Genomic DNA, 56653 nt, shown 5'->3' with positions numbered 1-56653 from the left:
TTTTATTTTGTCTTATTATCGTTGAAATGACAATTTATCAATGAAATACGACAAATGGCCTGGTTGCAAGCGGATGACCTCTTTGATGCTGACGCACATGATGCGCCGGTGGTGGGTATTGCGGCGAGTTTGGGGCAGCATGATTCGGGCTTGCATCAGCATGGCAGGGGGCAGTTGCTCTATGCTCGTAAGGGGTGCATACGCATTACATTGGCCAATCAAGTGTGTTTGTTACCGCCTTCGCGTGCGGCATGGATTCCCCCGGCTATCGCGCATAGGGCGGTAATGAAGGAGGTGGTGGACTATAGGTCGCTGTATTTTTCGGCCGAATTAAGTTTGCAAGTTGATGCGGCGGTCTGTGTGGTGGAGGTTAGTCCGTTACTGGAGGCCGTGCTGGAGCCTATGGCGCAAGCGGATTTTGATGTGGATTGGTCGCAGGGGCGTTATAGGTATTTGTTAGGTTTGTGTCTAGACGAAATGCAGAACGCATCGCGCCAGCCTACGTTACTGCCGCTGCCGCAAGATAGACGTTTGCATAGTTTGATTGCGCAGCCTGAACGATTGCCGCCAGAGTTGCGAGAGCTGGAACAGGAGGTGGGGGCGAGTGCCAGAACTATTGGCCGAATTTTTAGGCTAGAAACGGGAATGAGCTATCAGCAGTGGCGACAGCAATGGCGGTTGATGCGTGCGATTGAGTTGTTAGCGATAGGGAAAAATTACAGCTATACCGCGACCATGTTGGGCTTTCAAAGCGAAAGTGCTTTTGTGGCTTTCTTTAAGGGGATGGTGGGGCGTACCCCTAGAGAGTTTTTAAAGGTGGGAGTGGGTACGGTATAGACGCAAAAAAGCCCTGTAAAACAGGGCTTTTTGTGCCGTAGAAACTTTTGGATACGGGGTGAACCGCACCAGAATTCGACTTATTTCAGTCGTGTTTCTTTGTACTCTACGTGCTTGCGAACAACTGGGTCAAACTTTTTGATCACCATTTTTTCTGGTGTATTACGTTTGTTTTTAGTTGTTGTGTAGAAGTGACCGGTACCTGCGGAGGATTCCAGTTTGATTTTCTCACGAATGCCTTTGGCCATGATGTGCTCCTTTTATATAGTGCAGGCTAACGCTTAAACGCGTTCGCCACGAGCGCGCAAATCTGCCAATACAGCATCAATGCCGTTTTTGTCGATCAGACGAACAGCTTGAGTGGATAGACGCAGACGAACCCAACGGTTTTCACTTTCAACCCAGAAACGACGGGATTGTAGGTTTGGAAGAAAACGACGTCTAGTTTTGTTGTTAGCGTGTGAAACATTGTTGCCCGACATTGGGCCTTTTCCGGTAACTCGGCATACGCGTGCCATGGTAATACCCCTTAAGAGTCTAATTCGGCTACCGCACCATAAGCCAGTCAAAAATAAGTGATGCTGAACTGTTAGTAACGCGGTTTAAGCACTTCAAAGCCCAAGCAAAAACTGCAGGACTAATAAAATCGTTCTAAAGCAGAACATTCTAATATGAATAAAGCTGCTAAATCAAGTTTCCGGATTGAGTCTGTGAGCGATGCGGCTTGAAAGCCACGACAAAGAGGCGCAGGCAGCGAGTACGCTCACCATTGGGAGCACGCTTTCGCTGTGCCACACGCTCATGGCTAAACCGGCTAATGCACCGCCTAACATTTGCAACGTCCCCATGCAGGCCGATGCAATGCCTAAGCGATGCCCTTGTTTATTAAGGGCTAAGGCTGAGGAGTTAGGGTAAATGAAGCCTAGGCTCGCCATAAAGCCCATGAGGCAGAACATGAGGCTGTAAAGATTGATCCACCCAAAAAGGGTAAGCAAGAGCGAAACAAAAATAAAACCTACCAGTGTATTTTCCGCTGTGAGCAACAGTTGCGACGGCGTGTAGCGGTTAAGCAGCTTGGCGCTAAATTGCGACGCAATAATAAAGGACAGCGCATTGAGCCCGAACAGTAGGCCAAAATAGGCGGGGTCAATGTTCATCTGGCTAATAAACACACGAGCCGAGCCACTAATGTACGCAAACATGCTGGCTGAGCCCAACGCGGCGGCGAGGGTGTAGAAGATAAAGCTGCGATCGCGAACAAGGTCTACATAGGTGCGTGCAATAAAGCCAGGGCGTAACGGGTTAACACGATCGGGGGTGAGGCTTTCTTTCAGGCTTACGATGGTGGCAATGCAGAGTCCCAAGCTAGCGACGCCCATCAGCACGAAGATGAGAGACCAACTGCCTAAACGTAGTAGTTGGCCCCCAATAATAGGTGCCAATATAGGCATAGCACCCATGACTAACATAATCATGGACAGTGCTTTGGCGGCATCTCGGGTTTCGAATTTGTCGCGGATGACGGCTCTAGGAATAGCCATGCCAGCGGCTCCACCAAAGGCTTGAATGATGCGCCACATGCTGAGTTCTTCAATAGAACTGCTAAGGGCACAGCCAAACGAGGCCAGTGAAAATAATGCCACCCCAAACACTAAGGGGATTTTTCTGCCGAACCTATCGGCAACAGGCCCATAGATCAATTGTGCACAGGCAATACCAATAAGATAGCTTGCCAATGTGCGTTCTACATTGCCTTGCGTGGTGTTCAAGTCACGAGCAATAGTAGGAAATGCTGGCAAATACATGTCGATGGCTAGTGGGCCTAATGCCGTCAGTAATCCTAGTAGTATCAACCATTTAGGTATTTTTTTATTGAGGTTTGAACGAGATGGTGCGGCAGACATGTAGGTAGGCTAGAGGAGGGTGAAAGAGAGGGCATACCAAGGAGGGGCATCACAAAAGCAGAGTTAGGTGCTACAGTATTTCTGCATAGATGCTGCGGCCAAGTGTAGCATGAGGCCGTGGTGTTCGAGGCGCCATAGAGGTAGCAGGCGTAACGCATTCTTTAGTTAAAAACAAAACTTAGGAGGCGGGTTTGAGCTCTATTTCAGCGATGGTTGAATCAAAATTGGCAGCATTGCCAGTCGTGGTTAGTCTAACGTTGCCAGACGGCAGCAGAGTGGGGCCAGAAGACGCGCAGTTGGCCCTAGAAGTTAAAGATACGGCCACTTTAGCGTTGTTATCAACGGGGCAGGTAGGCAGTCTGGGTGAGGCATATGTGGCAGGAACCTTTGATTTTAAAGGCTCCATACGCGACCTAATGATAGCTGCAGCGGCTATTTTGCCGGACACCCCCATTAATCAAGCCAAAGCTGGTGCATTTACAGGACTGATCAGTCGCCTACGTTCCATTTGGCGACATACGCTTGAGCGCGATGCCAAGCAGATTCAGTTTCACTACGACTTATCCGATGATTTTTATGGTTTGTGGCTAGACCCACGGCGTGTGTATTCGTGCGCTTACTATAAAGAACCACACTTTTCTTTGGCGCAAGCACAGGAAGCCAAACTGGATCACATTTGTCGTAAGTTACGGTTGCAAGCTGGCGAGCAGTTTTTGGATGTGGGTGCAGGGTGGGGCGGGTTGTTGTTGTGGGCGGCCGAGAATTATGGTGTGGAAGCAACGGGGATCACGCTCTCTAAAAACCAACATGCTTATGTCAGCAATCTTATAGAACAAAAAGGTCTAAGTGGGCGTGTACGTATGGAATTGTTGGACTACCGTAAATTGGTGGGCACCAAACAATTCGACAAGATAGCCTCTGTGGGGATGTTTGAACACGTGGGCCGAGCCCAATTGGGCGGGTATTTTTCTACGTTGCGTAGTTTGCTAAACCCGGGTGGTTTGATATTGAACCATGGCATTACGTCGGGTGGGGTAGAGCACGACCAGTTAGGTGCTGGGATGGGGGACTTTATTGAAAAGTACATTTTCCCGGGCGGTGAGCTTACCCATATTAGCTATGTATTGCGTCATTTGGCCGAGGGTGGATTAGAAGACCTAGACGTAGAGAATCTGCGTCCGCATTATGCCAGAACCTTGTGGGCATGGAGTGATGCACTAGAAGAACGCTTGCAGGAGGCGAGCACCATTCTAGCTGGGGAGCAGGGCTTGAGGTCGTTGCGTGCGTACCGAGTCTATTTGGCTGGGTGCGCCATGGGCTTTGAGCATGGTTGGATTGCGTTGCACCAAGTGCTAGCACAACACGCACCTACAGGGCGTTCAGACGAGCTAGATAATCCACGTGACTTAGCCTACCCATGGCGAAGAGACTACATCTATAAATGAGGTAACAACCCTCCCTTAGGTTGACCGCCAAAGGGAGGGCATCTGCTACTTCACGGCATCAATAAACTTATCAAGCAAAATGTTCTTGCCACAGATTACTACGGCCACCGCTTGGCCTTGATAGAGCGGTGCTTGCTTTAATAAGGATGCAACGGCTACACCGGCCGCACCTTCTACCATCCATCTATCTGTTTGTGCTAATAGACGCATGGCAGCTTTGATCTCTGCCTCGGTGACAAGACAGGTATCAGAAAGTATGTGTTGGCAGAGCTCGAAAGTGATGGAGTCGGGTTCTATACCACCGGCTGTGCCATCCGAGATGGTGTCAAACTCTTCCACATCAATAATCTTCCCAGCGGCTAATGAGCTGTATAACGATGTGGCATTACTGGGCCAGCAACCTACTATCTTTGTGTGAGGGCTGTGGTAGTGCAATGCTGTGCCTATGCCTGAAATAAGGCCTCCACCGCCTACGGCTATAAATGTAGCAGCCAGTTCTACCTCCGCTTCAGCAGCTTGCTCTGCTATTTCCATACCAGCCGTACCTTGGCCTGCAATCACCTCCACATCGTTGTAGGGGGATACAAAGGTTTTGCCTTGCAGTTTGGCTTGGCGGCTGGCCTCTAGTTCTGCCTCTAGTGGTGTGCCATCCACAACCACGACCTGCGCTCCCAGAGCGCGTATGGCATCATGTTTGAGCTCAGAAGCGTTGCTGGCGACGTAAACAGTGACGGGAATATTTTTGAGGCGTCCTGCTAACGCAATACCTTGACCGTGATTGCCGCTAGAAGCAGTAATGACGCCCTTGGTTTGTTCCTCGGCACTAAGTAGTCGAATTTTGTTGGTAGCGCCTCGAAACTTGAATGAACCAGTGTGTTGCAAGTGCTCGCATTTTAAATAAACCTGACACCCCGTCATGGTAGAAAGTAGCGGGCTATGAGAGAGGGGCGTGACGAGTACTTGAGGTCGAGTCAGTAGATGGGCATCGGTGATGCGTTCATAAAGATCGTGGTTCACTACGTGTTCCTTTAGGACAAAATCTGTTTCTGGCACAGCACGTGAGGCTGCCCTTATGTTGGGCGCGTTACCTAGCGGTGCTTAGCAAGATTATGGCAATGAGAGTGGTTGTTGGTGTAGCAAAATTGTGAATCATTGCTTCAATAGAGAGCTGAAAAAGCCGGGCATCAAAAAGCCCCCTTGGTTTCCCAAGGAGGCATAGACGCTTCACTTACCGCAGTTTAGAAGCGGGTGGTTAGGCCGACAAAGTAAACGCGATCACCGTTGTCGTAGTTATTATCACCATCTAGGGTGCTCTTACCTGTGAGGTTCAGAATACCAGCGCGCAAGGTGAGGTCTTTGCTAACGTTGTAATGCGTAGTCCAGTCGTAGGTGGTGTAGCCGCCCGCAAAAGTTGGGCCGCCACGAGCACCAGGAGCAGGCATCGTTAACTGTTTACCGATGTATTGCGCACTGAAATTGGTGGACCATTTTTCAGTAATGCGCCAGTTCACGTTGGAGTTGATGGTCATTTTAGGCACAACCAGCAAATCAGCACCTGTGGTTAGGTTTTTGGACTCAAACATGCGCGTCAGGTTGGTGTTCCAGCTTAGGCTAGGCAAAATAGGCATTCTGACGCTGGCTTCCAAGCCACGAGTACGTGCTTTTTGAGCATTCTCCATACGCGTTAACCAATAACCGTTGATGTAGCCCAGTGGCTGGTAATCAATTTTGTTTTTGAAGTCAGTATGGAAATAGGTGGCTTCTGCTGCCCAACCTTCGTAGTCGTAGCCTATGTTTAGTTCATAGTTAGTGCTGGTTTCTGGTGCTAAGTTGGCATTACCAATCATGTAGCAACCGCGAGAGCCATCAGCGTTGGTGCTGTTGGAGTTCCAGCCCATACCGGCTAAACCTCGGCAGCCGTTACCACCCGATTGTGTGGCGGCGTTAGGGGAGCTTTCTTTAAGGTTGGGGGCGCGGAAGCCTCTTGATACACCGCCTTTAACCGTCCAGTTGGAGGTGGGGTGATATACCAGATAGCCACGTGGAGACCAGTGTGAGCCGAACTTCTTGTCATGGTCCATACGTAACCCCATAGTTAGGGTTAGGTTATCCAATAAGTAAGACTGGCTTTCAGCAAAGGCAGACCAGTTGTTGCGACGCAGTTTGGATGAGCTGTTCGTGACCACACCGCTTGAGCCGCCAATCGTGTCGGCATTATCCAACTCTTCACGTTTCCATTGGAAGCCTGCGGTCAGCATCCCATCTACACCAAGCGTGTAGGGAATATCCATACTGCCATCAAAAACAGTTTCGCTGGAATTGCTGCCTACCGAGCTGCCTTTGTTTTCGTATTTGTTGTGATAAAGATTGAGCTTAGAGCTGTATTGGCCATATGTGCCGTTATGGCTTAAGCCGTAATAGTTGTGTACGAGCTTGGAAGAGCCCCATGCACCAACAACAGGTCTGCCATTACTGCCTACATCATTAGACGCTAATGAGCGTTGTACGCCTTGCGCTGCTTCTACAGAGATAGACTGGTTATCGGTAATGTCCCAGTTCAGTAATACATTGGCATTTTGTTTGCGGCTACCCGACGAACCACCAGCTAGTTCATCAGCGGCGCGACGTGACACACTACCCCCCACACGTATGCCTACTCTTTCGCTGATGGGCCCGCTTAGGTTAATGCCCAGTTTGAACTCATCACCACGCTTAGAACTATCGGGCTTGCTGTAGTCACTAGAGGCGCTGCCACTCCACACTTTAGAGGTTTTTCTAGTGATGATATTGATTACACCGCCCATGGCATCAGACCCGTATAGCGATGACATAGGGCCGCGCACCACTTCAATGCGCTCAATCATTTCCGGCGTAATCCAGTCTAAGTCTTGTTGGCCTAGGTCGGGACGGTAGTTGGTGTGTGCAGAAGAACCTTGGCGTTTGCCGTCTACCAGAATCAACGTGTAAGCCTCGGGTAAACCGCGCAACTTAACTTTGGATTGAGCGCCTGTTGAAGCATATCCGCCGGTGACACCAGGTAGGGTGCTGAGTATTTCTGCCAGCGATGATACGGGTTTTCGTTCAATTTCCTCACGAGTGATCACACTGATGCTAGCAGGGGCATCTTTGATATCCACGTCGGTACCGGTTGCTGTCACCACAATATTATTGAGTTGGCTGACAGTCTCTTCCGTTTTGGGATCTACGGTTTCGGTCGTGATCGTTTGGGCATATACCTGTGTCGCACTTAGCGTAGTGGCACCAAAAATAGCAAAACGTAGCAGTTGCCTCACAGCATTTGGAGTGAGGCTAAGCGTTGGGTAGGACATTTGACTAACTTCCCTGTAAATGGATTTGTGTAGTAATTTGTGACACGAATTCTATTAATTACGTAATACAAATGCAAATCGTTTTCATTTGCTAGTTGTTTTTTATCTCCGTGCACCTCTTAAGGTTATCGTCTCTTTTCTACTACTGTTTCAAGAATTGTTCTCATTATTATTATGAATACGCTGTTCTTGATTTGAATTGGTAATGAGAATGGGTATCATTGTTTTCGCTGTAAGAGTAAGGCTGCCAGAAGAGCAGAAGGCCAACAGCAGAGGCTAAACCCAGAAAAAAATTGGAAGTGGTCAATGAGATCTATATTTACCGTCAAGCGTTTGCCATTGGTTGTAGCTGGTGTGTTTGTTGCCAGCGGCGCAGTGGCCCAAGAGAACAGAGCTGTTCAACTGAATTCCGTGGTGGTTACCGCTACTGGCTTTGAGCAGGATATTAAAGAGGCGCCAGCCTCTATTTCCGTGATTACTCGTGAGGACTTGGAAAACAAGTTCTACCGTGATGCGTACGATGCGCTGCAAGATGTGCCTGGGGTGATCGTGACAGGTGGTGGTGATAGGCGTGATATCAGCATCCGTGGTATGAGCTCTAAGTACACGTTGATTTTGATTGATGGTAAGCGTCAAAGCTCATCCGAAACACGTACGAACTCAGACTCTTCTGGCGTAGAAGGCGGTTGGACGCCTCCGCTGTCTGAGATTGAGCGTATTGAGGTGGTGCGCGGCCCTATGTCTTCGCTGTACGGTTCAGATGCTATGGGTGGGGTGATTAATATCATTACCCGTAAAGTGCCTGAACAGTGGGGCGGTTCTATTCGCTTAGACACTACTTTGCAGTCGCACAGTCGCTCTGGGGATATTAATCAAGGTAACTTTACGGTAGGTGGCCCAATCCAAGAGGGTTTGTTGGGCTTGCAAATGTACGGTCAGTACACACACCGTGATGAAGATAATATCTATAACGGTTACCGTAAACGTAATGCCTACGAAGTAGGTGCGAAGCTTAGCTTTACACCATCGGCAGATCATAGCTTTGTATTGGAAGGCAGTTCTAAACGCCAGCAATATAACAATACTTTAGGCAAAACCGTTGATCCAACCACGCCGTTGGCCGTAATGGTTGCCCTAGCAGCTCCGAAACAGATTACCGTGGCGAGAAAGTCTCGTTAACGCATAACGGCGATTGGGGTTTTGGTACGTCTGATAGCTATGTGCAGCAAGAGGATTTCAACAATAAAACACGTTCTATGCGCATCAAAAATACCGATGCACGTACGTCGTGGGTAATGCCTCTGGGTGATCACTTGCTGACAGTTGGTGGCATGTATCAGTACCAAAAGTTGACGGATAAAACCGGTAACCAACTGAAAACAGGTATACAGAAAATTGATCGTACGCAGTGGGCGTTGTTTGTGGAAGATGAGTGGAGTCTGACAAACAGTTTTGCATTAACAGGCGGTTTGCGTTTTGATCACGACGAAAACTTTGGTGAGCATTTCAGCCCACGTATTTACGGTGTGTGGTCGGTAAATGATTTCTGGACGCTGAAAGGTGGTGTATCTACGGGTTTCCGTGCGCCAGACTTGCGTCAAACAGTGGCGGGTTGGGGACAAGTTAGCCGTGGCGGCAACATGTACGGTAACCCTGACTTGAAGGCTGAGAAATCCGTATCTCAAGAGCTGTCTGTGATGTATGACACCTTGGAAGGTTTCTCTGCTGGTGCGACATTGTTTAATAACGATTTCAAAGACAAGATCACTCGTGTGGCTTGCCCAGCAACGAAATGTACCGATGGCCCTAATCAGTTTGGCTCTGACCCAACCACGTACGAGAACGTCGATAAAGCGATCACTCGTGGTATTGAAACTAACTTTAGTTGGGATATGGCTGAGGACTGGACGTTGAAAGGTACCTATACTTTTACGCACTCTAAACAGAAAAGCGGTCCGAACAAAGGGCAGCCTTTGAATCAGTTGCCTAAGCATATGGCTAGCGTCAGTGTAGATTGGACGCCAACCGAGCAAATCAATACGTGGGCACGTTTGAATTACCGTGGTAAAGAAAGCCAGCCTGTATTGACAGCTTCATCTTCTGATTTCAGAGCACCTTCTTACACCTTTGTTGATCTGGGTGCGAGCTACAAGCTGAACAAGAATGTAGATTTGTATGCTGGTATTTATAACGTGTTTGATAAGCAAGTGACTTACGACGACTACGAGTACGTAGAAGATGGTCGCCGTTACTGGCTAGGTTTGGGTGTGCGTTTCTAAGAACGACACGACTTTGATGACAAAAGGCATGCAGAATTTGCATGCCTTTTTGTTTTAATTTGTAAGCTGAACACTAAGCGTTATTTTCTGAAAAAGTGGCTTGTCATCTGTGTGTGAGCTTCGTATGATCGCAGCGGAGCATTTTTTTGCGTGAGAGGTGGAGTATGAAAATAGTCTTCATCGTAATAGGGGCTGCTGTGGTGGCCTATTTGTTGGCCAAAGGCTTGTGGGCCGTTTTTTATAAAAAACATAAGTAACTAGGGATTGATAATGAGTATCCAAGCAAAATCCGGGAAAGTATTAGGCTTTCTTGGGGTAGTGGCGGTGTTGTTTGTTGTGGTGATGTTGATTGCTTTTGATGCCTTTTTTCAGGTGGATCAGGGTGAGCGTGGCGTGGTGCTGCGTAACGGGAAAATCGTTAATGTGGCTGAACCAGGCTTAGGGTTTAAAACGCCTATTCTGGATTCCGTGCGCTTTATTTCGGTGCGTGACCATAACGTAACTATGCCGTTGGAAGCCTACTCATTTGACCAACAACCTGCCAACATGAAAGTGTCGGTGACGTACCGCGTGCCTATCGATCGCGTGGCTGACTTATACAGTGAGTACGGTACGTTAGAAAACCTGCAAGCGCGCGTGATTGAGCGCCGTACGCCCGATGCAGCGAAAAACGTGTTTGGTAAATTTACTGCTGCCCGCGCGATTCAAGAGCGTGAAAAGCTGGGTGTGGAAACCGTACAAGCCGTTTCGACTGTGATGCGTGATGCGCCTGTGCAAGTTGTGGGTGTACAAGTAGAAGAGGTGGGTTTTTCTAAAGCCTATGAGCAATCCATCGAGCAACGTATGTTGGCTCAGGTACAGATTGAGACTACCCGTCAACAAGAACAAACGGCAGAAATTCAAGCCAATATCCGTGTAGTACAAGCCCGTGCAGAAGCAGATGCACAGCGTGAACACGCTAAAGCAGAAGCAGATTCCATCCGTATGCGTGGTGACGCTGAAGCCGAGGCTATTGAGGCACGTGGTCGTGCGTTAGCGGCTAATCGTGGTCTGGTAGATTTGATTGCTGCAGAGAAGTGGGATGGTGCGTTACCCACTACTCAAGTGCCAGGCTCAGCCTTGCCATTTATTGGTGTGCGCTAAGTAGTCGTTGGATGATCTGGCATCGATAGTGGATGCCATGGGGAACGAAAAGCAGACTTTTTAAGTCTGGCTCTCGTTCCCTTTTTTATGCGTGCTAGACTGGCTTTTGTTATTAAAAAACATAGTTATGAGAATTATTATCATTTATAATAATGGGTAGAGGTCTAGGTATCTAAGTTTTTGATATAGCTAAAGGAAGTTTATGTTTGTCGCTTCATCAGTGCGTAGTCTGCCGCGTCAGTGGTTGTGCAGCACGGCATTTGTTTTGTGTGGGGTGCTAGCGCAACCCGCTGTGGCAGTCACACCCACTCCGACCCCCGGTCCTGCGTATGCATTGCAGGTGGGGTATTTGCAGGATGCAGGCGAGGGCTTGTATGAGGTTCAAGTGAACCCTGAGAACGCGCTGGTGATGACGGCGGTGATTGATAGAGCGAAAGCCAGTGATGATGTGGGCTTTGTCTACGCCTTTGATATAGGAACAATGGAGCCTCGCTGGAAAACAGCAATGCCGCACCAGTCTTTCTCATTGGCTCAAGATACGGTGAACAACAAGCTGTTTGTGGGGCATGGCAAGAACAAGCCGTTGCGCATCAGCCGTGTGAATGTGGTCACGGGTGAACTAGAACAAACTGGTCCACGTCTAACCGTGCAGCCTGAGGGTTTTGAAGGTACCGAAGGTTTACGTCACATGATCTATGTGCCTGAAGCCAATGTGTTGTTTGTGGTGTATAGCTCTACCAGTTCTGAACAAACAGGCAAACAGAAAAGTCATAAGTTGCTCGTGGTGGACCCACAAAGCTTAGAGGTAATAGGTGAGGTGGAAGGTGCGTATCCGTCCACTGGTTATGCGTTGTCCTATGACCCTACAGAGAAGATGTTGTACACCGCAGGCCAGTTCATTAATAAGATTGATCCAATCAGCCGCAAGGTGGTGGGGTCGGTGGATGTGTCAGCGGCTAACCCTAGCATTACCAATATTTTGGGGCTGGCTGTAGATAGCGCAAATAATCGCGTGTTTGCGGCACATAACATTTTCCGCTCAGAAGGCGAAGATGATGGTGTGTATGTGTTTGATCTGAAAACGGGCAAACAGTTGGCGTTTGTGCGTACAGGTCGTGGCAGTATTAGCGTGAGCTATGATCCTGTGCGTGAACAAGCTTATGTGGCTAATTTCCGTGCTGGCACCATTAGCGTGATTAACGGTAAAGATTACCAAGTAAGTCGCCAATTTACGATTGGGCCGCTGCCCAATGAAATGGCGTTAGACAGCAGCAACAATCAGTTGTTTGTTGGTTTGAAAGAGGTTTATAGCCCCAATTCTTCCACCGGAGATTTTGTAGCTGGTGCTAAAGAGCGTTTACTCAAAGTGAACTTGCCTGTTCGTTGAGGTAACACCAAGGCCCCGATCGTGAACTCCCACGCGGGGCCTTTTTTATTTAGCGTATTTCAGTTTTTGCTGCAAAAACGGCAGGGCTGCGGTAGCGCTCAATCACATCCTCTAACGTTTCACCGCTACCACCTTTGCGAATCAGCCAATAGTTCAACGCCGACATCTTGATCAGAAAATCCTTGCAGTGCTGACGCGCTTCGCTTGTGGCATGGTAGGCAATGCTTAATACTTGCGCTTTCATCAGATCAGGTTCTTTATAGAAATGCTGTAGTAGATTGGTATTAACCTGCGACAGCAAATCGGTGTGTTCCCCAAAGTCGTGTTGGCCTACATGATGCCAATACAAATCTTCTTTCCCTGCGGGGATGAAAAAATCCACCCATTGACGGTAGTCGGGGTCCATTTGAATGGACAGCGACATCTTGCGCAGTATTTGGCTATTAGCGGACTCAATGGGGTTGTCTTGGCAGTAATCCGTTAATGCGCATACTTCCGTTAATAAGGCCATGTGGCTGGCATTAAGGTGGTTATAGCTCTGCATCAATTGCGCCAAGCCCTCTCTGAACTCTGCAATCTGTTTGTGCCCATCTTCAATGCTGTCTAGCAAAGGAGTGATTTGGTAGTTGTAGGCACAAATAGTGTGAAAGAAATCACTGATATTGTCCGAGGTGTTCTGCAAGGATTGCTTTAGCGTGTCTAAGTATTCGGGGCGGCTTTCTAGCATAGAGGCCAGTTTGACAGCGCCACGACTGGCTGCGTTATGCAAGGGTGAGGCCTGCACCACAATCTGCTTGATGTACAGCGTTGATAAGGTTCCAAGCGCTGCTTGAAATTCGTTGACGGTGACGGCTCGTACAGACTCATCTAATTGGCGCTTTTTGGTTTCACGGTTTTTTAAGCGTTGGTTAATGAGGAAGGTAATGGCAGATGCAAGAATGGCTAAGCTGGTGGCGATATCAACGCCCAGCTGCAGAGAGGTGATTTGCATAATAGGGAAGAGGTGGCGGTTGTGCCAGAAAGAAAACAGGTCGCAGAAAAAAGAAGGTTTTAAATCTGCGACCTGTGTTTGTCAAGAATGGAGTCGCTAGGACTCTAGGGGTGTGGCGAAAGGGTTAGCCACCAAAACGCCAGCCCACATTGACTTTAACGTTACGCCCCGTGCCTTGCCAGGAGCTTGGGTTGGTTGTGGCGTAGCCTGCTTGTGGGTCGGTGTAGGCTTTGTTAAGCAGGTTGTCTATGCCGAAATCCACACTTACTTGTTTGTTGATCTGCCAGGAGGCGTACAGGTCCAACAAGCTGTAGCCTGCAGCGTTAGGGGCTGTGGCTGATGAGCGCTCGGTAGAGGCGGTAGAGGACCAACGCACACCGTACTCTAGGTCTTGGTCTAGTGCACGGGCGCCAAGGGTGAATACAACGCGTTTCAATGGTGCGTTATTCAGTGGGTGGCCGCTATAGGTGTCGGCTGTAGCCAATGAACCATTTAAACCAGCATAGAAATTGCCGGTGTCGTAGCTGCTGTCTAGTTCAATCCCTTTTAGAGTGACTTTACCTACGTTTTGGTATTGGCTGTAGCTTTGCTTGCCTACTTTAAACTGTTCACGGTCAATGTAGTCGCGAACGCGTGTATGGTAGAACGACAGCTTAGTGCGCAAGGCGTCATTAGGCATAAAGACGGCATTGTGCTTCAGGTTCACGCCTATTTCTACGGTAGAAGCGCTTTCTGGTTTTAGATTGAAGTTGGGTAAGTATTCCAGTCTAGAACCATGGCCACCAACACGGAATGCCTCGGCCAGTGAGGGGGCTCTAAAACCCTCGGCGTAGGTAATGTAGGTGGTGACACCCTGAATAGGCGTGATACCTAAGGTTAGGCGTGGCGAAACGCGGTCTTTGGTAAAGCTATGAGTGACCTGATTTGTGTCTTGCCCGCGTAGTTTGAAGCGGTCATAACGCAGTGCACCGATAAGTTGCAGCCATTGGTTGTATTCAGCCTCCCATTGGCCATACACACCAAAGGCTTTGCTATCGCCAGAGCCAAAATTCTCGTGATCAGAGCGGCCTTTGATGTCAAAGCCGTCACCACCGTAGTTCAATGTATGGTTCCAGCTATCACCCGCAATGTTTGAGCGATTTTTCAACGCCCAGCCATTGGTGCGTACGCGGTACTCGCGGCTGTTCCCGTCTGTGACGCGGCTTTGGTCGCTGGTGGTGGCACTACGGTACAGTTCTGCTTGCAGGTTGATCAGTGGGTTAGTGGGGCTATTGAAGCTGTAACGTAGGTTAGCGGTGTAGCTGTCAGTGTCTGTGTCATCCACGCTGAGTGTGGGGCTGCTGGAGCCAGCCGATCGGCTGCTTTTGTAGCCACTGCCATACCGCAACCAGCCAGCTTTGATTTCGTGGCCGGGGGCGGGGCGATAGCTGGCTTTGACTAGCTGTGAGTTTTGGTGCTGATCGCTATACAAAATTCTATTGCCGTCGCCGTCTTTTTGTTCGTCTCGACCACGGTTCACTGTGCTGACAAGGATCTCGGCATTATCGCTGACACGTACAGCACCAATAGTGCGTGCTAGCCACCCTTTGCCATTGCTTTGGTAGCCGCCTTTAACGCCCACTGCAACGTCTTCGTCTTCCTCAAGGTAATCGCGGCCATCAATAGTTTCAAAGCTAATAGAGCCGCCAATCCCGCCTGACCCATACACGCCAGCTACAGGGCCGCGTATGACGGTAACGGCTTTAAGCATGTCAGGATCAATGTAGAACGAACCGTTACCGGCATGGCTAGGGCGCCCAAAGTCTTGTCGTACCCCGTCAATGGTCACCACGACGCGGCCATATTCTTGCAGACCACGGATATTGACTACAGTGCCTGGATCGTCCCCAGTGTTTGAGGCATTAACGCCGGGAATTTGATTCAGTAATGTCGCCGGGCTGGAGGCGTTTAAGAGATTGATATTGTGTTGGTCCAGGCCGGATACGTTATCCAGTGCATCAATCGCTTGTTGCTCACGCTGACTGGAAGATACGACAATTTTATCTAGCTGTACTGCTGTCTGTGCCCACAGAGGTGCAGTGCTTTGAATACTGAATAATGCAGCAAAAAGCAAAGAGTGCTTGAGTAATTGCTGCCCCACAGAATGGCGCGGGTTGAGTCTATCGGTCGTGGCAGGAACCGAAGTGTAGTACAACATAAACTACCTTGTAATGATAATAAGAATGATAACAATTATTATGAATTGCAAATCTTGTGGATTCTATCATTAATGATAATTATTCTCAATTGAGTGCTGTAGGTGTGTGTATTACGCACCGTTCACTAGAGACGGTAGTTGGTGTAAACCAGAGAAATGTGTGGGCTGAGAGGGGGGAGTTGGTGGCAGAGTGGCCGAGAAAGGAGGGAGGCCACCATTGACTGTGCAATGGTGGCTAGCAGTGTCTTAGCTCTTAACAGCGATAACTTGAATTTCAACAGTTAGCTCTGGTGCAGCCAGCTTTGCTTCTACGCAGGCACGGGCAGGTGCATGACCAGCAGGAACCCATGCGTCCCATACGGCGTTGAAGGCTGCAAAGTCAGCCATATCGGTTAGCCATACATAAGCGGATACTACGGCTTTTTTATCGGTACCAGCATCAGCCAGTAACTGATCGATATTGGCCAAGATCTCTGTGGCTTGGGCTGTGGTATCACCATCACGTTGAGTTTTGGCGACTTGGCCAGCCAAGACTACCATTTCACCGCTTAGGGGAAAGCTGACGACTTGGCTCATGCGGGCATTGCTATGCAAACGGGTGATCATCGATGGTTCTCCTCGATACAAATGAAAAAGTGCAGCCGATGGGGGTTGGCTGCACAGGTTTTACTGGGTGTTGCGAGTAGCCGCAGGTAAGCGTCGTAATAGACGGAAGGCTTCGTGTCTATCGCCACCACGGTGACCTACCCATAGCACTTCGGTGTTCTCCGGCGGGGGCAGTAGCCCTTGCTCTAAATTACGGCGGTTTAACTGTTGCAGAATCAGGTCGCAGCGCTGATCAAAAACTAAGTCTATATTGGTAAACGCATAGAAGGAAGCACGTTGGCCTAAGTTTACACCTTGACCACGCACGCACTCAGAGGGGGCTTTGTGGGTTTGTAGGGCTGTGAGCAATTCGTTGGAAACGCTGCGGTAGCTACGGGCATAGTCTAAGGAGGGCAGCCACAGTGTGACCAGCAATAGCCACGTGGCCAGCAAACCGCCTGCAGACAATACCGTTCCACGCCATAGGCCTGGTGGGTGACGACGTGTGCGCCACACGACTAGGGCAATCCAGCCCAATGAGCCTAAAACGGCCAGAGTCAGTGCAGGTACCGAGATAAAGGTTTCGAAGCCTACCGTTTGACGGGCAATGTTTTTGGCAATTTTAGGTGGCCAACCGGTTTGCTGTGCTACCCAACCTAGCCATACAGTGGCGGCGGTTAGCGAGAAACACATGACGGCAAACCAGTCTAAAGTGTTAATAATGCTACGGCGTAGTGTAGGTAGCGCAAAGGCGGCGAGTACCGCACTAGGGATAGCGAGCAAAGCAAACTCTGGCTCTGAGGCATTAGCCTGTACTAACAGCATCAAGAGTGCAGTAGCAAAGAGGGTGCAAGGCAAGAGCAGGTGTGGCGAGCGTAGCCAATGACGCCAGTTCCATGCGGCTAAGAGGGCCATGGGCCATGTGGGCCACAAGAACCACAGTAGGTCGCGTAGGGACTTATACAGGCCTGTTACGCCCGGCCAGCCAAAGCTGGCTTGGTTCCATAGTAGCCATTGCTGTGTCCAGTACAAACTGTAGGCTCGTGCTGGAAACCACCACAGTAAAAACAGAGCAATGCCTAGCACAACGGCAACAATTTGCCACTTCAGCACACTGCGAAATGGGCTGTGGAAAATAGGCAGCAGTAAGCTTGCTAAGAAGATGGGGGAGGCACCCACCGCGCCGCGTGTGAGTAGCGCGCAGGCAAGGGCTACACCTAGCAGTAACGTACCTGCAGCAGGGCGGTAGAGCTGTAAACTTAGCCCTAAATAAGCCAAAGCTTGAAATGCCATGATGGCTGGCACGTAGGAGGTTTCGTGCATGCGCCACATAATACCTACCGTGGCGATCAGAAAGAGCAGCGAGGCATCAGCCAGCATGCGGCCATATTCTGCTGGGGTAGGTTCACCGCCAAAGGGCAGTGGCAGAGGTTGGGCTTCACGGCGCTTTGCTAAGCGAAATGTGCCGTGCCAGACGCAATAACTCATCATGCCAAACCACAAAAGGTTTGGTACACGAGACGCCAAAATTAAGCTGTTTAACTCGGTGGTAAAGAGCGCAAAAATGGGGGCAAATAGCGTCATGCAGGCTAGGCCCACCCATGTCACTAACGGCCCGTTTTCGGCATAGGCCAAGCTACCTACTTGTGGGAGCAACACCGACAGCACACCATCGTTATTAAACGCGGTGAGCATGGTGGCCAAACCAATAACATCGTCTGTTTTCCATGGGTCACGGAAAATCAGTCCTGAAAGTATATAGATCAGGCCTACAGCAATCAGAATGCTGCGGGGGAGTTTGGCTGCGCCTGGTGAGGTTAGGCGTGCTGGAGAATAGCGATGTGAGGTAGGCACAAGTCAGGCAGAATGAATGATACGTGACAAGAATTATAGCGGAGGCGTAGCACAGGATGTGCGGGGCATAAAAAAAGGCAGCCAAGGCTGCCTTTTTTCCATGCAAAGCAGATTAGCTGCTTTTGCGTGTACCAGCTGTACGTGCGAAACGTGCGCGGAATTGTTCAACGCGGCCTGTTTCAACGATACGTGTTTGAGCGCCAGTGTAGAATGGGTGGGACTCAGACGTTACGTCACATTTGAACAGTGGGTAAGTTTTGCCATCTTTCTCGATAGTGTCACGAGTGTGCAGTGTCGAGCGAGAGATGAAGCTGTTGCCTGTTTGTTGATCCAGGAATACAACTTCACGGTATTCTGGGTGGATGCCTTCTTTCATGATGCTTTCCTGTTGTTCGTAAAGCGGATCGCCAACAGATGTATAAAAATGATCTGCCACGTGCCCTAGAGAATCACAGAATTCTAGCATCGACTTCTTTTTTAATAAAGTATGGCCACGAAAAAAAGCCATTTTATTCGTGCCTAATACCGTAGATTGTTGTTTTACCGGGATGGCGTGTTTCTTACAGCAGATTGTTCTCGGCCATAGAGTTTGCATAGCCAGGGGTAATGATTAAGTGGTCCAGTAGTTGTACATCTACGAGTTGCAGGGCTTGTTTTAGGTGTTGGGTCAGTGCGATATCGGCTTGGCTGGGGGCTGCAACACCAGACGGGTGGTTGTGCGCCAAGATAATGGCGCAGGCATGGTGTTGTAATGCAGCACGCACGAGCTCGCGTGGGTACACCGAAGCTTGGTTAATGGTTCCTTTGGCGATTTCTTCGGCGGTGATGAGCTGTAGTTGGTTATCCAGATACAGCGCTAAGCAGTGCTCTATAGGTTGATGTCCAATACGAGCAATGCAGTATTGTTTAACCGTTTGTGGTTGATTGAGCGTAGGCCCGCGTTGCAGTTGTTCTAGTAAGGCGCGCCTATTAATTTCGCTAATAGCCAACACTTCGCAGCTTTTTGCCTCCCCTATGCCATGCACGCGTTGTAGCTGGGTGGCAGAACTTGCTAATAGGCCTTGCAAGCCCTGAAAGTGCTGCAGTAAAGCCTGTGCCAAGTGCAGCACATTACCCTGCCTAGAGCCTGTGCGAAGTACAATGGCGAGTAGCTCAGCATCTGAGAGCGTGGCGGCCCCGTGACGCAAGAGTCGTTCTCTAGGCCGTAAATTATTTAAGGATTTGACGCTTGATGCCATGAGTAGCACTAAAATAGCAGGTTGATTGTTGAATTACCGATAGGATGACAGGCCTTGAACGCTCAAACTGATGCCAGTGATGTGATTGTCCGTGAGGATTCTTACCTGACACTGCACTACTGCATTCAAATCATGTCTGGCCCCGCTGCCGGAACCATGTTTGCCAATACTTTTGATGGCCACCCAGCTACATTGCAGATGGGGGTGGGGCAATGGTCTGCAGGTTTAGAGGCTGTGCTGTTAGGCAAACCCGAGGGAGCTACGCTACATGCGGATTTGAACCCTGAGGATGCGTATGGCGAACGTAATCCTGCATTGTTGCAGTGGATTAGTCGTGAAATGCTGGCGCAGAATGTCGCACAAGATGAACACTTTGCACCGGGCGATATGGTGGAGTTTAAGGCGGTGAATGGCATGCGCTATTCCGGTGTCTTGAAACAGCTAGACGAGCAGGCGGCATTGTTTGATTTTAACCATCCATTGGCAGGGGCAAAAATCCGTCTGGATGCAAAGATTTTGGGGGTGTTATGACCACACAACATGAGTCACTGACTGACTTAGATATAGTCTTGGCACAGCCGCGTGGCTTTTGTGCTGGTGTAGATAGAGCCATTGATATTGTGGAACGGGCCTTGGAGCTGCATGGCCGTCCTATCTATGTGCGCCATGAAATTGTGCATAACCGCTATGTGGTGGAAAATCTGCGCAACAAAGGTGCCATCTTTATCGCTGAATTAGAAGAAGCGCCTGCTGGCTCAATTGTGGTGTTTTCTGCCCATGGTGTGTCGTTGCAAGTACGCGAAGAAGCCGAAAAGCGTGGCTTGAAAGTGTTTGATGCTACCTGTCCTTTGGTGACCAAAGTGCACGTGGAAGTGTCCCGCATGCGTAAAGATGGTCGTGAAATTATCATGATTGGCCATAAAGGCCACCCTGAGGTCGAAGGCACATTGGGTCAGGCCGACAGTGGCATGTATTTGGTGGAAACGGTAGAAGATGTACAAAACCTTCAGGTTACCGATCCAGATAACTTGGCTTTTGTGACACAAACCACATTGTCAGTGGACGATGCAGCACAAGTTGCGCAGGCATTACGTGAGCGTTTCCCTACCATCGTGGAACCCAAGAAAAGCGATATTTGCTATGCCACTCAGAACCGCCAAGATGCAGTGAAATTTATGGCGCCACAGTGTGATGTGGTGTTGGTAGTGGGTAGTGTGAACAGCTCTAACTCTAATCGCCTACGCGAAGTGGCTGAGCGTAAGGGCGCACGTGCGTATTTGTTGGATGACCCCGCCATGATTCAACCTGAATGGTTAGATGGTGGTAAGCGCATTGGGGTGACCGCTGGCGCATCGGCTCCAGAAGAGCTGGTAGACAAAGTGTTGGATCGTTTGAAAGAGCTAGGCGCGCGTTCTGTTCGTACCTTAGATGGCGTGGAAGAAACTATTTCTTTCCCACTACCACGCGAACTGTCCCGAAAAATAGACGCTCAATAACGAAGTTTCAGGTTTCAAGATGTTGCCGTTAGGCTGATCATGGTGTCAAAGTGTTAAATAACTCAAATCATGGCAGCAAAACATCGGGGTTTACACTTGAATTTCGTTATGATGATACAGTTTTGAATCTTTAATCTTAATTCTTGCTCCATCAAGGTGATCAATGAGTAAAAAGAAAATAGTCATAGGCGCAGTGGTCGTATTGGGCGCTGCATACGTAGGCTCAAGCTGGTATGTGGGTTCCAAAACCGAAACAGTTATTGCAGCACAGTTGGTGAAAGCCAATGAAAAACTGGCTCAACAAACTGCCGGTAGCGGCGACTCGGTGCGTCTGGAGCAAGTAAGCTACGAACGCGGCGTGTTCTCTTCGTCTGCCGTATACGCACTGAAAATCAACATGAACGGCAAAGATGCAGAAATGCGTTTTTCCGATCATTACAGCCACGGCCCATTCCCTGGTGCTGCATTGGCTGATGGTGTCTTTTCCCCTATGTTGAGCTACAGCCAGTCTCAGTTGTTGAACGAGGCGGATGGTGCTGAATGGTACAAAGTGACCAATGGCGAAGTGCCAGTGAAGGCCACTAGCCAAGTGAAACTAGGTGGCGATGTGAAGAGCCACGTGGTGTTTGCTCCCATCAAAGTAGAATCCAAAAAAGGTGTATTGCTGGAAACTTCCTTGGCAAACCTGTACTTGGATGTGGGTAAAAACTACAGCTACACAAACAGCGTTGGTGATTTGGCCTGGATCGGTATCAGTGAAGCGGCTAAAGGCGAGCGCATGCTGTTCAGCGAAGTGACCTTGGAAGGTGCAAGCACCGATAAAGGTGACGTAGTTTCTAGTACTTACAAAGGTGCTGTGAAGCGTACAGAATACAGCTCTACTGCTGAAGGCGTAGTGGTGGTTCTGGATGGTCTGCACTTTGACGGCGAAGGCACACAAACAGGCACTATGTTGGATCACGCAACCGTTAACTACGGTTTGAACAAACTGCTGATCAACGATGGTGACTACGGTAGTTTTGATCTGGGCTTTGCGCTGAAAAACATCGATGTCAAAACTCTGCAAGAGTTGGGTGAAGTAAGCGAAGAGCTGGAAGACAACCCAGAAGTAGCTGAAACCTACTTGCTGCGTTTGTTGGAAAGCAAACCAGAAATCACTATCAAACCTGCTGCATGGAAAAACACAGGTGGTGAAAGTGTGGTCAACGCACAAGTTGCTTTGCAACCTGCTGTAGATGAAGAAGATCCACTGGCTGCTGTAAACAGCCTGACTATTGACGCATCTTTCTCGCGTAGCATGGTTAGCGCTATCTTCGGTTCCGAAGAAGGTTTCATGCGCTCCATGATCGACATGGCCTTTGATGAAGGCTCCAAAGAATACGCCAACATGGGTCTGGTTAGCTACGACGGCAAAACCACCAAACTGGATCTGAAATACAACTCTACAGACGGTACTGTAGTGTTGAACGGCAAAACGATGAGCTTCGAAGAGTTCTTCATGCTGTTGATGGAATCCGGCTTGGGCAACCTGTTGATGTAAGCTGGTTGTGAAGACATAAAAACCTGCTGGGAAGTTTCTCAGCAGGTTTTTTTATGCCTTAGCTGGGGACTGGCTGAGAAGTAGAAAGCTAAACGCCGTTCAGCCTATGGCAGGTGCTATCAGGCGATGGTGTAAATAACACATAATGGGCTGGCTTCAGAGAGGTGAGTGATGAATAAAACGAAAATAGTCTTAGGTGCAGTTGTTGCTGTAGGTGCGATCTATGTAGGCTCAAGCTGGTATATAGGCACGAAGACAGAAAGCATGATTGCAAAGCGTGTAGCCACAATCAATGAAACGCTGGCGCAGCATATAACAGATGAAAACGATTCCGTTCACTTGGAACAAGTGAGCTATGAGCGTGGTGTGTTTTCTTCTTCGGCTGTGTACACGTTAACAGTGAGTACAGCGAAGCGAAGTGAGGAAATGCACTTTTCGGCTCACTATAGCCATGGACCTTTTCCCATAGAGGCGTTGTCTGCTGGCGTGTTCTCGCCCATGCTGAATTACAGCCAGATTTTTTTGTTGAACGAAGTCAGTGGGACAAAGTGGTATGAGGTTACCAACGGCGCAGTGCCTGTTCAGGCTACAAGCCAAGTGAAATTTACGGGAGCAGTGAAAAGTGATGTGAGGTTTGCTGCGTTGAAAGTGGATTCCTCAAAAGGCACAACACTGGAAACGTCACCGGTGCATCTTTATGCCGATGTAGGTAAAGACTTGCGCAGGGTAGAGGGCTCGCTGGATATTGGGTGGTTAACCATTACGGATACCCAGCCAGCCAGGCGGTTGCGTTTTGAAGAGGTTCGCCTAGAGGTAGAGCGCACAGAGCAAGATGATGGTGTGGTTTCTGGGCGTTATGAAAACCGCAGTAAGCATTTAGCGTTCAGCTCTTTAGCCGAAAATATTACGGTGGTGCTGGATGATACGGCGCTATCTATGACGGGAACGTGGCGCGACGAGCTTATTAGTAGTGCGGTAGCCAAGTATGAGCTGGGGGCTATACAGGTTAATGGGCATGATTTTGGCAGTGTTGTGTTTGGCGGTGAGCTGAAAAATCTAGACATCAAAGCAGAGAAAGCGCTGAAGCAGGCCAGAGTGGAGTTTAAGGATGATCCGGAGGCGCTGAAGGGGTATGTGCTGGATTTATTAAAGAACGAGCCTGAGGTGTCTATTAGCCCTTTGGCATGGAAAAATACAGGGGGTGAAAGTGTGATCAATGCCATGATTGCGTTCCAGCCTATCGTCGATGACAGCATCCCGTGGGCGATGATTCGCAACCTGTCTTTAAATGTTTCCCTATCCCGCCGTATGGTGAGTGCAGCGATTAAGCCTACAGAACCGTTTATGCGCACGATGGTAGATAGAATCTTTGATCAAGGGGCTCAACAATATGCCGCCTTGGGTGTGATTAACTACGACAGGGAAAATGCGTCAGTAGATCTGAACTATGACGCTGTAGCTGGCACGGTAGTGTTGAACGGCCAAGCGATGAGTGTTGAGGGATTTTTTGCGCTAATGAAAGAGGCCGGTTTGGGTAAACGAGAGCAGTAAGCGGCTTGTTCCGAAACCGAAAAGACAATAAAAAACCTGCTGGGGAAATTTCCTAGCAGGTTTTTTATGTCCCAGAGATAGGGGCAGTACAACGTGGTTAGGCAAAGGACACTAACCCCGCTTCTTGTAGCAGTTGAGCAGTCTCGTAGAGGGGCAAGCCCATCACGCCACTGTAGCTACCCTCTAAGTGCTCTACAAAGGTGGCTGCTAGGCCTTGTATGCCGTAGGCACCGGCTTTACCCATACAATCACCGCTTGCGCAGTAGGCGAGGATTTCTGCCGTAGAAAGTGCTTTAAATCGTACGTGACTGGTAGAGATGCTACGAAATTCTAATTGGCCGTGTACTAATACTACCGCTGTATGCACGTGGTGGGTTTGGCCCGATAAGCGTGTCAGTATGCTGGCCGCATGCTCAGGGCTATCCGGCTTACCCAATACATCGCCTTGCAGTTCCACCGTGGTGTCAGCGCACAAGATGGCTTGCCCAGGCATAATGAGTTGCTTGGCATGTAAGTACACCGTGGCGCGTTGGGCTTTTTCTTGCGCCGTACGGCACACGTAGTCCAGCGGAGACTCGTTGGCATAGTGTGGCTCGTCCTCGCCTGGGGGCGAAGGGATATCCACCACACGATGTTCTATGCCTGCTTGTTGTAGCAGTTCGTGCCTACGTGGGCTGGCAGAGGCCAGTAATAAGGGGTGTGCGAGTTTATACATGCGGGTTAGGTTACTTGCAGTATTTTCATGCCATTAGTGCCGCCTTGAGGGCAGTACAAATCGCCTTGAGTCAAAATCACCCAGTCACCAGGGTGCACAATCTTGTGTGCGACTAGGCAACTGATGGCGGCTTGGTTGACATCTTCTGGAGCGTAAGCGGCCGCATCAAAGGGCATGCTGTAGACACCACGGAAGAGGGCAGCACGGTTCTGTGTGGATTCGTGTCGGGTGAAGCAAAAAATCGGTACGCTAGAACGTATACGCGACATGATTAGCGGTGTACGCCCACTTTCGCTTAGGCTGATAATGGCCTTAATACCGGGGAAATGGTTGGCGGCATACATGGCCGATAGGGCAATGGTGTCGTCACAGCGCTCAAACCGTTCCCATAAGCGGTGCTGGGAGCGTTTGTTCACGGGTTCTTGTTCTGCCCCTACGCAAATGCGTGCCATGGCTGATACGGCTTCTACAGGGTATTTGCCCGCGGCACTCTCGCCAGACAGCATGACGGCATCGGTATGGTCTAACACGGCGTTAGCCACGTCTGACACTTCCGCTCGTGTAGGAATAGGGCTGCTCACCATGGATTCCATCATTTGCGTAGCGGTGATCACCAGTTTGTTTAGGGTGCGTGCATGTTGAATGATGCGTTTTTGTATGCCCACTAAACGGGCATCGCCCACCTCTACTCCCAAGTCACCGCGTGCCACCATCACAGCATCGCTGGCCGAGATAATGTCATCTAAGGCTTCGTCGTCTGCTACGGCTTCGGCGCGTTCAATTTTGGCGACAATCCATGCATTGCTGCCAGCTTGCTGTACTAGCTCGCGTGCTTGTTGCATGTCACGGCCATAACGAGGGAAGGATACAGCGATGTAGTCTACTTCTAGCTCGGCTGCCAGCAGAATATCGGCGCGGTCTTTGTCTGTGAGGCTGGGAGCAGAAATGCCACCACCACGTCGGTTGATACCTTTGTGGTTTGACAGTTCACCACCAGCAGTAACGGTGGTGTAGACGGCATTATTTTCTACTTTATCTACCTGCAGAATAATTCTACCGTCGTCTAGCAGCAGTTCATCGCCGGGAGCGCAGTCTTGTACCAGCGGTGGGTAATCAATGCCGACGATGTCTGCATTGCCAGCATCGGCTGGATGGTCATTAGACAGTACAAAGGCTTGCCCATTACTAAGCTCTACGCGTGTATTGGCAAATCTAGCAATACGAATTTTAGGGCCTTGCAGATCACCCATTAAGGCAACGTAGCGACGGTGTCGCTTCGCAATGTCGCGTACCAGCTTGGCTTTTTGTCGATGATCATCAGCGGTGCCGTGTGAAAAATTCAGGCGGGCAACATCCATGCCGGCCAGAATCAGTTTTTCAATCACATCAGCAGATTCTGACGCCGGCCCTAGGGTGGCGACAATTTTGGTACGACGTTTGGACACAAGCACTCCTCAACTACGATGATAGGGATGACCAGTGAGCATGGACCATGCTCGATAGATTTGCTCTACCAGCAAAATACGTACCATGGGGTGGGGCAAGGTCAACGACGAGATACGTATCTGCTGCTGACATTGTGCCTTAAAGCTGGGGTCCAAACCATCTGGCCCACCGATGATAAGGGCTATATCGCCGGCCTTATCTCGCCAGGTTTCCAGTTGAGTTTTTAGGTGTTCGGTGGTGAGGTCTTTGCCGCGCTCATCTAAGGCAATACACCATGCCCGTTCGGGGATGGCCGCTTGTATGCGCTTGGCCTCTGCTTGCATCATTTGTGCAGGTGTTTTGCCACTGGTGCGGGGCTCGGGTTTGATTTCTTTCAGTACGACGGCGTAGTCCGCAGGCATACGTCGCGCATAGTCATCCCATGCCTGTTCAACCCAGGCTGGCATGCGCGTGCCTACAGCAATAACATGGATTTTCATGAGAGAGTGTGGTCGAGGCATCAGCGTGATGTGATGCCCCGTAGAGTGTGATTAGTCTTCGTCAGACTGATCGTGCTGGAAGGGTTCGTGCAGTACTGGACGGGTGGACTCAGGAAGCAATGTAACGGCAACAGGTTTGTCGCCCCAGATTTCTTCCAAGTTGTAGTACTGGCGAATCGTAGGCTGCATACAATGCACAACGATGTCACCCAAGTCTATTAGTACCCACTCACCGGTGTCTTCACCCTCGTGAGCCAAAACTTCCATGTCGTTTTTCTTGGCTTGTTGGATGATGTGACTCGCCAATGCGCGAGTTTGACGGTTGGATGTACCACTGGCGATGATGACGCGGTCAAACAAGCCAGTTAGGTGTGTGCTGTCAAATACGCGAATGTCTTGTGCTTTAACGTCTTCCAAGGCGTCAATCACAACGCGTTGCTGTTTTTCAATATCTTTCATAAATCAGTATCTGTTGAGTTGGCCGCTTGGCGATAAAGCCCTTCAGCCTGTATGTAATGGGCCACGGCAGGATCCAAAAAATGGCTTGGATCTTGTTGCAATGCCAGTATGTGGCGAATGTGACTGGCCGAAATATCTATAGGGGGAAAGTTTAGCTGATGCAGAGTTTTGTGCTGCTTCTGCAGTTCTGCAGCTAATGCTGCGGGTGTGTTATAGGAAGACCCGGGGCGCTTGGCTACAGCTAGCTCTACATGTTCCAGAATTTCTTGCCAGTGGTTCCAGCTACAAAAGTTCTGTAATTGATCAGCACCCAATATCCAGTAGTATACCGGTCCTTTGGGTAGCTCGCGCAAGGTGTCTATCGTATATGTTGCACCGCCACGGTCTATTTCACTACGGTTAATGTGTAGTTTTGGGTTGTGCGCACAGGCAAGTTCCAGCATGTGCAGGCGTTGTTCAGGGCTAGCCGCCAAGGGGGCGCGTTGCCACGGATTGGCGGCGGCAATGAGCTGAAGAGAGTCAAGGTTCAGCTCGGTGAGTGCGCGCTCTGCCAGAGCAATGTGAGCTCGGTGTACAGGGTCAAAACTGCCACCGAGTAATCCTATGTGTTGCTGATTAGCCATTCGCGAGGTTTAAGAAAATCAGCCAATTTGGCTTCAGGAGTACCGGCTTCAGGAGCCCATTGGTAACGCCATTTCACGATGGGAGGCATGGACAGCAAGATGGATTCGGTGCGGCCACCGGATTGCAATCCAAAGAGTGTGCCTCGGTCGAAGACTAAGTTGAATTCTACGTATCGGCCACGGCGGTAGGCTTGGAAATCGCGCTCACGTTCGCCATAGCTGAGGTGACGGCGTTGTTCCACGATGGGGATGTAGGCTTTAAGGAAGTGATCCCCCACCGATTTGACCAACTCGAAGCTACGCTCAAAGCCTTCTTCGTTCAAATCATCAAAGAAAATACCACCAATACCACGTGTTTCGTCACGGTGTTTGAGGTAGAAATACTCATCGCACCATTTTTTATAGGCGGGGTATTTCTGCTCACCAAAGGGAGCCAATGCATCGGCGCACTTTTGATGAAAATGCACAGCATCTTCTTCAAAAGGGTAATAAGGGGTTAGGTCTAGGCCGCCACCAAACCAAAATATGGTTTCTTCGCTTTCATGCCTAGATTCGGCGATGAATAAGCGCACATTCATGTGCGTAGTGGGGACATAGGGGTTGTGTGGGTGTAGAACCAGCGATACACCCATGGCTTCCCATGGGCGACCGGCTAGTTCTGGACGCTGTGCTGTAGCAGAAGGGGGGAGTGTTTTGCCTTTCACGTGGCTAAACAGTACGGCTCCCCGTTCAAACAGGTTGCCGCATTCTATGTAGCGTGACACACCGCCGCCGCCTTCCTCGCGCTCCCACTGATCCGATTGGAACTTGCAGCCATCGGCCAGTTCCAGATGTTTCACAATACGCTGTTGTAGGTCCAGAAAATACTCTCGGACATCGGCGACGGAATGATTCATGCAAAACCCTCTTGTACAGACTTAGGACGCGTCAGTGCTGGGGATAGCACGCCAGCCAATATCGCTACGGAATTGTTTACCATCAAACTGGATTTGAGCCGCGGCCGCATAGGCTTTGTCTTGCGCGCGGCGAATGGAATCACCCAGCGCAGTCACACACATGACACGACCACCAGAGGTCAGTAATTGACCATCTACCAGCTCAGTACCGGCATGAAACACCATGCAGTTGTCGTTGTCTTCTGGCAGTTGCTGGATCACATCGCCTTTGCGTGGGTTTTCTGGGTAGTTAGCAGCAGCCATCACTACGCCCAAGGCGGTGCGACGATCCCAGTCGATATTAGCTTCGTCAAGTTCGCCAGCGATGGCTTGTTCAAGCACTTCGCTGAAGTCGTTTTTGATGCGCATCATGATGGGTTGTGCTTCTGGATCACCTAAACGGCAGTTGTACTCCAGCACTTTCAGAGGGCGAGTGCTGTCTGGGCCATCGCCAATCATCAGGCCAGCGTACAAGAAGCCGGTGTAAGGAATACCGTCTTTTTCCATACCTTGAATAGAAGGTAGGATCACTTCACGCATGATGCGGTTGTGCAAGGTAGGGGACACAATAGGGGCAGGGGAGTAAGCACCCATACCACCTGTGTTTGGACCTTCGTCGCCGTCTTTCAAGCGTTTGTGGTCTTGGCTGGTTGCCAGAGGCAACACGTTTTTACCATCACACATGATGATGAAGCTGGCTTCTTCGCCAGTCAGGAACTCTTCCACCACCACACGCGCACCGGCGTTACCAAACATACCGCCGCCCAGCATATCGTCAATCGCTGTCAGGGCTTCGTCTTCGGTCATGGCGACAATAACGCCTTTACCGGCAGCCAAGCCATCGGCTTTAACAACAATAGGGGCGCCTTTTTCACGTACGTACGCTTTGGCAGCTTCTAGGTCGGTAAAGGTTTGGTATTCGGCTGTAGGAATCTGGTGACGTACCATGAACGCTTTAGCGTAGTCTTTGGAGCTTTCTAGCTGAGCTGCAGCTTGGCTGGCACCGAAGATCTTTAGCCCTGCGGCACGGAATGCATCCACTACACCAGCCGCCAGAGGGGCCTCAGGGCCAACAACGGCCAGTGCAATGTCTTCGTTGCGGGCAAATTCTACCAACTGGTCTACATCGGTAATAGGTACGTTTTGTAGACGTTCGGCAGTTGCCGTGCCCCCATTACCAGGAGCAACAAACACCGTGCTGACACGTTGTGATTGGGCGAGGCGCCAGGCCATAGCATGTTCACGGCCCCCGCCGCCAATGACGAGTAACTTCATAGGATTTCAGAGAAAAAGGGGCTGGATGCCCCACAGGGTTAACAGGATTATTCGGTTTCATCCATGACGGCAGTGGTGTAAACCTCTTGCACGTCGTCTAGGCCCTCTAGGGCATCTAGCATTTTTTGCATTTTTTGAGCGTCTTCGCCGTCTAGTTCGGTCTCGCTCAGTGCTTTCATGATGACATCACTGACTTCGGGTTCTAGACCGGCGTCTGTAAATGCGTGTTTGACAGCTGCGTAGTTGGAGGGTGTGCACACAACTTCGATCAGACCTTCTTCATCGGTCATGACGTCGTCGGCACCAGCTTCTAAGCCCACTTCCATGATTTTGTCTTCATCGGCGCCTGGGGCAAAGAGAAACTGCCCACAGTGTTGGAATTGGAACACAACTGAGCCATCAATACCCAGATTTCCACCATGTTTGCTAAAGGCGTGACGTACATCGGAAACCGTGCGCTGACGGTTGTCGGTCATGCAGTCCACAATCACAGCTGCACCGCCAATGCCATAACCTTCAAATCGGATTTCTTCGAAGTTAGCGCCATCTGTGCCACCGGCGCCACGTTGTATGGCACGGGTAACGTTGTCTTTAGGCATGTTCGCCGCAGCCGCTTTTTCAGAGGCCAAACGCAGGCGGGGATTGGAGTCGGGGTCAGGCCCACCTTCGCGTGCTGCAACGGTGATTTCACGGATGATTTTAGTCCACAGCTTGCCGCGTCTGGCATCTTGACGCCCTTTGCGGTGCTGAATATTCGCCCATTTACTATGTCCGGCCATAACTTCGTACCAATTTAAAAATTAGAAAATTTCGTTTCAGATCACTATTTTAACCTGTGCGCAAAACTTCGCCTGCACTACACTGGCAGCATCAGGTACCTGTAGTATATAGCAGGCTATTTTTTATCTGGGACTGAGTCATGGCAGAAACAATCAATCTTGCACGAGGAAAGGCGGCTGAGGTTGTGCTGTTGCCGCGTATGGCAAATAGGCACGGCTGTATTACCGGCGCGACGGGGACAGGGAAAACAATTAGTTTGCAGCTGATGGCTGAGGCTTTTTCCCGTCAAGGCACTGCAGTTTTTGTGGCCGATGTCAAAGGTGATTTAAGCGGTATTGCAATGAAAGGGGAGACCAACCCTAAACTGGAAAGCCGGTTACAAGAGTTGGGTTTGCCTACCCCTGAGTTCGCGGCGAACTCTGTGGTGTTTTGGGATGTGTTTGGTAAGTCAGGCCATGCCATTCGTGCCACTGTGTCCGACATGGGGCCTATGCTGTTGGCCCGTATTCTGGAATTAAACGACACCCAAGAAGGCGTTTTAAATATTGCTTTCCGTTTGGCGGATGACGAAGGTCAACTGCTGTTAGACATGAAAGACCTGCGTGCCATGTTAAATCATGTTACTAAGCGAGCAACCGAGCTACGTGCCGCGTACGGTAACGTGTCGGCCGCTTCGGTGGGGGCGATACAGCGGGCGTTGTTGCGCTTAGAAAGCGAAGGTGCCGAGCAGTTTTTTGGTGAGCCTGCTTTGGATATTGCCGATTGGCTTCGTACCGATGCGCAAGGTAAAGGCATGATTAACGTGCTGGCAGCAGACCGTTTAATTCAGTCGCCTAGGCTGTATTCGGTGTTTCTGTTGTGGATGCTGGCAGAACTGTACGAACGCTTGCCTGAGGTAGGAGATCTGGACAAACCCAAGTTTGTGTTCTTCTTTGATGAAGCCCATTTGCTTTTTAATGAAGCTCCTAAAGCGCTAATAGAAAAAATTGAGCAGGTGGTGCGCTTGGTGCGGTCCAAAGGCGTAGGCATTTATTTTGTCACGCAAAACCCCTTGGATATTCCCGATGCAGTGTTGGGGCAGCTTGGGCATCGCGTGCAACACGCCTTGCGTGCCTATACGCCACGAGATCAAAAAGCGGTGAAAACGGCTGCACAAACCATGCGCCCCAATCAAGGCTTGGATATAGAGGCTGCTATTACCGAACTAGGGGTAGGAGAAGCGCTGGTTTCTATGCTGGACGAGAAAGGTATTCCTACGCCTACAGAGCGGGTATGGATGTACGCGCCGGGAAGTCGTATTGGTCCTGCGTCTGAGCAAGAAAAAGAGCAGGTGCGTGCTGCATCGTTGTTTGGTTTGAAATACGACACCAGCATCGATCGTGAATCTGCTTACGAGGTATTGGCTAAACAAGGTCAAGAAGCGGAACAGCAAGCGCAGCAGGCCTCAGAGCAAAGCTCGGGTCTGATGGGGGTGTTGAACGATTTTCTCTTTGGCTCTACAGGGCCGCGTGGTGGACGCAAAGACGGCTTGGTGCAGTCCACCATTAAGTCAGAGGCTAGACGAGGCGCCACGAAGCTAATACGTGGCGTGCTGGGTTCGTTAATGCGTAAGTAAATGCCGCTTTAGGCTTGGTCGGGCTTACGTAGGCCCGACCACACTATAGCCCCTACTATGATGGTGCCGCCTAAAATGGCTTGAATACTGGGGTATTGCGCAAACAGCAGGGCCGCAAAGGCAATGGCATAAATAGGTTCTAGCGCAATGATAATGCCGGCGCTGCGTGCATTGATTCGGGTCAGGCTGGACACCAATAAATAATGCGAAAGCGCTGTGCAGAATATCCCTAGCATGGCCATCCAGAACCAATCTGCCGCAGACGGTTGACCCAGATATGGCAGTGCAAAGGGCAGGCACAGCAGCATTACAAAGAGATTTTCCCAATAGGCTACTTGCATCGCTGGAATGTGCGAGGCCGTACGCCGGTTGATGATGGTGAACAGGGCAAAGGTAAAGCCTGATAGCACAGCCCATAGCAAACCTATGGTGGCCTCGGCGGCTAAATCAAACTCGGGGGTGACCAAGACCAAACCAAAGGTGACCAGCGCGAGAATCAACCATTCGTCGGTACGCACGCGTTCGCGTAATACCAACCATTCTGATAGCGTGATGAAGGCGGGGAAACTAGCAAACCCTAAGGTGGCGATGGCAATGCCCCCCACTTTGACGGCAATAAAAAAGCTCACCCAGTGTATGGCCAGCATAATCGAGGCCAGCAGCAGTACCCCTAGATCTTTTTTCTGTAACCCTTCGCTGAGTTTTCGGCCTTGGTAACGGATGATGGCAAACAACACGATCACCGCGAAAAAAGCCCTAAAGGTGGTGATCATAATGGGATCACTTTTAATCAGTTCGCCAAGGATACCGGTAAGACCAAAAAGCACGGCAGCAAGGTGGCTCTGAAAGAGGGCGCGTTGATGAGTCATTGTCGAATGCGGGTGAACAGGGTAGATTTAGGGGTTGAATAGCAATGATGCTCAGATCATAACGTGAGACAGAAGGAGTTCGTCATGGGAACAGAAGTCAACGCAATACGCATAGAGAAAAATGGTGGCCCCGAAGTGCTGCAATGGGTATCCATTCCTTTAGCGGCACCGGCTGACAATGAAGTGTGTGTTCGACATAAAGCCATTGGCCTGAATTTTATCGACATTTATTTCCGTGATGGTCTCTATCCTAACCCGTTGCCACATGGCCTGGGTTTTGAAGCTTCGGGTATTGTGGAAGCTGTTGGTAAAGATGTACACCATGTCAAAGTGGGCGATAGAGTGGCTTACGGACAAGGCCCGTTAGGCGCCTATGCCGAGGCGCGTAATATCCCTGCCGATCGTGTGGTGCGCTTGCCTGAAGGCATCAGCTTTGAGGAAGGTGCTGCCATTATGCTTAAAGGGCTAACGGTGCAGTACCTGTTACGCCAAGTGTATGACCTGAAGAAAGGTGATACGGTGCTGTTTCATGCAGCGGCAGGTGGGGTGGGCTCGTTGGCGTGTCAGTGGGCCAACGCCATGGGGGTACGCGTGATAGGTACAGCGTCTAGCGCCGAAAAAACACAAATGGCTAAAGACAATGGTGCGTGGGCAACGATCAACTACAGCACTGAAGATGTGGTGCAACGCGTACGTGAGTTAACGGATGGTGCAATGGTTCCCGTCCTGTATGACGGCGTGGGTAAAGCAACGTGGGAAACGTCGTTGAAGTGCTTGCGTCCACGAGGTTTGTTGGTGAGCTTTGGTAATGCTTCGGGGGCGGTAACAGGGGTGAACTTAGGCGTGTTGGCTCAGCATGGTTCGCTGTACGTGACCCGACCTATTTTGGCGAGTTTTGTGCCTACCTTAGAAACCATGCAGGCCGCCGCAGACGATTTGTTTGCACAGATTTTGCAAGGCAACATCAAAGTGGATATTGGTCAGCGCTTCCCATTACGCGATGTGGCGAAGGCACATGAGGCCCTGGCATCCAGAAAAACGGTGGGTTCCACTATTTTGACGTTGGAATAACCTTCAACGTATAGAAAAAGGCCGGGTGCTGTGATGCACTCGGCCTTTTTTACAGCCAGCCTAGTCGTGATAATAACGAGGCTGGCATATCACGTATAGCGCGATATTAGTTGGCAGCTTGGTGGTATTGCTGCAAGCGCTCAACTTCTTTTTTAGAGCCCAGAATCACACCGGTGCGTTGATGCAGGTGCTCGGGTTGCAAGTCCAGAATACGTTGGCTGCCGTCTACCGAGGCACCACCTGCTTGTTCTACCAAGAAGCTCATTGGGTTTGCTTCGTACATCAAGCGCAATTTGCCATGGCGCACAGACTCGCGATGATCGCGAGGGTACATAAAGATACCGCCACGGTTCAGAATGCGGTGCACGTCGGCGACCATCGAAGCAATCCAACGGGTATTGTAGTTCTTGCCCAGAGGGCCTTCTTTACCGGCCAAACATTCGTCGATGTAGCGTTTAACGGGGGCTTCCCAGTGACGCATGTTAGACATGTTGATGGCGAATTCTTGGGTTTCTTCTGGGATGCGGATGTTTTCTTGTGTCAGCAACCAAGAGCCTGTTTCGCGGTCTAGCGTAAAGCCTACTACGCCCTGACCAATAGACAGAATCAACATGGTTTGTGGGCCGTATACGGCATAACCTGCGGCGACTTGCTGTGTACCTGCTTGCAAGAAGTCTTGCTCGTTAGCTGCACGACCTTTAGCGTTTTCAGGTTGGCGCAAAATGGAGAAAATCGTACCAATGGATACGTTGACATCGATGTTGGAAGAGCCATCTAAAGGATCAAACAACAGCAAGTAGTCGCCTGTGGGGTAGTGCGCAGGAATAGGATGTGGCAGTTCCATTTCCTCTGATGCCATACCGGCCAAGCAACCAATCCACTCGTTAGCATCTAGCAGCATTTGGTTGGAGATTACATCCAGTTTTTTCTGAATTTCACCTTGCACGTTTTCGGTGTCTTGGCTGCCCAGCACATTACCCAATGCGCCTTTGTTCACGGCTTGTGCAATAGCTTTGCAAGTGCGTGCAATGGTTTCAATTAGCAAGCGCAGTTCAGTGGGAACGTTTTGGTTCTGACGTTCTTGTTCAATCAGATATTGAGTCAGGTTTTTTTTCAACGTAGTGCTCCGGGGGATCAGATGTTTAGTGCTTTGCCAATGATTTCAGTCACATTGGCAGATTGTGCTTGCTCTTGCAATCGCAAAAATGCGGTGTGCAGAGCGTGGCGTTGGGGCTCAGCATAGTGTGCCCAGTTGTCAAATGCACGAGCAAGGCGCGCTGCAATTTCCGGGTTAAGGGCGTCCAAAGCAATCACTTGCTCGGCCCAGAACTCATAGCCTTCAGGGCGGTGAATGCTGGTGCTGTTATTCATGCAAAACTGGAAAATCAGCGAACGTGCTCTATTCGGATTACGTAAGGTAAATGCGGGGTGTTGCATCAGCGTGCGCAAGGCCGCCACATCCGTTTGTGGTGAGCACGCTTGTACGCTAAACCAGCGGTCTACCACCAATGGGTTATGTTGCCATTGGGCATAAAAACGGTCTAGATACGGTTGGCTGACTGCAGGCTTAGCATAATAGACGATGGCTTGTAGCGCTGCCAATGAGTCTGTCATGTTATTTGCATTGTCGTACTGTGTTTCAGCCAGTGCTAAGGCGCTATAGCTAGCTGTAGCCGCTAGGTAGTGTAGGGCTAGATTTTTCAGAGCACGGTGGCCGGCCGATAGGGCGTCGGGCGAGTAAGGCTGTGCTGGCAGTTGGTGCTGTTCGTAGCGCTGTTGCCAGAGCGTAGCCAAACGCGTTCCCAAATGCACCTGTAGCGTGTGACGGGCAGCTGCTAAATCCAAGGGACGCATGGGGTCTTGTAAGGTTTGCAGCTCACGCACCGACGGCAAGGACAAAATACGGGCCAAGTACGCAGGCGAGAGGCTGTGGTCTTGCAGCAGCTCTTCCCATACTTGTACAACGGCTTGAACGCTAGCGATGTCCACACTGTGTTGCTCGGAGCTAGACAGAGCTAGCAAAGCCATGCGAGCAAGTTGTTGTGCGGCTTCCCAGCGACCAAAGCTATTGCTGTCGAATCTGGCTAGCAGTTGCAGTGTGTCTAGGCTTTGTTCGTGATGCAACTGCACGGGGGCAGAGAAGTCACGCAACATAGACAGCACAGGTTGGCTATCGACATGGTTGAAGGTCCAGCTTTGCTCAGCCTGATCCAGTTCTAATAAGAACTCGTGCTGATGCTCGCCATTAAGCTCTACGCGTAGGGGTTGGCCTTGCTGGTTGAGTAACCCCATTTTGATAGGAATCAGCAAAGGTTGTTTAGGTGCTGCGTTCGTGTTTAAACGCTCTATGCCCACGGCAGGGTTATGTTGGCGTAGCGTAAGGCGATACTGGCGCGTGGCCGCATCGTACTGTTCTTGTACGGTGACGGTGGGGGTGCCTGCTTGTTGATACCAGCGACGGAAGGTGTTGAGGTTTTTGCCGGGGTTGTTGCGGCTGTAAACCGAGTCCATGGCGTCGATAAAGTCATCGCAGGTAACGGCTTGGCCATCGTGGCGACGGAAGTATTCTTTGATACCAGCTTGAAAATCAGCCTCGCCCAGTAGAGTGTGCTGCATACGAATCACTTCTGCACCTTTTTCATAAATGGTGGCGGTGTAGAAGTTGCTGATTTCTTCGTAGCTTTCGGGGCGAATGGGGTGGGCCATAGGGCCACGATCTTCGCTGAACTGTGCCACGCGTAAGGTGCACACATCGTCAATGCGTTTGACGGCTTTGGCGCTGGCAGCTTCGGCACTGTCTAGGCCGTCGGCCAACATATCAGCGGAAAACTCTTGCTCACGAAATACGGTTAGCCCTTCTTTTAAGGACAATTGAAACCAGTCGCGGCACGTGACGCGGTTGCCGGTCCAGTTATGGAAGTATTCGTGGCCAATAACGGCTTCTATATCGCGGTAACTGGCGTCGGTGGTGGTTTGTGGGTCGGCCAACACATAGGCAGAGTTAAAAACGTTCAGCCCTTTGTTTTCCATCGCGCCCATATTGAAGTCGCGAGCCGCCACAATCATATAGCGGTCTAGATCCAGCTCTAGACCAAAGCGTTGTTCGTCCCAGCGTAGTGAGCGCTCTAGGCTTTCTAGTGCCCATTCAGTTTTGTCGCCATCGCCTAAGTCACTATAGACTTGCAGCAGTACTTCACGGCCAGACAGAGTATTCACGCGTTTTTCACGGCAATCAAAATTACCGGCCACTACTGCAAACAAATAAGAAGGCTTAGGGAAGGGGTCTTCCCAGATGGCTTGTTGACGGCCATCTGGTAATTGTTTCGTAGCGATTAAATTACCGTTAGACAGCATGAGTGGGTAACGCGTGGCATCGCCAATTAAGGTGACACGGTAACGTGACATCACATCAGGGCGGTCGGCAAACCAGGTAATGCGTCTAAAGCCTTCGGGTTCACATTGTGTGAATAACTGCTGATTAGATACATACAGCCCCATCAGCGCACTGTTTTGGGCTGGGGAACATTGGCTGATAATTTCGATCTGACTATCTGTAGTCTCTAAAGGAATACGCAGCATCTGAGCATCTAGCGAATAACGCGATGCATCCCAGAGCTGGCCGTTCACTTTTAGGCTGACTAGCGTGAGCTCTTCACCCTGCAATTCCAATACATGCTGGCCTTCATGCAGCATGGTGGCAGTAAATTGAGTAGTGACAGTGGTCAGGTCGTTATCCAGTTCCAGCGTCAGGCTGATGTCTGGAATGTGGAACGCAAATGCCTTCCAGTCGTGACGATTAATAGTGGGGCTGATTTCAGTACGCATGACGGGATAAGTTGAAGCAAGTGTGAGTCAAACCTAATTGTAGTGCGAATAGATAAGTTCTTCAGTATTGCTAACTGTAACCGCATGCCGTGGTGTTTTGACGGTATGATGTGCGTGAAGAGAATTTGCTGGTTTTGTGCTGGTTCTTTATGAACCATTTACATGAAAAGAGGCTGAAAATGGGCAAACAGATTTTTGGTGGAATGCGCTCTCTTATGTGGGTATTTGCTGTCCTGCTATTGTCGGGTTGTGCAAATACGTGGTCAGCCAAGGTATCGACTTTCGAGTTTTGGCCAGAAAATACGATGGGACAAACCTATCGTATTGAAGCTGGGCCTGCCCAAGCTGGCAAAATAGAGTTTGAATCTATTGCAGATACTGTACGTGCTGCAATGGGGCCTACCGGGTTGGTTGAAGGGGGCGAAAATGCGCGCTTTATTGTGTACCTGGATTACAGCGATCAGAATAAAAAGGGTTGGGCACAACGCTTTGCTGATCCGTATGTAGATGGCTGGGGGCCTTTCTGGCCGGGCTGGGGTGGCTATATGGGCTATTATGGCGGCTGGGGCGGTGGTATTTATTACAGCCCGCGCGTCGTGAATGTGCCGGTAGAATATAAAGAATACAGTTTGAGTGTTCTGATTCTAGATACAGAGCAAGACAAAAAAGAGGTGTATCGCACTACAGCGGTAACCGATGATGATGGGCGTGGCTTGCTTGCGGAAATGGCAAGTTTGGCACAAGCTATTTTTGAAGATTTCCCTGGCAGTAATGGTCAGGTGCGAGAAGTAAAAATAAAGCGCAAGTAGTTCATACTTGCGCTTTATGGAAAAGCTAATTAGCTAGTCGAGACTTAATCCTTAATTAGGAAGCTGTCTCGACTTTTTCCAGCTGCTTCAGCATCGGTAATCCAACGTGGTGGGCGGCCACGGCCAGTCCATGTTTCACCCGTTGCGGAATTACGGAATTTTGGAGGCAGTGCGCTTTTGCTTGCGTTTTCACCGGCTGTGGCGCTGCGTGTACCGCGGCGGCTGTAGGCTTCAGTGATTTCTTCCAATGTAATATCGTAATCCACCATAGAACGGACGATGGAGTTGATTACAGGACGACGTTGACGTGTTTGCAAAGTACGCATTTGACGCTGTAGCTTGAGAATTTCTTTCTCAATTTTCTGCTTTTCAGATGTGTAGGACTCTTGTGGCATTATAGTTCCTTTGTTAGTTAGGGATTTGTTCTGGTGCATTCTTAAAGTCAAGCTTTTTTAATTTTAGAATTTTTGCACCAGTATGAAATTATAGTTTTTTTTTGAGCTCTGTAAATACTTAATTTGTTTTCGTTTAGGAAACTTGTATCCATGCTTTCTTCATTTCAAGTCGCTGCTTTGCAAATGGTTTCATCATCTTTACTAGATGATAATTTGGACCAAGCTGAAAAGTTGATTCGCGAAGCGGCAGAGTCTGGTTGCCAATTGGTCTCACTGCCAGAATACTTCTGTTTTATGGGGCATAAGGACCGCGATAAGCTGGCGATTAAGGAGTCAGATGGTAGCGGTAGGATTCAAGATTTTTTATATAAAATATCTCGAAAATATGCAATTTGGATTATAGGTGGCACATTACCTATAGAAACGAATGACCCAAATCGTATTTACAATTCATTATTGGTTTATGGACCAGACGGTCAACGTATTACACGCTACGACAAAATACACCTGTTTAGTTTTACTAAAGGGTCAGAATCCTATAACGAAGCTATTTCAATTCGCGCTGGAAAACCGGAGCCACACGTGTTCGATGCCCCCTTTGGTCGTGTAGGGGTGGCTGTATGTTATGACCTACGTTTTCCCGAGTTGTTCCGCGCGATGGGTGACATTCAATTATTAGTGATACCCTCTGCTTTTACCTATACTACGGGGCAGGCGCATTGGGAAATTTTGCTGCGTGCGCGAGCGATAGAAAATCAGTGTTATGTATTGGCACCTGCTCAAGGCGGAAAACATGAAAATGGTAGACGTACTTGGGGACATTCCATGTTGATTACGCCATGGGGTGAGGTGCAGAATGTATTGGGTGAGGGGCCAGGTTGTGTATCTGGCTTACTGGATCTGGATTATTTACGAAAAATACGGGAAAACCTGCCAGCATTGGCACACCGTGTTATGTAATCAAGTTGTTTAAAGGATGTGCAGCATATATGAAACCGAGTAATCCGAGCTCTGAAGCGTTAGGAATTGCACGATCTGTTTTGTTGGAGCCTTGGGGGTTAAACGAAGCAAATTTAGATCAAGCGTTGTCCGAGATCTTTGAACATAAAGTGGACTATGCCGATCTTTACTTCCAATATACGCGTAGTGAAGGGTGGAGCTTAGAAGAGGGTATTGTTAAAGCAGGGAGCTTCTCTATCGAGCAAGGGGTGGGTGTACGTGCCTTGTCGGGTGAGAAAACCGCTTTTGCTTATTCAGATACCTTAAGCCCCGATGCCTTACTGTCATCTGCTCGCGTAGTGCGTAGCATTGGCCGACAAGGGCAGAGCCAGCGTGTGAAAGGGTATGTGGCACCTGCTCAGGCACAGCCGTTATTGTATCCCGCACAAGACCCATTGCTTACGATGAGTGCTGCCGAGAAAGTGGCCTTGCTAGAGCGCGTGGAAAAACGTGCTAGAGCAGCAGATTCGGCAGTGATTCAAGTCATGGCGAGCTTGGGTGCCGAGTACGATGTGGTGCTGATTGCGGGTAGCGATGGTCGCTTGGTGGCCGATGTACGACCTTTAGTGCGTTTGTCGCTGAATGTGGTGGTAGAGCGCGAGGGTAGACGCGAAATGGGCTCATCCGGCGGCGGTGGTCGTTTTGGATTAGCGTATTTCTCGGACGAGATCATTGATGAGTATGTTGCACAGGCTGTAGGGTCTGCCATGCGTTCACTAGAAGCAGTGGCTGCACCGGCTGGGCAAATGACAGTAGTGCTGGGTTCGGGTTGGCCGGGTATTTTGCTGCATGAGGCCGTGGGTCATGGTTTAGAGGGCGATTTCAACCACAAAGGCTCTAGTATGTTCTCGGGCCGTATTGGTGAAAAAGTGGCAGCGTCTGGTGTTACGGTGATTGATGACGGTACCTTGGCCGATAGACGTGGGTCCTTAAACGTGGACGATGAGGGTAACCCCACTCAGCGAACCGTCTTAATTGAAGATGGTATCTTAAAAGGCTACATGCAAGACAGTCGTAACGCGCGCTTTATGAATGCGCCGCTTACGGGCAATGGCAGACGTGAATCGTATGCGCATGTGCCTATGCCACGTATGACCAATACGTACATGCTGAGCGGTCAACATGAGCACGATGAAATTATTGCGTCGGTGAAAAACGGTATTTATGCATCTAACTTTGGCGGTGGCCAAGTGGATATCACCAGTGGCCGATTCGTGTTCTCTACATCCGAGGCATGGTTGATCGAAAACGGGAGGTTGGTATGCCCGGTTAAAGGAGCCACGCTGATTGGTAATGGTTTTGATGCCATGAACAAAGTCAGCATGATCGGTAACAACATGGCGTTGGATTCCGGTGTGGGTACATGTGGCAAAGAGGGCCAGAGTGTACCGGTGGGCGTGGGTATGCCTACTTTGCGCATTGATGGATTGACCGTGGGTGGTACTGGCGGTTAGGTCTCGCGCTTGGTCTGTGTAGTACAGAATGCCGAGCATCTAGATGTTCGGCATTTTTGTTGCAGTCTTGCGTAAGGGTATTTGACTTGGTTAGTTAGAAGTCATATTATTTCAGTTCAAACTATTTTTTTGTTTTGGGTTATGTGTTGTCAATGAAGACTGAAGATGGATACGATTTGCGCATTCTACGTGCACTGCGCATGATTACTCGTTCTATTGCACTGCACTCACGTCAATTGTCGGCGTATAACAAAATCACTGCTCCGCAGTTGATCTGTTTACGTGCGGTAATTGATAAGGCGCCACTGACGGCAACGGCCATTAGCCGTGAAATGCATGTCAGCCCTAGTACGGTTGTTGGTATTTTGGATAGATTGGAAGACAAAAATCTGATCTGCCGTGAACGAGGTAAAGAAGACCGTCGTATCGTGTATGTCACGCCTACTGAAGAAGGTATTCAGTTAGCGAAAGACACGCCTTCCCCATTACAGAAAAAGTTAGCGGATGCGTTAAATGATTTGCCCGAACATGAAAGGGCGACTATTACCTTGTCACTTGAGCGCATTGTTCACTTAATTGATTCGGATCCAGAAGTGGCGTCAGAGCCATTGGATTCCATCACACCAATTCTGGAGGTCCCGGTCGGGGGTGTTCCTCCCGAATCCGGGTTGGTCGTGTGAGTGATACTACTACAACACCTATAGCATCAGCCGAGCCGGCATCGCTGGCTCATACGGCGGAGACAGACGTAGATATTGTGCTGCGTGCCCCGTCAGAAAAAGACGGGGCACGCATTCATCAACTCATTCAGGCGTGTCCACCTTTGGACGTAAACTCACTGTACGCCTATCTTCTTCTCGCCACGCATTTTTCGCAAACCAGTCTAGTAGCAGAGCAGCAGGGCCGCATCGTCGGATTTGTGTCTGCCTACATCCCCCCCTCAAAATCCAATGTGCTGTTTGTATGGCAGGTTGCCGTGCATTCGCAGTGTCGTGGGCAGGCCTTGGGGCTACGCATGTTGCAGCAGTTGCTGCGGCGTCGCTCTTTGGTCCATATACGGTATGTGGAAACTACCGTTAGCCCCGATAACCCTGCGTCGCGCGCCATGTTTGCACGTGCGGCTAAAGAGTACAGCACAAGCATGAACGAACAGACATGGTTTGAGGCGGAGCATTTCGGACAGCAGCAGCATGCAGAAGAACCGCTGTTACGCATTGGCCCACTGCCAGCGCGTGCGGCAATCTAAGGCACCCCGCTAGAGGGTGACGTTTTATGTTGGTGTGTACTACATACCTATCCTCATTCAGGATGGGGGCTTAAGTGCACCCTAAAAAAAGGAGAACGAACTTGTGACCGATCTTAAAATTTTTGAAACGATGGAGTCCGAGGTACGTGGTTATGTACGATCTTTTCCAGTGGTGTTTAGCAAAGCCAAAGGTTCCATACTCTTTGATGAGCAAGGCAAACAGTATGTGGACTTTTTTAGCGGCGCAGGTACGCTGAACTACGGGCATAACAACCCTTTTCTCAAGCAGAAAATTATCGACTACATCGCTGCCGATGGCGTGCTGCATGGGCTAGATATGGCCACCAGTGCAAAGCGTGCCTTTATTCAGGCTGTGCAGCGTCATTTATTACAGCCCCGTGGTTGGGAATATGTGCTGCAGTTCACTGGGCCTACCGGTACCAATGTGGTGGAGGCCGCATTGAAGTTGGCGAGACAAGTCAAAGGCAGAAGTAATGTCGTGTCTTTTACCCATGGTTTTCATGGCGTAAGCAGTGGTTCGCTGGCCGTAACCGCAAACCGAAAGTTTCGCGAAGCGGCGGGAATGCCACTGGGGAATGTGACCTTCTTGCCCTATGACGGTTACTTGGGCCCAGACGTAAATACCTTAGCGTACTTTGAGCGCATGCTGACAGACCCTAGCAGTGGCTTGGATAAACCTGCTGCGGTGATTGTGGAAACCGTACAGGGCGAAGGGGGCGTGAATGTGGCTACTAAGGCATGGCTGCAAGAGTTGGCTGCGCTTTGCAAGCACCACGACATGCTTTTGATTATTGATGATATCCAAGTGGGCTGCGGGCGTACGGGGAGCTTCTTTAGCTTTGATGGTATGGGCATAGAGCCCGACATGATCACCTTATCGAAGTCGTTATCGGGCTTTGGTTTGCCCATGTCATTGCTCCTACTAAAACCTGAGCTGGATGTATGGAAGCCGGGTGCGCACAGCGGTACTTTCCGAGGAAATAATCTGGCCTTTGTGGGGGCTACCCATGCGTTGGAACACTATTGGGCGGATGGCGAGTTTGTGAAGCAAACCCAGCATAAAGCTGACCGTGTGGCTGACTTCTTGGAAAACATCGTTCAAAACCATCCTGAAGCAGGGTTAAGTGTGCGAGGGCGCGGTTTGATTCAAGGTTTGGTCTGCTCGCCTAACGGTTTGGCTGAGCGTATTACGCAAGGCTGCTTTGAGCGTGGTTTAGTGATTGAAACAGCCGGTGCCCAAGATGAAGTGGTAAAGGTTTTGCCTGCACTCACGATTGAGCATGAGGTATTGCAGCAGGGCTTGGCTATTTTGGAAACCAGCGTAACAGCCGCACTTTCCTAAGCTATTAACCTAAGGAGGCAGAACATGATTGTGAGAAATGTAGAGGATGTGAAAGGCACTGCCGATGAGGTGCGTACTGATAACTGGGTAAGCAGACGAGTACTGCTGAGTAAAGACGGTATGGGTTTTTCCTTCCATGAAACAGTGATTTTTCCGGGTACCGAAACACACATCCATTACCAAAACCACTTAGAGGCGGTGTGGTGCATAGAAGGTGATGGGGAGATTGAAACCATTAAAGATGGGAAGAAATACGCGTTGCATGACGGCGTGGTGTATGCCCTGAATGAGCATGATGAGCATTGGTTGCGTGGTGGTGAAAAACCGCTACGTGTGATTTGCGTGTTTAACCCGCCGCTAACCGGTCAAGAAGTGCACGATGAGAAGGGGGTGTATCCCTTGCAGTCTTCCTAAGTAGCCAATGGAGGTGATGTGATGAATGTGTTGGTAGCAGATCCTTATGTATCACGCACAGACCGAGGCGGTGCACTGATTGTGCGCCAAGAGCCGGTGGTGTACGACGAGGGAGAGTACGCCCAAGGGCTGACTGCGCAGCAATTGCAGCGCTACGAAACACAGGGTTTTGTGGTGGTGGATCAGGTGTTTGATGCGGCAGAAGTGCAGACCTTATGGGAAGCCTTACAGCAGCTGGAAAACGATCCGAAAATTCGTAAACGACCTGAGTGCGTGCTTGAGCCCGACAGCCAAGTCTTGCGCTCGGTATTTGGTGTGCATTATTTAGCTAAGGCGGTAGAGCGTATGGTGCGCGACCGTCGCGTGCTGGATGTGGCGAGGCAAATACTGGGTTCAGAGGTGTATGTACATCAGTCACGTATTAATCTGAAACCTGCCTTAAATGGCAAAGAGTTTTATTGGCATTCGGACTTTGAAACCTGGCATGTGGAGGACGGCATGCCCGCGATGCGGGCGCTGAGTTGTTCTGTGCTGTTAACCGATAACACAGCGTGCAATGGCCCTTTAATGTTAATACCGCAGTCGCATAGGCAGTTTGTCAGTTGCCAAGGGGAAACACCTGAAGACAACTACAAGTACTCGCTACGCCAACAGGAAGTAGGCGTGCCTGACGAGTTAAGTTTGCGCATGCTAACGGATCAAGGAGGACTGCAAGCCGTAGAAGCTAAAGCGGGTTCAGTGGTCTTTTTTGATTGCAATACGCTTCATGCCTCGGCGGGTAATTTGTCGCCGTGGCCTCGTGCGAATGTGTTTGTGGTGTATAACAGCGTGGAAAATCAACTGCGTCCACCCAAGTATGGATTGGCGCCTCGTCCTGAGTATGTGGCTGCCAGAGAACATACTCAACCTGTGATCGCTATGTAGCAGTTTTATTAGTGAACACAAAGAAATACAGGCCTTTTCAGGCCTGTATTTTTATAAAGTGAGTATTAAGCGTGCTGTAGGAAACTGCTTAAGAACTCTTGGGTTCTGGCTTGTTGCGGCGCTCCAAATATCTGTTCGGGTGGGCCTTCTTCCACCATTTTTCCTTGATCAAAGAAACACACACGGTCAGAAACCTCTTTAGCAAATTGCATTTCGTGCGTGACGAGCAAAATGGTGAGGTCGTGCTTGGTGCTGAGGCGCTGAATGACGCTGAGTACCTCACCGACCAGCTCGGGGTCTAGCGCTGAGGTGGGTTCATCAAACAGCATAATGTTAGGGCGCATCGCTAACGCTCTGGCAATGGCGACTCGCTGCTGTTGGCCGCCAGAAAGTTGGCACGGGAACTTATGGGCATGATCCGCTAGTCCCACCAACTCCAAATACTCTTCAGCGCGTTTATCAGCCTTTTCTTTGCTTAGGCCCAGTACATGCCTTGGGGCTTCAGTAATATTGCGTTTCACCGTCATGTGCGGGAACAGATTGAACTGTTGAAAGACCATGCCCATTTCCTTACGCATTTCACGTAGGTGATTGGCGCTGGCCGGCAATAAGTGGTCATTTTCGAGGTGATGCCATAACGGCTTTCCGGCTACCCAAATTACACCTTCTTGGATGTTTTCCAAGGTCATCAAAATGCGTAAGACGGTAGATTTACCTGAACCGGAGGGGCCAATAATGGTGACTTTCTCACCGCGCTTCACAGTGAAATCTAGGTGATCTAACACGGTGTGCTCACCAAAACGTTTGTTCACACCTTCAAAGCGGATGATGTCTTCAGGGTCTGGGGGAGAAATAGTCATTTCAGTGGAATTCCTTCTTTTGGCAAACGTTGATCCAGTAGCCGTATTAACCATGAAGCCACTAACGTCATCAGCAAGTACAGGCCTCCCACCATAGAGAGGGGGATTAGATAGTTAAAGGTACGGTCACCAATGATCTTGGCAACGTTTAACATCTCTAGTACCGACACGACGGAAAGCACCGGTACGTCTTTCATAATAGAAACCAGATAATTACCCAATGCGGGGATAACGCGAGGGATGGCTTGGGGTAGTACTACAATCACAAAGGTGCGTAGTGGTGAAATATCCAGGGCACGTGCGGCTTCGAGTTGGCCTTTGGCCAGAGATTGAATACCAGCTCTGTAGACTTCGGCGGTATAGGCACTGTATTGCAGGCCTAGGGCCAGTGCGCCGGTAAGAAAAGCAGGTAGTACTAAGCCGTAGTCGGGCAGCACGTAATACAGAAAGAACAACTGCACCAGCAAGGGGGTGTCACGTATAAACTCTGTGATGACGGTGGCAGGCCATGAAATCCATTTCACAGGAGCACTTTTTAGGCCGGCAAGTACCAGCCCTAGCAGGGCGGCAACGACAAAGCCCAATAACGTGGCTTGTAGTGTGACGATCATGCCTTGCAACAACATGGGCAAAATGGACTCGGCAAACGCCCAATTGGAACTGGTGTCCCAGCTATAGCCAAATAACATTAGAGTTCCCCCTGACGCCAACGCGAGACGTAGCGCTCTAACAGCTTGATGGCGGCAGTTAAGACCAAGGCCATTCCAAAATACATAAACAGTAATAGGCTGTAGATGGTGGTGCTGTCTTGGGTGAAATTACGTATTTGCTCGGCTCTAAACACCAAGTCCCCCAAACTGATCAGCGATACCAAGGCCGTGTCTTTAAGGTTTTGTACGGCTAAATTACCAAAGCTAGGCATCATTTCAGGAATGGCTTGGGGGATACTAATGCGCCACAAGGTTTGGCGTGGGGTGAAGTCTAAAGCGAGGGCTGCTTCTAATTGTGTAGGGGGCACGGCTTGTATGGCGCCGCGTACAACCTCAGCCCCATAGGCCCCTATATTTAAGGACAGTGCCAAGGTGCCTGCTACAACGGCAGGAAGGCGTAGGTCTATACCCATATAATCGCCGAGTACAGGGAGTGCGAAATACAGCCAGAATAATTGCACCAACAACGAGGTGCCCCGGAATATTTCTATAAAGGCGATAGAAACACTTTTAATCGCCCAGTGTGAGGAGAGTTTGCCCAGACCAAAGGCGAAGGCAAAGATCAATCCCAACACGCTGGAGTACAACGTGAGTTGTACCGTCACCCAAGCCCCCTCTAGTAACGGGGGCACATAACTAAACCAGTTCATCTCAGCCAGCGCACAACTGTTCGGTGGTGCGTTCGTTAGAGTGGCTCATATCGGTATCGCTAAACCCATAGCGCGAAAGTATGTCTTGCCACGCAGGGGTGCGCTTAAATGAACGTAGTTCGTCGTTCACTGCATCACGTAGGCTTTCAGAGTCTTGGGAGAAAGCAAAGCCACCCCAGCTACGTACTGGCTCGCCATTGACGATGGGGTCTTTAAATTCGGCTGCTGGTTCGACTTTATCGCTTTTAGAGGCGAGTTCGCTGACGGTTAAGCTGGTGGCGGCGTAAGCATCGGCGCGCCCTGTAGAGACTGCTGAAATGGCATCCGCATTATTGGCTAGGGTGACCAAGCGGCTTTCATCTATGCCCAGTGCTTGCATCATCTCTAGTTGGTCGGCACCAGCCATGATGGCAATAGTGTGGTCGCCTGTAGCGAACTCTTCGTAGGTGTGCAGGTCTTTAGGGTTGCCTTTGGCAACGAGTAACCCTTCGCCATAGGAGCTATTGGGGTTGGAGTACAGCACCTGTTTGCAGCGCTCGGGCAATATCGCCATTTCGGCAGCCACCATGTCGAAACGGTTAGCTTGTAGTCCTGGAATCAGGGAGCCAAAGTTAGTGGTCACCCATTCAATCCTCTCTACCCCTAAGTTTTTCATGATGGCGGCGGCAACCTCTGGGCCCGGGCCTTTGGCTTCTCCACTCATATCCATGTAGCCGTAGGGTATTTCATTGGCAACGGCGATGCGTACGGTGCCGCGTTGTTGTAAGTCTTCTAGGCTGACGGCATGTGCGGGCAGTAGGGCGGTGCAGCTCAATGCCAGCGAGGTGGCGATGGCTGAGCGTAATAGGGGACGTTTCATTGCAAACTCCTTGTGGGTATCGCGTACAGATAATGCGATATGCAAATAATTTCCATTGAAATCGTACACTGAAAAATGATTTCAGTTCAAATTGTATGTATAGATAATAATTAAGGTTGACATAGCCTGCGTAAATGGGTCATGCGTTGCGCGCGCGACCCAATGTGTGTGGGTGTTGCGCTTTATACAATTTATCGTTGTGGTGCATTTTTCTTTGTGCTAGCATGATTGAATGCTTTTACAGAAATCTTATTTTTTCGCTTACTTTTTTGCTTTTCCGAGGCCGCTGGCGCAAGGAAGGATGTCTGCTACACAAGCAAACTAGTAAACGAAATCCTTAAAAAAGCCGCCAGCAAAAAAGGCGGCTTTTTTTGTGCCGCATTTATTTGCTACCGGCACAATCCAATGGAGTGAAATCGTGTCGCACAATACAGATGATCTGCGTATTAAAGAAATTAAAGAACTTTGCCCGCCTGCCCATGTCATGCGCGAGTTCCCATGTTCCACAGAAGTGGCCTCTACCGTGCATCAAACGCGCCGTGAGGTTCATAACATTTTGCACGCTAAGGACGACCGCCTTGTCGTTGTGATTGGGCCATGCTCTATTCACGACACTAAAGCCGCGATGGATTACGCGCGTCGCTTGCAGGTGGAGCAGCAACGTTTCAAAGATGATTTGCTGATTATCATGCGTGTGTACTTCGAGAAGCCTCGCACTACCGTGGGTTGGAAAGGTTTGATCAACGACCCCAACATGGATGGCAGCTTCAACATTAACCAAGGGTTGCGTACAGCACGTGAGCTGTTGTTAGAGGTGAACTCGCTAGGTTTGCCCGCAGGCTGCGAATTCTTGGATATGATCACTCCTCAGTACATTGCAGACTTGGTATCGTGGGGCGCTATTGGTGCGCGTACTACAGAAAGTCAGGTGCACCGTGAGTTGTCTTCTGGTTTGTCTTGCCCAGTAGGTTTCAAAAATGGTACCGGTGGCAGTACACGTATTGCCGTAGATGCGATTAAAGCAGCCGCTTCGCCGCACCATTTCTTGTCAGTGACCAAAGGCGGCCATTCTGCCATTGTGTCTACAACAGGTAACCAAGACTGCCATATTATTTTGCGTGGTGGTAAAACAGCTAACTACGATGCAGAAAGCGTAGAAAAAACTAGCCAAGAAATGGAGTCTAATGGTTTGCGTGCTCGTGTCATGATTGATGCTAGCCATGCAAACAGCAACAAAGACTACCGTCGTCAGCCAGAAGTGATCAACGAGATTTGCGAACAGATCGAAAATGGCGACGAACGTATTTTTGGCGTGATGGTAGAAAGCCACTTGGTGGAAGGCCGTCAAGACCTAGTAGAAGGTCAAGAGCTGACCTACGGTAAAAGTATTACTGATGGTTGTATTGGTTGGGAAAGCTCCATCGCAGTGTTGGAGCGTTTGGCACAGGCTCGTCGTACACGTCGTACAGTAGTGGCCGCCAAACAAGAGGCTGGTGCAACAGCCTAAAACGGAAAAACGGTAAAGTGTTATGCAGCATTCATCCATGAAAAAAGGTCGTGTGGTTGTGGGGATGTCCGGCGGTGTGGACTCCTCGGTAAGTGCTTGGCTGCTAAAGCAGCAAGGCTATGAAGTCATCGGCCTTTTCATGAAAAACTGGGAAGACGATGACGATTCAGAATACTGTTCGTCTAGGCAAGATTGGCTGGATGCCGCCAGTGTGGCGGATCTGGTGGGTGTAGATATTGAAGCAGTAAACTTTGCTGCTGAATATAAGGACCGTGTATTTGCCGAGTTTTTACGCGAATACTCGGCTGGCCGTACCCCCAACCCTGATGTGCTGTGTAATGCCGAAATTAAGTTTAAGGCGTTTTTAGATCATGCCATGTCCTTAGGCGCTGATTTGATTGCGACCGGTCACTACGCGCGTGTGCGAGCGGTGGAAGAGGCGGGTCGTACGCAGTATCAGTTGCTAAAAGGCTTGGATACCAGCAAAGATCAAAGCTATTTCTTGCATAGGTTAAATCAGGCGCAGTTGTCTCGTACCTTGTTCCCATTGGGTGAGTTACCCAAAACCGAGGTACGTCGTATTGCTGAAGAACTGCAATTGCCTAATGCCAAGAAAAAGGACTCTACCGGTATATGTTTTATTGGAGAGCGCCCATTTAGGGAATTCTTGAACCGTTACTTGCCTACAGCACCAGGGCCAATTAAAACCCCTGAAGGCGAAGTTTTGGGTCAACACGTGGGGTTGGCGTTTTATACCTTTGGTCAACGCAAAGGGCTAGGGATAGGTGGCATTAAAGGGCATCAGCGTGAAGATGGTACGGCTGATGCGTGGTATGCCGCTAGAAAAGATTTGGCGAATAACACGCTGTATGTGGTGCAAGGCCATGATCATCCTTGGTTATTAGATCGCGAACTCAAAGCAGACCATGTGAGTTGGATTTCCGGTGAGGCGCCCGCACAAGGCATATACGGTGCTAAAACTCGTTACCGTCAACCTGATGCAGAGTGCACGTTGTTGCAAAGCGATGCGCAAACTCTGTCGTTAACGTTTACCGAACCGCAGTGGGCCGTGACTCCAGGCCAATCTGTGGTGATGTATGACGGTGATGTGTGTTTGGGCGGAGGCTTGATCAGCTAACGCTTCTTTCTAGCACCATAAAAAAAGCACTGTGAAAACAGTGCTTTTTTATTTAGGCTTGCTGGGGCGGAATCGTGCTTGAGAACGAAGGGCGTTCTAGCAGCTTCTCGTGCAGGCGATCTAGATTGGGGAACGACTCGCGCCAGTTAATGCAGGGCAGTCGTAGATCCAGAAAACCTAGGGCACAGCCTACGGCAATATCCGCGAGGGTGAAGCTGATACCGGTACAAAACGGTTGCTCACCCAAGGCGGTATTCATGTGTTCAAGAGCCGCATGAATTTTGCCTTCTTGTCGAGTCACCCAGTCTGCGTAATACAGCTCGGGTGGGCGACGGTTGCGTTCGATGTGAATGGCGACGGCAGCATCTAGCAGACCATCAGCGATGGCTTCCCAGCATTTGGTTGCCGCACGTTCACGACCTGATTGCGGGATCAGTCTACCTACCGGGGACAGTGTGTCCAGGTATTCAACGATTACGCGGGAATCGAACAGGGAACTATCGTCATCAAACAGTAAGCAAGGAATTTTGCCTAGCGGGTTATAACGACCAATGTCGGAATCAGCAGACCATACGTTTTCCAGTATGAGTTCATGATCCAATTTTTTTTCTGCCATCACCACCCGAACTTTGCGGGTGTAGGGGCTTGTTAGAGAACCGAGAAGTTTCATAGGTATTACATCAATCCAATCCGAGAAAAGTATAGCAGGAAGGAACATTAAGTCATGTGAAATTACCTGTCTGGGCATACAGCATCGTGTAAGTACGAGAGAGTGTGGTTTATATGTATAGAAATAACCCACTAATAGAGTTGGTCTTGTGATTATTAGCGCTTTCGAGTAGGTCTATAGCATGCTTCTGATGTGAGCAACGAAAGCCATGCTCAGGCAATGGTAGAATAGCGCTTTGCTATTTTTCTTTGACCTCACATCATGCAAATTGCTGACCAACTCTCTGCGCTAAATGCGCTTTCTCCTTTGGATGGGCGCTACGGCTCTCGCTGTAATGCGTTACGTGGCTTGTTGTCTGAAGCTGCTTTTATGGCACACCGCGTCGAGGTGGAAATTGCTTGGTTGATCGCATTGTCACAAGCTGGCTTTTCAGAGTTATCGGCCTTTAGTGCTGAAACACAAGAAAAGCTATTGAGCTTGGTACGCAATTTCTCAGAAGCTGATGCAGCACGAATCAAAGAAATCGAGCGTACCACTAACCACGACGTGAAAGCGGTGGAGTACTGGTTGAAAGAGCAAGTGGCAGGCGATGCTAACTTAGAAAAAGCAGCGGAGTTCATTCACTTTGCATGTACCTCTGAAGACATTAACAACACCTCGCACGCCTTGATGCTGACACGCGCTCGCGAGCAGGTCATTGTGCCTTCCTTGAAAGCTGTTCTGGCGTCCATTAGCGGCTACGCACACCAGTTTGCCGATCAGCCTATGCTGTCTCGTACACATGGTCAGCCGGCTAGCCCATCGACGATGGGTAAAGAATTTGCCAACGTGGCTTACCGTTTGCAGCGCGCTATTGCAGCGATTGAGGCAGTTGAGCCTTTGGCAAAAATGAACGGTGCTACCGGTAACTACAATGCGCACCTGTCTGCGTACCCAGATACGGATTGGGCAGCCTTTAGTGCCAAGGTATTGGCATCGTTGGGCCTGACACAAAACCCGCTTACCATTCAAATCGAGCCGCACGATTGGATGGCCGCATTGTTTGATGCTATTGGGCGTGCCAACACCATTTTGCTGGATTTCAACCGTGATATCTGGGGTTACATCTCGCTGGGTTACTTCAAACAAAAACTGAAAGCAGGTGAGATTGGTTCCTCCACCATGCCGCACAAAGTTAACCCCATCGACTTTGAAAACTCCGAAGGTAACTTGGGCTTGGCGAATGCTGTGTTGCGCCATTTGTCTGAAAAACTACCTGTGTCCCGCTGGCAGCGTGATTTGACCGACTCCACTGTGTTGCGTAATTTGGGCGTGGGCTTGGGTTACAGCATCGTGGCGTACGATTCTTGTTTACGCGGTTTGGGTAAATTGGAGTTGAATGCCAAAGTGATTGATGCAGACATCGATGCATGTTGGGAAGTATTGGCCGAGCCAGTACAAACGGTCATGCGTAGATTTGGTTTGCCACAACCGTACGAGCGCTTGAAAGAGCTAACACGTGGCGCGGGCATTACCGAAGCCGCATTGCGCGCGTTTATCCAAGGTTTGGAATTGCCTGAAGAGCCTAAACAGCAACTGTTGGCGCTGACACCGCGCACCTACATTGGCTTGGCTGAGCAGTTGGCTAAGCAGGTGTAAGAAAGCCTTCTGTCTCTACCTAATTAGGTAGGCAAGAAAAACTAAGCCCTGTCTAGTACAGGGCTTAGTGCATTTAGGGTTGTGGTATGTAGTTACCGCAGCCGCGTAAGGTTTTACCTTCGGTTTTCAAAATGCTGGTGTATTCGTAGCTTTGGTCGCTCATGGTGTCAGAGCACTCCTGCTTGATCACAGTAAGTGTCCAGTCGCCGTTAGGACCTTGGCCGCTGTAGCGCGTTTGGGTAGAGCCCATTAGTGTTTGCGCAGCAGAGCTGGTGTAACGTGTATCGCCATAATTCAGCACTATAGAAGCGTGGCCGTTTTGCAGGTCTATATGCCAGCCGGGTTCATTGCCTTGCGCTCTGAATGTGCGCGGGTCAATGATGTCGGGAGTAGTGGTAGAGCAGGCGCTTAGCAAAAGAGCCGTGCCAGCTAGGCATAAGGACAGTAGTTTCATCAGAGCAGGCTCCGTAAAAAGAATGATTGAGGCGTATCATATGCGGTAGGTTGTGGGCACGCCAAGTAGAGAACCGCAAAAAAGTGTGAATGGTGGGTGTGCTCGCAGCGCTAAGACACAATAGTGCAGTGCGATGAAAGAGTAAGAATGGTATTCTTATAGCTTGGTATTTGTACGACGTAAGGCAGGGCAGGATGGTTTGCTTATACGTCTTTTTGCGGGTTTCCTGTTTTGTTGAACCATATTACCTCCAGTAAATTACCCATGCCTTGGGGCGTGTTTGATCTGCATGTTTTCGTGGATGATCAAACAAATAAAGAGCATCTGCTGATCGCGTTTGGCGACATTTCTACACCTGAACCTGTATTAGTGCGTGTGCACTCCGAGTGTTTGACGGGTGATGCGCTGTTTAGTCAGCGTTGTGACTGTGGCCCACAGCTGCGTAAAGCACTTGAGCGTATTGCCGAGGCTGGCCGTGGTGTCGTGATGTACCTGCGCCAAGAGGGCCGAGGCATAGGCTTGGTTAACAAGATTCGTGCCTATCAGTTGCAGGATCAAGGAGCAGATACCGTTCAAGCCAATGAGCAGTTGGGCTTTGAGGCTGATATGCGTCGCTACGATATATGCAAACCTATGTTGGATCATTTTGGTATCAAAGACCTGCGTGTGATGACCAACAACCCCAGAAAAACCAAAGCGTTGGAAGAGCTGGGCTATAACGTGGTTGAGCGTGTACCACACCAAATTGTGAGTAACCCCTTTAATAGCGGGTACTTGCAAACCAAAGCAGAAAAGCTGGGTCACTTGTTAGCGTCAGACGCTACGACAGAGTAAACCTACCGCATCCTTCTGTAAAAGCCCCTCTATGGAGGGGCTTTTTGTTGAGCATTGTAGGCATGTTATGCGCGTGTTGAGGCTGCCATTAACCGCGTAAATGCTCGGTAGGTAGTGCAGTGGTGTATTTCACTTGGCTTAGTGCAAAGCTAGAGCGGATGCTGGCCACGCTAGGGATTTGGGTAAGGCACTCCAGTAGCAGTGCTTGAAAGCGTTGTAAGTCTTGTATGACCACGCGCAGCATAAAGTCAGCATCGCCACTCATTAAATAGCATTCCATCACCTCGGGGCGTTTACTGATGGCATCGGTAAAGACTTCTAGCGAGTGTTTGTCTTGGTTTTTTAGTGTGACGTGCACAAACACGTTCACGGCTAGCCCTAGCTTTAAAGGGTCTACCAATGACACTGAACCCCTGAGTACGCCTGCTTGTTTAAGGTCAGCGACTCGACGCCAGCAAGGCGAAGCGGATAATCCTACGCGTTCGGCTAACTCTGCATTACTTAATTCTGCATTTTTTTGTAGCTCGTCCAGTATGCGCAGGCTAGCTTTATCTAGCTCAATCGTATTCATGGTTAAGTATTTCTATTTTGTTTTGTTAATGGGATAGATATACCTATATTAAGGGAAATATCAGTAAATGAGGAGATTAATTTCGCCAGGAAATGAGTAGACTATTCACTTGTTTATAGCCTTAGTAATCAACCGTTTAGCTGTAGTCATGAGCACCGCACCTACCAGTCTTTTATCCTCTAAAACCACGAATCCCTTAGCGGGAACAGGAACCATTGCATGGCTAACGCTGATGGTGGTGCTATGGGGATTAAGCTGGCCAGCGACAAAATTGGCGTTGGATGTGGTGCCACCGTTGTGGCTGGCTGCCTTACGCTTTGGTAGCGCGGCGTTGTGTTTGTTTGTATTGGCGATAGTGCGTGGTGTATGTAGATTGCCTACGCGTGCCGATTGGCCCATTGTGGCCAGCGTGGGGTTGTTGCAGATGATGACCTTCACGGGCTTGGGCATGATTGCCATGACGCACGTGGATACTAGTAGGGCCGTGCTGTTGGCATATACCACGCCATTGTGGGGTGTGTTGGCCAGTTGGTTATTGTTTAAGCAGGTGCCTACACGTCTGCAATTGTTGGCATTGGTTGTAGGGTTGGGTGGGATCGCCGCTATATGCTCACCCTGGGAAATGGACTGGAGTGCGCCGGGTGCTGTAATGGGGTCAGCCTTCTTGTTGATAGGGGCTATTTGTTGGGCTGTGGTGATTTTGCATGTCAAACAACACCATTGGTCAGCATCGCCGCTGGCATTGGCGCCGTGGCAGATGGTGCTGGCAACAGTGCCTTTAGCAGGGTTTGCATTTGTGCTGGAGGGTACGCCTACGGCGATTCCATTTGATCAGCGCTTAGTAGAATTATTGTTTTTTATTGGTCCAGTAGCGACGTCGGCGTGCTTTGTGATTTCTGCTGAATATGGGCGTCGTATCAGTACTTTTGGTATGTCTAACTTCACCTTGGGTGTGCCGTTAATCGGTATAGTGGCATCGGTGTTGTTGCTGGGTAATACGCTGTCGCCATTGTTCATGGTAGGGCTAAGCGCGGTCTTTTTCGCGATGGTTCTTGCTGCCATTGCGATGCGCAGAGGGCAGCGTCATCAAACGGTATAGTGATCGAGTATTGCTGGTCTACAAAAAAGCCTTAGGTGTTAGCTAAGGCTTTTTTGATGGCTGTTGCATACAGTACGATGCGTTAGGCAGTAGCCATACTGTCTAGCAAAGCGATGCTTTTTTCTTTAGCGGCTTGCAGAGCCGTAGTGGCGGCATCAGGGCCCATAGCAGTGCCTTCGGCGTGAATAAAC

Annotated in this window: 54 protein-coding genes and 1 pseudogene (1 of these 55 cut by a window edge); 24 read left to right on the top strand and 31 right to left on the bottom strand. The window is 49.8% G+C overall.

Going from position 1 to position 56653, the window contains the following annotated elements; translation table 11 throughout:
• Positions 1 to 54 precede the first annotated feature (54 nt).
• Positions 55 to 837, top strand: a complete 783-nt coding sequence (locus GY634_RS06580; protein WP_166407742.1) for an AraC family transcriptional regulator — start codon at positions 55 to 57, stop codon at positions 835 to 837.
• Positions 838 to 917: 80 nt separating this feature from the next.
• Here GY634_RS06580 and rpmG read toward each other — a convergent pair whose 3' ends face one another.
• The 3 genes from rpmG to GY634_RS06565 all read right to left on the bottom strand — a co-directional run bounded on the left by rpmG (position 918) and on the right by GY634_RS06565 (position 2741).
• Entirely contained in the window at positions 918 to 1085 is a 168-nt protein-coding gene (rpmG, locus tag GY634_RS06575; protein WP_166407741.1) for a 50S ribosomal protein L33, read from the bottom strand.
• 33 nt (positions 1086 to 1118) lie between these two features.
• Positions 1119 to 1355 (bottom strand): 50S ribosomal protein L28, encoded by a 237-nt coding sequence (gene rpmB / locus GY634_RS06570; protein WP_135865095.1) that lies wholly within the window; start codon positions 1353 to 1355, stop codon positions 1119 to 1121.
• Positions 1356 to 1526: 171 nt separating this feature from the next.
• Entirely contained in the window at positions 1527 to 2741 is a 1215-nt protein-coding gene (locus GY634_RS06565) for a multidrug effflux MFS transporter (protein ID WP_166407740.1), read from the bottom strand.
• A gap of 191 nt (positions 2742 to 2932) precedes the next feature.
• Between GY634_RS06565 and GY634_RS06560 the strand changes: the two genes are divergently transcribed.
• A complete protein-coding gene (locus GY634_RS06560; RefSeq protein ID WP_207625523.1) occupies positions 2933 to 4186 on the top strand; it encodes an SAM-dependent methyltransferase in 1254 nt (417 codons plus the stop codon).
• Between the two features lie 45 nt (positions 4187 to 4231).
• Here GY634_RS06560 and GY634_RS06555 read toward each other — a convergent pair whose 3' ends face one another.
• Positions 4232 to 5203, bottom strand: coding sequence for a threonine/serine dehydratase (locus tag GY634_RS06555; RefSeq protein ID WP_166407739.1), 972 nt, complete (start codon positions 5201 to 5203; stop codon positions 4232 to 4234).
• Positions 5204 to 5424: 221 nt separating this feature from the next.
• A complete protein-coding gene (locus GY634_RS06550) occupies positions 5425 to 7515 on the bottom strand; it encodes a TonB-dependent receptor domain-containing protein (protein WP_166407738.1) in 2091 nt (696 codons plus the stop codon).
• A gap of 306 nt (positions 7516 to 7821) precedes the next feature.
• Here GY634_RS06550 and GY634_RS06545 point away from each other — a divergent pair.
• The 3 genes and pseudogenes from GY634_RS06545 to GY634_RS06535 all read left to right on the top strand — a co-directional run bounded on the left by GY634_RS06545 (position 7822) and on the right by GY634_RS06535 (position 12324).
• Positions 7822 to 9794: pseudogene (locus GY634_RS06545) on the top strand (ligand-gated channel protein).
• A 270-nt stretch (positions 9795 to 10064) separates the two neighbouring features.
• Positions 10065 to 10937: a prohibitin family protein gene (locus GY634_RS06540; RefSeq protein WP_166407737.1), complete on the top strand. Its 873-nt coding sequence runs from the start codon at positions 10065 to 10067 to the stop codon at positions 10935 to 10937.
• Between the two features lie 202 nt (positions 10938 to 11139).
• Positions 11140 to 12324: a YncE family protein gene (locus GY634_RS06535; protein WP_166407736.1), complete on the top strand. Its 1185-nt coding sequence runs from the start codon at positions 11140 to 11142 to the stop codon at positions 12322 to 12324.
• A gap of 49 nt (positions 12325 to 12373) precedes the next feature.
• Here the strand turns inward: GY634_RS06535 and GY634_RS06530 are convergent, their stop codons facing one another.
• The 6 genes from GY634_RS06530 to radC all read right to left on the bottom strand — a co-directional run bounded on the left by GY634_RS06530 (position 12374) and on the right by radC (position 19189).
• Positions 12374 to 13315 (bottom strand): hypothetical protein, encoded by a 942-nt coding sequence (locus GY634_RS06530; protein ID WP_166407735.1) that lies wholly within the window; start codon positions 13313 to 13315, stop codon positions 12374 to 12376.
• A gap of 124 nt (positions 13316 to 13439) precedes the next feature.
• Complete coding sequence (locus tag GY634_RS06525) at positions 13440 to 15512, bottom strand: TonB-dependent hemoglobin/transferrin/lactoferrin family receptor (protein WP_166407734.1); 2073 nt, start codon at positions 15510 to 15512, stop codon at positions 13440 to 13442.
• A 246-nt stretch (positions 15513 to 15758) separates the two neighbouring features.
• On the bottom strand, positions 15759 to 16118 hold the full coding sequence (locus tag GY634_RS06520; RefSeq protein WP_166407733.1) for a RidA family protein: 360 nt from the start codon (positions 16116 to 16118) through the stop codon (positions 15759 to 15761).
• 60 nt (positions 16119 to 16178) lie between these two features.
• Positions 16179 to 17951 (bottom strand): ArnT family glycosyltransferase, encoded by a 1773-nt coding sequence (locus tag GY634_RS06515; protein ID WP_166407732.1) that lies wholly within the window; start codon positions 17949 to 17951, stop codon positions 16179 to 16181.
• Between the two features lie 112 nt (positions 17952 to 18063).
• On the bottom strand, positions 18064 to 18327 hold the full coding sequence (locus GY634_RS06510) for a type B 50S ribosomal protein L31 (RefSeq protein ID WP_166407731.1): 264 nt from the start codon (positions 18325 to 18327) through the stop codon (positions 18064 to 18066).
• A 184-nt stretch (positions 18328 to 18511) separates the two neighbouring features.
• The gene (radC, locus tag GY634_RS06505) at positions 18512 to 19189 is read right to left on the bottom strand and encodes a RadC family protein (protein ID WP_166407730.1); all 678 of its coding nucleotides are present in this window, start codon (positions 19187 to 19189) and stop codon (positions 18512 to 18514) included.
• 54 nt (positions 19190 to 19243) lie between these two features.
• Here radC and GY634_RS06500 point away from each other — a divergent pair, with 54 nt between their 5' ends.
• From GY634_RS06500 to GY634_RS06485, 4 genes are all read left to right on the top strand, one after another.
• Positions 19244 to 19720, top strand: a complete 477-nt coding sequence (locus GY634_RS06500; protein ID WP_166407729.1) for an FKBP-type peptidyl-prolyl cis-trans isomerase — start codon at positions 19244 to 19246, stop codon at positions 19718 to 19720.
• A complete protein-coding gene (ispH, locus tag GY634_RS06495; RefSeq protein WP_166407728.1) occupies positions 19717 to 20685 on the top strand; it encodes a 4-hydroxy-3-methylbut-2-enyl diphosphate reductase in 969 nt (322 codons plus the stop codon). The genes GY634_RS06500 and ispH overlap by 4 nt, the downstream gene beginning before the upstream one ends.
• A gap of 163 nt (positions 20686 to 20848) precedes the next feature.
• Positions 20849 to 22225 (top strand): YdgA family protein, encoded by a 1377-nt coding sequence (locus GY634_RS06490; protein ID WP_166407727.1) that lies wholly within the window; start codon positions 20849 to 20851, stop codon positions 22223 to 22225.
• A gap of 171 nt (positions 22226 to 22396) precedes the next feature.
• Positions 22397 to 23776, top strand: a complete 1380-nt coding sequence (locus GY634_RS06485) for a YdgA family protein (protein WP_166407726.1) — start codon at positions 22397 to 22399, stop codon at positions 23774 to 23776.
• 97 nt (positions 23777 to 23873) lie between these two features.
• Here GY634_RS06485 and GY634_RS06480 read toward each other — a convergent pair whose 3' ends face one another.
• From GY634_RS06480 to GY634_RS06445, 8 genes are read right to left on the bottom strand one after another with little or no spacing between them, the layout of a single operon-like run.
• Positions 23874 to 24491 carry a Maf family protein gene (locus GY634_RS06480; RefSeq protein WP_166407725.1) on the bottom strand — a complete coding sequence of 206 codons (618 nt, stop codon included), beginning with the start codon at positions 24489 to 24491 and terminating at the stop codon, positions 23874 to 23876.
• A 5-nt stretch (positions 24492 to 24496) separates the two neighbouring features.
• Positions 24497 to 25936, bottom strand: a complete 1440-nt coding sequence (gene pyk / locus GY634_RS06475) for a pyruvate kinase (RefSeq protein ID WP_166407724.1) — start codon at positions 25934 to 25936, stop codon at positions 24497 to 24499.
• Between the two features lie 9 nt (positions 25937 to 25945).
• Positions 25946 to 26416: a 23S rRNA (pseudouridine(1915)-N(3))-methyltransferase RlmH gene (gene rlmH, locus GY634_RS06470; RefSeq protein ID WP_166407723.1), complete on the bottom strand. Its 471-nt coding sequence runs from the start codon at positions 26414 to 26416 to the stop codon at positions 25946 to 25948.
• 51 nt (positions 26417 to 26467) lie between these two features.
• Positions 26468 to 26875, bottom strand: coding sequence for a ribosome silencing factor (rsfS, locus tag GY634_RS06465; RefSeq protein WP_166407722.1), 408 nt, complete (start codon positions 26873 to 26875; stop codon positions 26468 to 26470).
• On the bottom strand, positions 26872 to 27498 hold the full coding sequence (gene nadD / locus GY634_RS06460; RefSeq protein WP_166407721.1) for a nicotinate (nicotinamide) nucleotide adenylyltransferase: 627 nt from the start codon (positions 27496 to 27498) through the stop codon (positions 26872 to 26874). The genes rsfS and nadD overlap by 4 nt, the downstream gene beginning before the upstream one ends.
• Positions 27477 to 28394, bottom strand: coding sequence for an oxygen-dependent coproporphyrinogen oxidase (gene hemF / locus GY634_RS06455; protein WP_166407720.1), 918 nt, complete (start codon positions 28392 to 28394; stop codon positions 27477 to 27479). The genes nadD and hemF overlap by 22 nt, the downstream gene beginning before the upstream one ends.
• Positions 28395 to 28415: 21 nt before the next feature.
• A complete protein-coding gene (gene purD, locus GY634_RS06450) occupies positions 28416 to 29708 on the bottom strand; it encodes a phosphoribosylamine--glycine ligase (protein WP_166407719.1) in 1293 nt (430 codons plus the stop codon).
• A gap of 47 nt (positions 29709 to 29755) precedes the next feature.
• Entirely contained in the window at positions 29756 to 30487 is a 732-nt protein-coding gene (locus tag GY634_RS06445) for a YebC/PmpR family DNA-binding transcriptional regulator (protein ID WP_166407718.1), read from the bottom strand.
• A gap of 140 nt (positions 30488 to 30627) precedes the next feature.
• On the opposite strand from GY634_RS06445, the gene GY634_RS06440 reads away from it, so the two are divergent.
• Entirely contained in the window at positions 30628 to 32103 is a 1476-nt protein-coding gene (locus tag GY634_RS06440; RefSeq protein ID WP_166407717.1) for a helicase HerA-like domain-containing protein, read from the top strand.
• A gap of 8 nt (positions 32104 to 32111) precedes the next feature.
• On the opposite strand, the gene GY634_RS06435 is transcribed toward GY634_RS06440, so the two are convergent.
• On the bottom strand, positions 32112 to 32972 hold the full coding sequence (locus GY634_RS06435) for a DMT family transporter (RefSeq protein WP_166407716.1): 861 nt from the start codon (positions 32970 to 32972) through the stop codon (positions 32112 to 32114).
• An 84-nt stretch (positions 32973 to 33056) separates the two neighbouring features.
• On the opposite strand from GY634_RS06435, the gene GY634_RS06430 reads away from it, so the two are divergent.
• Positions 33057 to 34043 (top strand): quinone oxidoreductase family protein, encoded by a 987-nt coding sequence (locus GY634_RS06430; protein WP_166407715.1) that lies wholly within the window; start codon positions 33057 to 33059, stop codon positions 34041 to 34043.
• A gap of 106 nt (positions 34044 to 34149) precedes the next feature.
• On the opposite strand, the gene GY634_RS06425 is transcribed toward GY634_RS06430, so the two are convergent.
• Both GY634_RS06425 and pepN read right to left on the bottom strand, forming a co-directional pair.
• Positions 34150 to 35160, bottom strand: a complete 1011-nt coding sequence (locus GY634_RS06425; RefSeq protein WP_242683627.1) for a class 1 fructose-bisphosphatase — start codon at positions 35158 to 35160, stop codon at positions 34150 to 34152.
• 17 nt (positions 35161 to 35177) lie between these two features.
• Positions 35178 to 37868: an aminopeptidase N gene (gene pepN, locus GY634_RS06420; protein WP_166407714.1), complete on the bottom strand. Its 2691-nt coding sequence runs from the start codon at positions 37866 to 37868 to the stop codon at positions 35178 to 35180.
• A 179-nt stretch (positions 37869 to 38047) separates the two neighbouring features.
• Here pepN and GY634_RS06415 point away from each other — a divergent pair, with 179 nt between their 5' ends.
• Positions 38048 to 38677, top strand: a complete 630-nt coding sequence (locus tag GY634_RS06415) for a DUF4136 domain-containing protein (RefSeq protein WP_166407713.1) — start codon at positions 38048 to 38050, stop codon at positions 38675 to 38677.
• A 44-nt stretch (positions 38678 to 38721) separates the two neighbouring features.
• Here GY634_RS06415 and GY634_RS06410 read toward each other — a convergent pair whose 3' ends face one another.
• Positions 38722 to 39072, bottom strand: coding sequence for an H-NS histone family protein (locus GY634_RS06410; RefSeq protein ID WP_166407712.1), 351 nt, complete (start codon positions 39070 to 39072; stop codon positions 38722 to 38724).
• Positions 39073 to 39222: 150 nt separating this feature from the next.
• On the opposite strand from GY634_RS06410, the gene GY634_RS06405 reads away from it, so the two are divergent.
• From GY634_RS06405 to thpD, 7 genes are all read left to right on the top strand, one after another.
• On the top strand, positions 39223 to 40032 hold the full coding sequence (locus GY634_RS06405; RefSeq protein ID WP_242683626.1) for a carbon-nitrogen hydrolase family protein: 810 nt from the start codon (positions 39223 to 39225) through the stop codon (positions 40030 to 40032).
• A 29-nt stretch (positions 40033 to 40061) separates the two neighbouring features.
• Entirely contained in the window at positions 40062 to 41525 is a 1464-nt protein-coding gene (tldD, locus tag GY634_RS06400) for a metalloprotease TldD (protein ID WP_166407711.1), read from the top strand.
• Between the two features lie 152 nt (positions 41526 to 41677).
• Positions 41678 to 42205, top strand: coding sequence for a MarR family winged helix-turn-helix transcriptional regulator (locus tag GY634_RS06395; protein ID WP_166407710.1), 528 nt, complete (start codon positions 41678 to 41680; stop codon positions 42203 to 42205).
• Positions 42202 to 42771, top strand: coding sequence for a diaminobutyrate acetyltransferase (gene ectA, locus GY634_RS06390; RefSeq protein ID WP_242683625.1), 570 nt, complete (start codon positions 42202 to 42204; stop codon positions 42769 to 42771). Before GY634_RS06395 ends, ectA begins: the two co-directional genes overlap by 4 nt.
• Positions 42772 to 42874: 103 nt before the next feature.
• A complete protein-coding gene (gene ectB, locus GY634_RS06385) occupies positions 42875 to 44134 on the top strand; it encodes a diaminobutyrate--2-oxoglutarate transaminase (RefSeq protein WP_166407709.1) in 1260 nt (419 codons plus the stop codon).
• 24 nt (positions 44135 to 44158) lie between these two features.
• Positions 44159 to 44548 (top strand): ectoine synthase, encoded by a 390-nt coding sequence (locus tag GY634_RS06380; RefSeq protein WP_135865401.1) that lies wholly within the window; start codon positions 44159 to 44161, stop codon positions 44546 to 44548.
• A 21-nt stretch (positions 44549 to 44569) separates the two neighbouring features.
• Positions 44570 to 45472, top strand: a complete 903-nt coding sequence (gene thpD, locus GY634_RS06375) for an ectoine hydroxylase (protein WP_166407708.1) — start codon at positions 44570 to 44572, stop codon at positions 45470 to 45472.
• A gap of 65 nt (positions 45473 to 45537) precedes the next feature.
• On the opposite strand, the gene ehuA is transcribed toward thpD, so the two are convergent.
• Genes ehuA through ehuB form a run of 4 tightly spaced genes read right to left on the bottom strand, consistent with a single transcriptional unit; the run spans position 45538 to position 48551 of the window.
• Positions 45538 to 46332, bottom strand: coding sequence for an ectoine/hydroxyectoine ABC transporter ATP-binding protein EhuA (ehuA, locus tag GY634_RS06370; protein WP_278249019.1), 795 nt, complete (start codon positions 46330 to 46332; stop codon positions 45538 to 45540).
• Complete coding sequence (ehuD, locus tag GY634_RS06365) at positions 46329 to 47021, bottom strand: ectoine/hydroxyectoine ABC transporter permease subunit EhuD (RefSeq protein WP_166407707.1); 693 nt, start codon at positions 47019 to 47021, stop codon at positions 46329 to 46331. The genes ehuA and ehuD overlap by 4 nt, the downstream gene beginning before the upstream one ends.
• On the bottom strand, positions 47021 to 47692 hold the full coding sequence (ehuC, locus tag GY634_RS06360; protein ID WP_166407706.1) for an ectoine/hydroxyectoine ABC transporter permease subunit EhuC: 672 nt from the start codon (positions 47690 to 47692) through the stop codon (positions 47021 to 47023). The genes ehuD and ehuC overlap by 1 nt, the downstream gene beginning before the upstream one ends.
• A 1-nt stretch (position 47693) precedes the next feature.
• Positions 47694 to 48551, bottom strand: coding sequence for an ectoine/hydroxyectoine ABC transporter substrate-binding protein EhuB (ehuB, locus tag GY634_RS06355; RefSeq protein ID WP_166407705.1), 858 nt, complete (start codon positions 48549 to 48551; stop codon positions 47694 to 47696).
• A gap of 418 nt (positions 48552 to 48969) precedes the next feature.
• Between ehuB and aroG the strand changes: the two genes are divergently transcribed.
• Together aroG and mnmA are read left to right on the top strand one after the other, a co-directional pair.
• Entirely contained in the window at positions 48970 to 50058 is a 1089-nt protein-coding gene (gene aroG, locus GY634_RS06350) for a 3-deoxy-7-phosphoheptulonate synthase AroG (protein WP_166407704.1), read from the top strand.
• Positions 50059 to 50080: 22 nt separating this feature from the next.
• Entirely contained in the window at positions 50081 to 51196 is a 1116-nt protein-coding gene (gene mnmA / locus GY634_RS06345; RefSeq protein WP_166407703.1) for a tRNA 2-thiouridine(34) synthase MnmA, read from the top strand.
• 52 nt (positions 51197 to 51248) lie between these two features.
• On the opposite strand, the gene GY634_RS06340 is transcribed toward mnmA, so the two are convergent.
• Complete coding sequence (locus GY634_RS06340) at positions 51249 to 51866, bottom strand: glutathione S-transferase C-terminal domain-containing protein (protein ID WP_166407702.1); 618 nt, start codon at positions 51864 to 51866, stop codon at positions 51249 to 51251.
• Positions 51867 to 52127: 261 nt separating this feature from the next.
• Here GY634_RS06340 and purB point away from each other — a divergent pair, with 261 nt between their 5' ends.
• Entirely contained in the window at positions 52128 to 53504 is a 1377-nt protein-coding gene (purB, locus tag GY634_RS06335; RefSeq protein WP_166407701.1) for an adenylosuccinate lyase, read from the top strand.
• Positions 53505 to 53577: 73 nt separating this feature from the next.
• On the opposite strand, the gene GY634_RS06330 is transcribed toward purB, so the two are convergent.
• Positions 53578 to 53958, bottom strand: coding sequence for a COG3650 family protein (locus tag GY634_RS06330; protein WP_166407700.1), 381 nt, complete (start codon positions 53956 to 53958; stop codon positions 53578 to 53580).
• A gap of 231 nt (positions 53959 to 54189) precedes the next feature.
• On the opposite strand from GY634_RS06330, the gene ribA reads away from it, so the two are divergent.
• Entirely contained in the window at positions 54190 to 54792 is a 603-nt protein-coding gene (gene ribA / locus GY634_RS06325) for a GTP cyclohydrolase II (protein ID WP_242683624.1), read from the top strand.
• Positions 54793 to 54880: 88 nt separating this feature from the next.
• On the opposite strand, the gene GY634_RS06320 is transcribed toward ribA, so the two are convergent.
• On the bottom strand, positions 54881 to 55363 hold the full coding sequence (locus GY634_RS06320; RefSeq protein WP_166407699.1) for an Lrp/AsnC family transcriptional regulator: 483 nt from the start codon (positions 55361 to 55363) through the stop codon (positions 54881 to 54883).
• A 148-nt stretch (positions 55364 to 55511) separates the two neighbouring features.
• On the opposite strand from GY634_RS06320, the gene GY634_RS06315 reads away from it, so the two are divergent.
• Positions 55512 to 56462: a DMT family transporter gene (locus GY634_RS06315; RefSeq protein WP_166407698.1), complete on the top strand. Its 951-nt coding sequence runs from the start codon at positions 55512 to 55514 to the stop codon at positions 56460 to 56462.
• An 82-nt stretch (positions 56463 to 56544) separates the two neighbouring features.
• Here GY634_RS06315 and GY634_RS06310 read toward each other — a convergent pair whose 3' ends face one another.
• Positions 56545 to 56653: the 3' portion of an FMN-dependent NADH-azoreductase gene (locus tag GY634_RS06310; RefSeq protein WP_166407841.1), read on the bottom strand. Its footprint extends 524 nt past the window's final position; only the last 109 of its 633 coding nucleotides appear in the window; its start codon lies beyond the right edge, outside the window; it ends in the stop codon at positions 56545 to 56547.

The organism is Paenalcaligenes suwonensis (assembly GCF_011290505.1).
Lineage (GTDB): Bacteria > Pseudomonadota > Gammaproteobacteria > Burkholderiales > Burkholderiaceae_B > Paenalcaligenes > Paenalcaligenes suwonensis.
The sequence above is the reverse complement of the archived record's forward strand: the minus strand, read 5'-3'. Positions and strand labels throughout refer to the sequence as shown.

What these genes read in the sequence shown, in the direction of transcription:
- GY634_RS06580 (WP_166407742.1), top strand. Translation starts at nt 55, where the DNA reads ATGGCCTGGTTGCAAGCGGATGACCTCTTTGATGCTGACGCACATGAT.
- rpmG (WP_166407741.1), bottom strand. Translation starts at nt 1,085, where the DNA reads ATGGCCAAAGGCATTCGTGAGAAAATCAAACTGGAATCCTCCGCAGGT.
- rpmB (WP_135865095.1), bottom strand. Translation starts at nt 1,355, where the DNA reads ATGGCACGCGTATGCCGAGTTACCGGAAAAGGCCCAATGTCGGGCAAC.
- GY634_RS06565 (WP_166407740.1), bottom strand. Translation starts at nt 2,741, where the DNA reads ATGTCTGCCGCACCATCTCGTTCAAACCTCAATAAAAAAATACCTAAA.
- GY634_RS06550 (WP_166407738.1), bottom strand. Translation starts at nt 7,515, where the DNA reads ATGTCCTACCCAACGCTTAGCCTCACTCCAAATGCTGTGAGGCAACTG.
- GY634_RS06540 (WP_166407737.1), top strand. Translation starts at nt 10,065, where the DNA reads ATGAGTATCCAAGCAAAATCCGGGAAAGTATTAGGCTTTCTTGGGGTA.
- GY634_RS06535 (WP_166407736.1), top strand. Translation starts at nt 11,140, where the DNA reads ATGTTTGTCGCTTCATCAGTGCGTAGTCTGCCGCGTCAGTGGTTGTGC.
- GY634_RS06530 (WP_166407735.1), bottom strand. Translation starts at nt 13,315, where the DNA reads ATGCAAATCACCTCTCTGCAGCTGGGCGTTGATATCGCCACCAGCTTA.
- GY634_RS06525 (WP_166407734.1), bottom strand. Translation starts at nt 15,512, where the DNA reads ATGTTGTACTACACTTCGGTTCCTGCCACGACCGATAGACTCAACCCG.
- GY634_RS06520 (WP_166407733.1), bottom strand. Translation starts at nt 16,118, where the DNA reads ATGATCACCCGTTTGCATAGCAATGCCCGCATGAGCCAAGTCGTCAGC.
- GY634_RS06510 (WP_166407731.1), bottom strand. Translation starts at nt 18,327, where the DNA reads ATGAAAGAAGGCATCCACCCAGAATACCGTGAAGTTGTATTCCTGGAT.
- radC (WP_166407730.1), bottom strand. Translation starts at nt 19,189, where the DNA reads ATGGCATCAAGCGTCAAATCCTTAAATAATTTACGGCCTAGAGAACGA.
- ispH (WP_166407728.1), top strand. Translation starts at nt 19,717, where the DNA reads ATGACCACACAACATGAGTCACTGACTGACTTAGATATAGTCTTGGCA.
- GY634_RS06490 (WP_166407727.1), top strand. Translation starts at nt 20,849, where the DNA reads ATGAGTAAAAAGAAAATAGTCATAGGCGCAGTGGTCGTATTGGGCGCT.
- GY634_RS06485 (WP_166407726.1), top strand. Translation starts at nt 22,397, where the DNA reads ATGAATAAAACGAAAATAGTCTTAGGTGCAGTTGTTGCTGTAGGTGCG.
- GY634_RS06480 (WP_166407725.1), bottom strand. Translation starts at nt 24,491, where the DNA reads ATGTATAAACTCGCACACCCCTTATTACTGGCCTCTGCCAGCCCACGT.
- rlmH (WP_166407723.1), bottom strand. Translation starts at nt 26,416, where the DNA reads ATGAAAATCCATGTTATTGCTGTAGGCACGCGCATGCCAGCCTGGGTT.
- rsfS (WP_166407722.1), bottom strand. Translation starts at nt 26,875, where the DNA reads ATGAAAGATATTGAAAAACAGCAACGCGTTGTGATTGACGCCTTGGAA.
- nadD (WP_166407721.1), bottom strand. Translation starts at nt 27,498, where the DNA reads ATGGCTAATCAGCAACACATAGGATTACTCGGTGGCAGTTTTGACCCT.
- hemF (WP_166407720.1), bottom strand. Translation starts at nt 28,394, where the DNA reads ATGAATCATTCCGTCGCCGATGTCCGAGAGTATTTTCTGGACCTACAA.
- purD (WP_166407719.1), bottom strand. Translation starts at nt 29,708, where the DNA reads ATGAAGTTACTCGTCATTGGCGGCGGGGGCCGTGAACATGCTATGGCC.
- GY634_RS06445 (WP_166407718.1), bottom strand. Translation starts at nt 30,487, where the DNA reads ATGGCCGGACATAGTAAATGGGCGAATATTCAGCACCGCAAAGGGCGT.
- GY634_RS06440 (WP_166407717.1), top strand. Translation starts at nt 30,628, where the DNA reads ATGGCAGAAACAATCAATCTTGCACGAGGAAAGGCGGCTGAGGTTGTG.
- GY634_RS06435 (WP_166407716.1), bottom strand. Translation starts at nt 32,972, where the DNA reads ATGACTCATCAACGCGCCCTCTTTCAGAGCCACCTTGCTGCCGTGCTT.
- GY634_RS06430 (WP_166407715.1), top strand. Translation starts at nt 33,057, where the DNA reads ATGGGAACAGAAGTCAACGCAATACGCATAGAGAAAAATGGTGGCCCC.
- pepN (WP_166407714.1), bottom strand. Translation starts at nt 37,868, where the DNA reads ATGCGTACTGAAATCAGCCCCACTATTAATCGTCACGACTGGAAGGCA.
- GY634_RS06415 (WP_166407713.1), top strand. Translation starts at nt 38,048, where the DNA reads ATGGGCAAACAGATTTTTGGTGGAATGCGCTCTCTTATGTGGGTATTT.
- GY634_RS06410 (WP_166407712.1), bottom strand. Translation starts at nt 39,072, where the DNA reads ATGCCACAAGAGTCCTACACATCTGAAAAGCAGAAAATTGAGAAAGAA.
- GY634_RS06405 (WP_242683626.1), top strand. Translation starts at nt 39,223, where the DNA reads ATGCTTTCTTCATTTCAAGTCGCTGCTTTGCAAATGGTTTCATCATCT.
- tldD (WP_166407711.1), top strand. Translation starts at nt 40,062, where the DNA reads ATGAAACCGAGTAATCCGAGCTCTGAAGCGTTAGGAATTGCACGATCT.
- GY634_RS06395 (WP_166407710.1), top strand. Translation starts at nt 41,678, where the DNA reads ATGAAGACTGAAGATGGATACGATTTGCGCATTCTACGTGCACTGCGC.
- GY634_RS06380 (WP_135865401.1), top strand. Translation starts at nt 44,159, where the DNA reads ATGATTGTGAGAAATGTAGAGGATGTGAAAGGCACTGCCGATGAGGTG.
- thpD (WP_166407708.1), top strand. Translation starts at nt 44,570, where the DNA reads ATGAATGTGTTGGTAGCAGATCCTTATGTATCACGCACAGACCGAGGC.
- ehuA (WP_278249019.1), bottom strand. Translation starts at nt 46,332, where the DNA reads ATGACTATTTCTCCCCCAGACCCTGAAGACATCATCCGCTTTGAAGGT.
- ehuD (WP_166407707.1), bottom strand. Translation starts at nt 47,021, where the DNA reads ATGTTATTTGGCTATAGCTGGGACACCAGTTCCAATTGGGCGTTTGCC.
- ehuC (WP_166407706.1), bottom strand. Translation starts at nt 47,692, where the DNA reads ATGAACTGGTTTAGTTATGTGCCCCCGTTACTAGAGGGGGCTTGGGTG.
- ehuB (WP_166407705.1), bottom strand. Translation starts at nt 48,551, where the DNA reads ATGAAACGTCCCCTATTACGCTCAGCCATCGCCACCTCGCTGGCATTG.
- mnmA (WP_166407703.1), top strand. Translation starts at nt 50,081, where the DNA reads ATGCAGCATTCATCCATGAAAAAAGGTCGTGTGGTTGTGGGGATGTCC.
- GY634_RS06340 (WP_166407702.1), bottom strand. Translation starts at nt 51,866, where the DNA reads ATGAAACTTCTCGGTTCTCTAACAAGCCCCTACACCCGCAAAGTTCGG.
- purB (WP_166407701.1), top strand. Translation starts at nt 52,128, where the DNA reads ATGCAAATTGCTGACCAACTCTCTGCGCTAAATGCGCTTTCTCCTTTG.
- GY634_RS06330 (WP_166407700.1), bottom strand. Translation starts at nt 53,958, where the DNA reads ATGAAACTACTGTCCTTATGCCTAGCTGGCACGGCTCTTTTGCTAAGC.
- GY634_RS06320 (WP_166407699.1), bottom strand. Translation starts at nt 55,363, where the DNA reads ATGAATACGATTGAGCTAGATAAAGCTAGCCTGCGCATACTGGACGAG.
- GY634_RS06315 (WP_166407698.1), top strand. Translation starts at nt 55,512, where the DNA reads ATGAGCACCGCACCTACCAGTCTTTTATCCTCTAAAACCACGAATCCC.